This window comes from Staphylococcus pseudoxylosus, assembly GCF_003697915.1.
Lineage (GTDB): Bacteria > Bacillota > Bacilli > Staphylococcales > Staphylococcaceae > Staphylococcus > Staphylococcus pseudoxylosus.
On the sequence record NZ_RCVN01000005.1, the window covers coordinates 115,343 to 173,013 of the forward strand.

Annotated in this window: 53 protein-coding genes (2 of these 53 running past the window's edge); 42 read left to right on the forward strand and 11 right to left on the reverse strand. The window is 32.7% G+C overall.

Annotated elements, in window-relative coordinates:
* The 3 genes in view from D9V42_RS05845 to D9V42_RS05855 are tightly spaced (at most 56 nt apart) and all read left to right on the forward strand, a layout consistent with a single transcriptional unit that may run on beyond the window.
* Window positions 1–316, forward strand: partial view of a glycosyltransferase family 2 protein gene (locus tag D9V42_RS05845; protein WP_047171651.1) — the end only. It extends 728 nt beyond the left edge of the window; the window shows 316 of its 1,044 coding nt (coding positions 729–1,044); the start codon falls outside the window, past its left edge; the stop codon is at window positions 314–316.
* A 56-nt stretch (window positions 317–372) separates the two neighbouring features.
* On the forward strand, window positions 373–1,254 hold the full coding sequence (locus D9V42_RS05850; RefSeq protein WP_122063747.1) for a phytoene/squalene synthase family protein: 882 nt from the start codon (window positions 373–375) through the stop codon (window positions 1,252–1,254).
* Window positions 1,251–2,756, forward strand: a complete 1,506-nt coding sequence (locus D9V42_RS05855) for a phytoene desaturase family protein (protein ID WP_122063750.1) — start codon at window positions 1,251–1,253, stop codon at window positions 2,754–2,756. Before D9V42_RS05850 ends, D9V42_RS05855 begins: the two co-directional genes overlap by 4 nt.
* A gap of 50 nt (window positions 2,757–2,806) precedes the next feature.
* On the opposite strand, the gene D9V42_RS05860 is transcribed toward D9V42_RS05855, so the two are convergent.
* A complete protein-coding gene (locus D9V42_RS05860) occupies window positions 2,807–3,232 on the reverse strand; it encodes a pyridoxamine 5'-phosphate oxidase family protein (RefSeq protein ID WP_016911010.1) in 426 nt (141 codons plus the stop codon).
* A gap of 183 nt (window positions 3,233–3,415) precedes the next feature.
* On the opposite strand from D9V42_RS05860, the gene D9V42_RS05865 reads away from it, so the two are divergent.
* Window positions 3,416–4,789, forward strand: coding sequence for a cryptochrome/photolyase family protein (locus D9V42_RS05865; protein WP_122063753.1), 1,374 nt, complete (start codon window positions 3,416–3,418; stop codon window positions 4,787–4,789).
* Window positions 4,790–4,810: 21 nt separating this feature from the next.
* Entirely contained in the window at window positions 4,811–5,251 is a 441-nt protein-coding gene (locus D9V42_RS05870; RefSeq protein WP_233665288.1) for an antibiotic biosynthesis monooxygenase family protein, read from the forward strand.
* A 266-nt stretch (window positions 5,252–5,517) separates the two neighbouring features.
* Here D9V42_RS05870 and D9V42_RS05875 read toward each other — a convergent pair whose 3' ends face one another.
* The gene (locus D9V42_RS05875) at window positions 5,518–5,760 is read right to left on the reverse strand and encodes a hypothetical protein (RefSeq protein ID WP_029378635.1); all 243 of its coding nucleotides are present in this window, start codon (window positions 5,758–5,760) and stop codon (window positions 5,518–5,520) included.
* Window positions 5,761–5,951: 191 nt separating this feature from the next.
* On the opposite strand from D9V42_RS05875, the gene licT reads away from it, so the two are divergent.
* The 8 genes from licT (at window position 5,952) to D9V42_RS05915 (ending at window position 17,766) form a co-directional block, all read left to right on the forward strand.
* Window positions 5,952–6,794, forward strand: coding sequence for a BglG family transcription antiterminator LicT (licT, locus tag D9V42_RS05880; protein ID WP_122063756.1), 843 nt, complete (start codon window positions 5,952–5,954; stop codon window positions 6,792–6,794).
* 178 nt (window positions 6,795–6,972) lie between these two features.
* Window positions 6,973–8,847: a PTS cellobiose/arbutin/salicin transporter subunit IIBC gene (gene ascF / locus D9V42_RS05885; protein WP_122063759.1), complete on the forward strand. Its 1,875-nt coding sequence runs from the start codon at window positions 6,973–6,975 to the stop codon at window positions 8,845–8,847.
* The gene (gene ascB, locus D9V42_RS05890; protein WP_122063761.1) at window positions 8,844–10,268 is read left to right on the forward strand and encodes a 6-phospho-beta-glucosidase; all 1,425 of its coding nucleotides are present in this window, start codon (window positions 8,844–8,846) and stop codon (window positions 10,266–10,268) included. The genes ascF and ascB overlap by 4 nt, the downstream gene beginning before the upstream one ends.
* Window positions 10,269–10,507: 239 nt before the next feature.
* Complete coding sequence (locus D9V42_RS05895; protein WP_122063763.1) at window positions 10,508–12,319, forward strand: purple acid phosphatase family protein; 1,812 nt, start codon at window positions 10,508–10,510, stop codon at window positions 12,317–12,319.
* 79 nt (window positions 12,320–12,398) lie between these two features.
* Entirely contained in the window at window positions 12,399–13,073 is a 675-nt protein-coding gene (locus D9V42_RS05900; RefSeq protein WP_122063766.1) for a hypothetical protein, read from the forward strand.
* Window positions 13,074–13,446: 373 nt separating this feature from the next.
* On the forward strand, window positions 13,447–14,322 hold the full coding sequence (locus D9V42_RS05905; protein WP_122063769.1) for a 5'-nucleotidase, lipoprotein e(P4) family: 876 nt from the start codon (window positions 13,447–13,449) through the stop codon (window positions 14,320–14,322).
* A gap of 283 nt (window positions 14,323–14,605) precedes the next feature.
* Window positions 14,606–15,913, forward strand: coding sequence for an LLM class flavin-dependent oxidoreductase (locus D9V42_RS05910; protein ID WP_122063772.1), 1,308 nt, complete (start codon window positions 14,606–14,608; stop codon window positions 15,911–15,913).
* Between the two features lie 53 nt (window positions 15,914–15,966).
* The gene (locus D9V42_RS05915; protein ID WP_122063776.1) at window positions 15,967–17,766 is read left to right on the forward strand and encodes a solute:sodium symporter family transporter; all 1,800 of its coding nucleotides are present in this window, start codon (window positions 15,967–15,969) and stop codon (window positions 17,764–17,766) included.
* Between the two features lie 219 nt (window positions 17,767–17,985).
* Here the strand turns inward: D9V42_RS05915 and D9V42_RS05920 are convergent, their stop codons facing one another.
* Window positions 17,986–18,720 carry an NAD-dependent protein deacylase gene (locus D9V42_RS05920; RefSeq protein ID WP_122063779.1) on the reverse strand — a complete coding sequence of 245 codons (735 nt, stop codon included), beginning with the start codon at window positions 18,718–18,720 and terminating at the stop codon, window positions 17,986–17,988.
* A 485-nt stretch (window positions 18,721–19,205) separates the two neighbouring features.
* Between D9V42_RS05920 and cntK the strand changes: the two genes are divergently transcribed.
* The 19 genes from cntK to D9V42_RS06010 all read left to right on the forward strand — a co-directional run bounded on the left by cntK (window position 19,206) and on the right by D9V42_RS06010 (window position 37,448).
* Window positions 19,206–20,027, forward strand: a complete 822-nt coding sequence (gene cntK, locus D9V42_RS05925; protein ID WP_122063781.1) for a histidine racemase CntK — start codon at window positions 19,206–19,208, stop codon at window positions 20,025–20,027.
* A gap of 9 nt (window positions 20,028–20,036) precedes the next feature.
* The gene (cntL, locus tag D9V42_RS05930) at window positions 20,037–20,855 is read left to right on the forward strand and encodes a staphylopine biosynthesis enzyme CntL (RefSeq protein WP_122063784.1); all 819 of its coding nucleotides are present in this window, start codon (window positions 20,037–20,039) and stop codon (window positions 20,853–20,855) included.
* The gene (gene cntM, locus D9V42_RS05935) at window positions 20,848–22,140 is read left to right on the forward strand and encodes a staphylopine biosynthesis dehydrogenase (RefSeq protein ID WP_122063787.1); all 1,293 of its coding nucleotides are present in this window, start codon (window positions 20,848–20,850) and stop codon (window positions 22,138–22,140) included. The genes cntL and cntM overlap by 8 nt, the downstream gene beginning before the upstream one ends.
* 110 nt (window positions 22,141–22,250) lie before the next feature.
* Window positions 22,251–23,849 carry a staphylopine-dependent metal ABC transporter substrate-binding lipoprotein CntA gene (gene cntA, locus D9V42_RS05940; RefSeq protein WP_122063790.1) on the forward strand — a complete coding sequence of 533 codons (1,599 nt, stop codon included), beginning with the start codon at window positions 22,251–22,253 and terminating at the stop codon, window positions 23,847–23,849.
* A 15-nt stretch (window positions 23,850–23,864) separates the two neighbouring features.
* Window positions 23,865–24,797: a nickel/cobalt ABC transporter permease gene (gene opp1B, locus D9V42_RS05945; protein ID WP_042361754.1), complete on the forward strand. Its 933-nt coding sequence runs from the start codon at window positions 23,865–23,867 to the stop codon at window positions 24,795–24,797.
* Window positions 24,797–25,666, forward strand: a complete 870-nt coding sequence (cntC, locus tag D9V42_RS05950) for a staphylopine uptake ABC transporter permease subunit CntC (RefSeq protein WP_122063793.1) — start codon at window positions 24,797–24,799, stop codon at window positions 25,664–25,666. The genes opp1B and cntC overlap by 1 nt, the downstream gene beginning before the upstream one ends.
* Window positions 25,663–26,478: a staphylopine uptake ABC transporter ATP-binding protein CntD gene (gene cntD, locus D9V42_RS05955; protein WP_122063796.1), complete on the forward strand. Its 816-nt coding sequence runs from the start codon at window positions 25,663–25,665 to the stop codon at window positions 26,476–26,478. Before cntC ends, cntD begins: the two co-directional genes overlap by 4 nt.
* Complete coding sequence (locus D9V42_RS05960) at window positions 26,471–27,220, forward strand: ABC transporter ATP-binding protein (protein WP_122063799.1); 750 nt, start codon at window positions 26,471–26,473, stop codon at window positions 27,218–27,220. Before cntD ends, D9V42_RS05960 begins: the two co-directional genes overlap by 8 nt.
* Before the next feature lie 11 nt (window positions 27,221–27,231).
* A complete protein-coding gene (gene cntE / locus D9V42_RS05965) occupies window positions 27,232–28,413 on the forward strand; it encodes a staphylopine family metallophore export MFS transporter CntE (protein WP_122063802.1) in 1,182 nt (393 codons plus the stop codon).
* Between the two features lie 365 nt (window positions 28,414–28,778).
* On the forward strand, window positions 28,779–29,585 hold the full coding sequence (locus D9V42_RS05970) for an alpha/beta hydrolase (RefSeq protein WP_267920811.1): 807 nt from the start codon (window positions 28,779–28,781) through the stop codon (window positions 29,583–29,585).
* Window positions 29,578–29,841: a hypothetical protein gene (locus tag D9V42_RS15430; RefSeq protein WP_233665298.1), complete on the forward strand. Its 264-nt coding sequence runs from the start codon at window positions 29,578–29,580 to the stop codon at window positions 29,839–29,841. The genes D9V42_RS05970 and D9V42_RS15430 overlap by 8 nt, the downstream gene beginning before the upstream one ends.
* 39 nt (window positions 29,842–29,880) lie before the next feature.
* A complete protein-coding gene (locus D9V42_RS15435) occupies window positions 29,881–30,429 on the forward strand; it encodes a GIY-YIG nuclease family protein (protein WP_233665299.1) in 549 nt (182 codons plus the stop codon).
* A gap of 163 nt (window positions 30,430–30,592) precedes the next feature.
* Window positions 30,593–31,102: a DUF805 domain-containing protein gene (locus tag D9V42_RS05980; protein ID WP_122063804.1), complete on the forward strand. Its 510-nt coding sequence runs from the start codon at window positions 30,593–30,595 to the stop codon at window positions 31,100–31,102.
* A 393-nt stretch (window positions 31,103–31,495) separates the two neighbouring features.
* Window positions 31,496–31,801, forward strand: coding sequence for a TM2 domain-containing protein (locus D9V42_RS05985; protein ID WP_107555370.1), 306 nt, complete (start codon window positions 31,496–31,498; stop codon window positions 31,799–31,801).
* Between the two features lie 427 nt (window positions 31,802–32,228).
* Window positions 32,229–33,728, forward strand: a complete 1,500-nt coding sequence (locus tag D9V42_RS05990; protein ID WP_122063808.1) for an NAD-dependent epimerase/dehydratase family protein — start codon at window positions 32,229–32,231, stop codon at window positions 33,726–33,728.
* 42 nt (window positions 33,729–33,770) lie between these two features.
* Window positions 33,771–34,274 (forward strand): TspO/MBR family protein, encoded by a 504-nt coding sequence (locus D9V42_RS05995; protein ID WP_107555372.1) that lies wholly within the window; start codon window positions 33,771–33,773, stop codon window positions 34,272–34,274.
* A 114-nt stretch (window positions 34,275–34,388) separates the two neighbouring features.
* Window positions 34,389–35,762 (forward strand): cryptochrome/photolyase family protein, encoded by a 1,374-nt coding sequence (locus D9V42_RS06000; RefSeq protein ID WP_122063811.1) that lies wholly within the window; start codon window positions 34,389–34,391, stop codon window positions 35,760–35,762.
* 30 nt (window positions 35,763–35,792) lie between these two features.
* A complete protein-coding gene (locus D9V42_RS06005) occupies window positions 35,793–36,230 on the forward strand; it encodes an antibiotic biosynthesis monooxygenase family protein (RefSeq protein ID WP_122063813.1) in 438 nt (145 codons plus the stop codon).
* Window positions 36,231–36,551: 321 nt separating this feature from the next.
* Window positions 36,552–37,448, forward strand: a complete 897-nt coding sequence (locus D9V42_RS06010) for a DUF5996 family protein (protein ID WP_107555374.1) — start codon at window positions 36,552–36,554, stop codon at window positions 37,446–37,448.
* Window positions 37,449–37,777: 329 nt separating this feature from the next.
* On the opposite strand, the gene D9V42_RS06015 is transcribed toward D9V42_RS06010, so the two are convergent.
* Both D9V42_RS06015 and D9V42_RS06020 read right to left on the reverse strand, forming a co-directional pair.
* Entirely contained in the window at window positions 37,778–38,149 is a 372-nt protein-coding gene (locus D9V42_RS06015) for a nuclear transport factor 2 family protein (protein WP_122063816.1), read from the reverse strand.
* A gap of 149 nt (window positions 38,150–38,298) precedes the next feature.
* Window positions 38,299–39,294 (reverse strand): YeiH family protein, encoded by a 996-nt coding sequence (locus tag D9V42_RS06020; protein ID WP_122063819.1) that lies wholly within the window; start codon window positions 39,292–39,294, stop codon window positions 38,299–38,301.
* Window positions 39,295–39,417: 123 nt separating this feature from the next.
* Here D9V42_RS06020 and D9V42_RS06025 point away from each other — a divergent pair, with 123 nt between their 5' ends.
* Window positions 39,418–40,248 (forward strand): LysR family transcriptional regulator, encoded by an 831-nt coding sequence (locus D9V42_RS06025; protein ID WP_122063822.1) that lies wholly within the window; start codon window positions 39,418–39,420, stop codon window positions 40,246–40,248.
* 163 nt (window positions 40,249–40,411) lie between these two features.
* On the opposite strand, the gene D9V42_RS06030 is transcribed toward D9V42_RS06025, so the two are convergent.
* Entirely contained in the window at window positions 40,412–41,251 is an 840-nt protein-coding gene (locus D9V42_RS06030) for an AraC family transcriptional regulator (RefSeq protein ID WP_107555378.1), read from the reverse strand.
* Between the two features lie 175 nt (window positions 41,252–41,426).
* Here D9V42_RS06030 and melB point away from each other — a divergent pair, with 175 nt between their 5' ends.
* Together melB and D9V42_RS06040 are read left to right on the forward strand one after the other, a co-directional pair.
* Window positions 41,427–42,815, forward strand: coding sequence for a melibiose:sodium transporter MelB (melB, locus tag D9V42_RS06035; protein ID WP_122063824.1), 1,389 nt, complete (start codon window positions 41,427–41,429; stop codon window positions 42,813–42,815).
* Window positions 42,816–42,829: 14 nt separating this feature from the next.
* Window positions 42,830–45,814 carry a glycoside hydrolase family 2 TIM barrel-domain containing protein gene (locus tag D9V42_RS06040; RefSeq protein ID WP_122063827.1) on the forward strand — a complete coding sequence of 995 codons (2,985 nt, stop codon included), beginning with the start codon at window positions 42,830–42,832 and terminating at the stop codon, window positions 45,812–45,814.
* A 128-nt stretch (window positions 45,815–45,942) separates the two neighbouring features.
* Here the strand turns inward: D9V42_RS06040 and D9V42_RS06045 are convergent, their stop codons facing one another.
* The 5 genes from D9V42_RS06045 to D9V42_RS06065 all read right to left on the reverse strand — a co-directional run bounded on the left by D9V42_RS06045 (window position 45,943) and on the right by D9V42_RS06065 (window position 49,734).
* A complete protein-coding gene (locus D9V42_RS06045; RefSeq protein WP_122063830.1) occupies window positions 45,943–46,572 on the reverse strand; it encodes an ABC-2 transporter permease in 630 nt (209 codons plus the stop codon).
* Window positions 46,572–47,414, reverse strand: coding sequence for an ABC transporter ATP-binding protein (locus D9V42_RS06050; protein ID WP_122063833.1), 843 nt, complete (start codon window positions 47,412–47,414; stop codon window positions 46,572–46,574). Before D9V42_RS06050 ends, D9V42_RS06045 begins: the two co-directional genes overlap by 1 nt.
* A gap of 26 nt (window positions 47,415–47,440) precedes the next feature.
* Window positions 47,441–48,160, reverse strand: a complete 720-nt coding sequence (locus tag D9V42_RS06055) for a DUF3169 family protein (RefSeq protein ID WP_122063836.1) — start codon at window positions 48,158–48,160, stop codon at window positions 47,441–47,443.
* Window positions 48,157–48,360, reverse strand: a complete 204-nt coding sequence (locus tag D9V42_RS06060) for a helix-turn-helix transcriptional regulator (protein WP_047171679.1) — start codon at window positions 48,358–48,360, stop codon at window positions 48,157–48,159. The genes D9V42_RS06055 and D9V42_RS06060 overlap by 4 nt, the downstream gene beginning before the upstream one ends.
* 159 nt (window positions 48,361–48,519) lie before the next feature.
* Complete coding sequence (locus D9V42_RS06065) at window positions 48,520–49,734, reverse strand: MFS transporter (RefSeq protein ID WP_122063839.1); 1,215 nt, start codon at window positions 49,732–49,734, stop codon at window positions 48,520–48,522.
* Between the two features lie 297 nt (window positions 49,735–50,031).
* Here D9V42_RS06065 and D9V42_RS15440 point away from each other — a divergent pair, with 297 nt between their 5' ends.
* The 7 genes from D9V42_RS15440 to D9V42_RS06095 form a co-directional block, all read left to right on the forward strand.
* The gene (locus D9V42_RS15440) at window positions 50,032–50,172 is read left to right on the forward strand and encodes a helix-turn-helix domain-containing protein (RefSeq protein WP_233665302.1); all 141 of its coding nucleotides are present in this window, start codon (window positions 50,032–50,034) and stop codon (window positions 50,170–50,172) included.
* Window positions 50,173–50,306: 134 nt separating this feature from the next.
* Window positions 50,307–50,924, forward strand: coding sequence for a substrate-binding domain-containing protein (locus tag D9V42_RS06070; RefSeq protein WP_233665306.1), 618 nt, complete (start codon window positions 50,307–50,309; stop codon window positions 50,922–50,924).
* A gap of 267 nt (window positions 50,925–51,191) precedes the next feature.
* Window positions 51,192–52,553 (forward strand): MFS transporter, encoded by a 1,362-nt coding sequence (locus tag D9V42_RS06075; RefSeq protein ID WP_122063842.1) that lies wholly within the window; start codon window positions 51,192–51,194, stop codon window positions 52,551–52,553.
* Window positions 52,554–52,584: 31 nt separating this feature from the next.
* Window positions 52,585–53,559 (forward strand): agmatinase, encoded by a 975-nt coding sequence (gene speB / locus D9V42_RS06080; protein WP_122063845.1) that lies wholly within the window; start codon window positions 52,585–52,587, stop codon window positions 53,557–53,559.
* A 361-nt stretch (window positions 53,560–53,920) separates the two neighbouring features.
* A complete protein-coding gene (locus D9V42_RS06085; protein WP_107555385.1) occupies window positions 53,921–55,135 on the forward strand; it encodes an MFS transporter in 1,215 nt (404 codons plus the stop codon).
* A gap of 503 nt (window positions 55,136–55,638) precedes the next feature.
* The gene (locus D9V42_RS06090) at window positions 55,639–55,992 is read left to right on the forward strand and encodes a hypothetical protein (RefSeq protein WP_122063848.1); all 354 of its coding nucleotides are present in this window, start codon (window positions 55,639–55,641) and stop codon (window positions 55,990–55,992) included.
* Window positions 55,993–56,367: 375 nt separating this feature from the next.
* A protein-coding gene (locus D9V42_RS06095; protein WP_122063851.1) for an ABC-ATPase domain-containing protein crosses the window boundary here: on the forward strand, window positions 56,368–57,671 show its 5' portion. It continues 406 nt past the right edge of the window; 1,304 of the gene's 1,710 nt are visible here — the first part of the coding sequence; the start codon lies at window positions 56,368–56,370; its stop codon lies beyond the right edge, outside the window.

The window sequence follows — 57,671 nt, forward strand, 5'->3', positions numbered from 1 at the left end:
ACTTGGCTCTCAAGTAACTAAAAAGTCTACGCTTACGTTTGTATTTTTGTGGCTATTTGGTTCACTTACAACAGTTTTAGCGATAATTTTTTCAATTAATTTAGGCTCATTATATATATTATTAGCTATTACTCTATATTTTATATATGCGATACAATTTCATATATTTATTCGAAGAACAGGAAATTTTAATATCGTTGCGAGTTTATGTCATCCACTGCTCTTCATATGCTTTGTCGTGATATTTTTTAAATCATGGTTAGATATCAATGTATTCAAACGTATATATTGGAAAGGCCGTAGAATAGATTTATAGCTTAGTTTTTTATACAAATGTCAAGAAGTTCTAGGGCTTACTGAGGAGGCCAATAAATGAATCAATTAGAGAGAGATTATAACCATTGTCACAATATAATGAAAGAACATTCAAAAACGTTCTCATATGCCTTTGATTTTTTGGATCTAAAAAGAAAAAAAGCAATTTGGGCTATTTATGCAGTTTGCAGAATTATAGATGACAGTATTGATAAATACAAAGACCTTGAGCAATTAGACGGCATAGCTAGAGATTTAGATCTGATTTATAGCGATTGTGATTATATTCAAGCGTATCAAAGTGATGCAGCTATTATGAATGCTTTAAGTAATACATGGAATACATATTCAATACCTAAAAAACCTTTTGAATCTTTAATTCAATATGTGAAGGAAGATTTAGTTTTAAAAGAAATGCAAACTGATTCAGATTTATATGAGTATTGCTATGGTGTGGCAGGTACTGTCGGTGAATTGTTAACTCCTATATTAACTTCATCAAATGAAAATAATTTCGAGCAAGCTGAAGAAGCTGCGATTGCTTTAGGCAAGGCAATGCAAATAACTAATATTTTAAGAGATGTCGGCGAAGATTTTCAAAATGGAAGAATTTATCTAAGTGTAGAAAAATTAGCTCAATATCGAGTTAATCTACATTCTATATATTATGAAGGAGTTACGCCAAATTATATAGAACTGTGGGAAAGTTACGCTACAGAGGCAGTTAGGTTATATGACATTGCATTAAACGGTATTAATTATTTTGACGAAGAGGTACGTTACATTATCGAATTAGCTGCGATAGCTTATCATGAAATACTTGTGGAAGTAAGGAAGGCAAACTATACGTTGTATAAGAAAGTATATGTCAGCAAATTGAAAAAAATGAAAATTTATCGTGAACTTAGTGCGAAATATAATAGGAGTGAAACATTATGAAGATTGCAGTTATAGGCGGCGGTGTTTCAGGTTTAGCTGCAGCTTCAAGATTAGCAGCAAACGGTCACCAAGTTGATTTATATGAAAAGAACCAACAAATAGGTGGCAGGATGAATCAGATCAAGCAAGATGGCTTTACATTTGATATGGGACCAACCATCGTAATGATGCCTGAGATTTATCGAGATGTTTTTAATTACGCTCAAAAAAATATGAATGATTACTTGGAAATTAAACAATTATCACATATATATGATGTTTATTTTAGTGAAACAGATCAAATTCGCGTTCCTACAGATCTTGCTCAATTAAGAGATATGCTTGAAGGTATTGAACCTAACTCTACACATGGTTTTATGTCCTTTTTAACAGATATATACGAAAGATACGAAATAGCACGAAAATATTTTCTAGAACGTACGTTTAGGAAACCTACGGATTTTTATAATCCTTTTACTATATATCAAGGTATGAAACTCAAAACATTTGATAAAGCAGATAATTTAATTGAAAAATATGTTGATAATGAAAAAATCCAAAAGATTTTAGCGTTTCAAACATTATATATAGGTATCGACCCTAAACGAAGCCCGTCATTGTATTCAATTATACCCATGATAGAGTTAATGTTTGGTGTTCACTTTATAAAAGGTGGTATGTATAGCTTTGTCAGAGCGCTTCAAACGCTAAATGAAGAATTAGGTACTCAAATTTATACCAACGCAAACGTTGAAGAAATTATCATTGATAGTAGGTATAAGCGTGCGGAGGGACTAAAAGTAAACGGACATATAGAAAAGTATGACAAAATAATTTGTACTGCTGATTTTCCATATGCTACTTCATCCTTAATTAAAAATGAACATCATCCTAAGAAGTATACGACACAGAAAATTGATAATATGGACTATTCTTGCTCAGCCTTTTTAATGTACATAGGGGTTGATAAAGATTTATCTGAAGATATCTTGTTACATAATGTTATATTTTCAAAGGATTTTGATAATAATATCAATGAAATATTTTCCGGGGAAATATCCCAAGATCCATCAATATATGTCTACGCTCCTAGTGTAGAAGATCAGTCGTTAGCGCCAGATGGTCAAACAGGTATTTATGTGCTGATGCCCGTTTCAGAATTGAAAACAGGTGATACGGATTGGTCTGATGAGTCAACAATCACACAAGTGAAAGATATTATTTACAATAAGCTTTCTACGATTAAAGCGTTAGAAGATTTGAAAAAGCAAGTTGTGACAGAAATTATTTATACGCCTAAGGATTTTGAAGGAGATTATAATGCTAAATTTGGAGCAGCCTTTGGTTTAATGCCTACTTTAGCGCAAAGTAACTATTACAGACCGCCTAATGTGAGCAGAGATTACAAAAATTTATATTTTGCTGGAGCTAGTGTTCATCCAGGAGCAGGAGTGCCAATTGTACTGACGAGTGCTAAAATTACAGTTGATGCTATGTTAGAAGATATTAATAATGGTATATAAAAAACGCTTAAAATCACTTTTTAATAATGTGATTTTAAGCGCCTTTTTAACTAATCGAACGTAATGGTTTGTGGTGTGTCTAATTTTTTATCGTTCATAATTTTTATGGATTTTGGTATTACTTTAATTACACACAAGTTTGGATCATCCTTAGAGTCAAAAAAGGACTTATCTTGTTTGTTCCAAATCCAATCAATAGTCTCTTGATCTTTCAGTATTTCAACATTAGCATCAATTTCTAGAAAACTACGATTATTCGTTTCATCGTAACCTATAAGTACATGAGCTTTGGGATTATCTTTAAATTCAGCAATTTTTTTAGACTCAATGCTTGTCTTAGTATAAAGTGTGTGTCCATCATTATAAAATACCATGTATCTACTATTAGGTGTATTGTTATGTGCAGTAGATAGGACACCTATTTTTGATGTATTTAATATATTTTCAATTTCATTTTGTAATTGTTCGTTATTCATAATTTAATCACCTCTGATAATAATATACCCTGAAGTTGCCTATAATATGTAAGGTCTTAAAATTTATTTTATTTTTTAGTGAATTATACAAAAGTTAAAACGGGTATATGATTGAAAACACAATCTTAAGTTAAAGGACAATTATAAAGTGAATTTGTATGAAACAAGCTGGGAGGCAATAAAATGCATTTAGGAGTCATACTTAACAGAGTTTTTAGAACGAAAGATAATCCACTTTTTCAATATATAGTGAAGCATCAAAATGAGATAAATAAATTGTATTTTATCTTACCTTTAGAAGATTTAACTGACGCATCAGAAGTAAAACGTGACTATTACCATAAAGTTGTAAAAGGATTTGTAAATACTTTAGATAAGCATGATATACAACCTCATATTGTCACATATGAAAAGCTAGGTGAATTAGCCGAAACATTGGCGTTATCTCACGTATTAGTAGCAAAAGATATTATGAGTTATCACAAAGAAATATATGACTATCCTCATGTAAAAAAGGCTTTTGAAAATCACCAAGTTACAGTAATTGGACAGCGCGTGAATCATTATTTTGAGCCAACAAAGACTTTTAATAAACAGCAACAGCCTTATAAAGTATTTACTAGTTTTTATAAAGCAAATCGTCAGGATTTAGTATACACCCCTAAAAAAAGTTGTCAATTTAAGCAGTTGTCTCAAATTGCGGAAAAGGGTTCAAATCAAAGTGACTTAAAATTTGAAAATAATAAAGATATAGAAAAGTTAGCGCGTAAAGCTTGGGATGAATTTTTAAATGGTGACATAGCTGATTATGATAAATTGACTGACGATGTGTCGCAGGATTTTGTAAGTGGATTAGGTAAATATTTAGCATATGGACTACTCGATATTCGTGAAATTATAAATGATTTACTTGAAGATTATGAGAGCGATGAAAAAAATTATGAAGCTTTTATAAGAGAGGTTATATTCCGTGAATTTTATTATGTGTTAATGACACAGTATCCAGAAACGGCAACTAAATCTTTTTCTGAAAAGTATCGAAACATGCAATGGTCGTACAATAAAGCACATTTTGAAGTATGGAAAAAAGGTCAAACTGGCTACCCAATCGTTGATGCTGCAATGAAGAAGCTGAATCGTACAGGCTATATGCATAATCGCTTACGAATGGTCGTATCACAATTTTTAACGAAAAATTTATTTATTGATTGGACTTGGGGTGAGGAGTACTTTAGACAGTATTTGATAGATTATGATAATGCATCTAATGTACATGGATGGCAGTGGTCGGCATCAACCGGAACAGATGCAGTGCCTTATTTCAGAATGTTTAATCCTATACGTCAAAGTGAGCGCTTTGATGGGCAAGGGTATTTTATTAAAACACAGCTAGAAATATTTAATGATGTGAGCAGTAAATACATTCATGATCCAACTAAATATAAAGACAAGTTACAAGAAATTTATCATATTGAAATTGGAAAAGATTATCCACAGACTATCGTGAATCATAAAAATAGTAGAGATTATGTTATGGATAAATTTAAGCAATTGTGACATATCATCCAATAAAAAGGAGTGATTCATTTGTTGAAAAATGAAATACATCGTATTTATTTAGACAAAAATAATAATGAGGTAACTATTAATAGATTTAATGTGACATATCACTATACTATATTAGAACAAATTAATGATTTGCCACAATATGGTTATGCAGTTTTAAACCATTTATATGCTAATCCTGGTTTAGAGGCAGACTTCGAGCATGTGTTCTTAAATAGAGATAAACATCTAAGGCATACTGAAGGATTTGAAAATCTATTGTTTTTAAAGCCACATAGTACACATGAACATTATGTTATCATTACGTTTTGGCAAGACGAAGCAGCTTACAAGCATTGGCAAGAGTCTCAGGAATATAAAGCATCTCATAAAAATAGAGGAACCAAACAAGGTGCTGATAAATCTATTGTAAATAGAAATCTATCCTTTAATATTAGTTTAGAATTAGAGTAGGACGTGTTGTAATAGTAGCTATTTAGTAATTTAATAAGTTATTTTTATAGCTTTAGAAATTTAGAGGTTTTTTAATAAGAGTTGATGCATAATCAAATTTGATTATGTGACAACTCTTTTCTTTGTTATAAGTGTATTAGAAATGAATAAGGTGTTCTAGAATAATATTGTCACTTAATTTCAACATCAATACTAATGTTTAATAGTCGGCACCATAATACTCATGCTTAAGACATACCTTATAGATAACCGTCTAAAAGGCATCCTTATATTAAAAATAATCTTTGAAAAGACTTGCGGAATTTTACCCATGCATCTGTATCAAGGTAATATTTATCTCCTGTTTTAATGATAACTTCTTTTTTGATTAAATTATTGAAGGTTCTTGTGTGCTTAATATTTAAATCATCGTAAGTTTTAGCATTTAGGGGTGAAGTAGCTTCTAATTTAATCATTTGCTTAGCAACTCTATTTTGTTTCCAAACAATCGCTTCTGCACCATTAGACATAAGGCTCACTCCTTTTTGTATAATTATAACATTATATAATATTGGTATCATAGTTTAATATTTTAATGATTTGCACAATATAAATAGAAGTGACAGATTGAATCAACAAACTTTTAGCACATAAATTGTATTATATTGATATTTCCAGTACGCATATGGGAAAATGTATTTACTACCATAAGGGGTGTTATATGAAAATAAATAAAATCATAAATAACAATGTGATTAGTGTCACGCAAAATAATCAAGAGCGTGTCGTTATGGGGAAAGGCATTGGATTTCAAAAACACGAAGGAGATATCGTAGAAGAATCAAAGATTGATAAGATTTTTGATTTAAGCAGTCAAGAGATATCAGAACGTTTCAAAACGTTATTAATTGAAGTGCCAATCGAAGTTGTTCAAGCAGTTGAGAAGATTATTGAGGTTGCTAAAGTTGAATATCATAAAGACTTGAGTGATACCATTTATGTCGCACTCACAGATCATATAAATTTTGCAATTGAGCGTCAACAACAAGGTATGACGATAAAGAATGGCTTATTGTGGGAAATTAAAAAATTCTACCCTACTGAGTACGAGATTGGGATACGTGCTTTGGACTGGATTGATGAAAGTGTAGCTGTTAAATTACCGGTTGATGAAGCGGCGTTCATAGCGATTCACATACTCAACGCAGAACATAATAATTTGGCGGATTACAACCAAGTGACTGAAATGGTGAGAAATATCTTAAGTTTAGTAAAATATCATTTTAGATTAGAATTCGATGAAGAAAGTCTAACTTACTTTAGATTTGTAACACATTTAAAGTTTTTAGCGCAACGTATTAATGCTAATAGTCCACTTAATACAAGTGAAATGGAACTCTATGAAATCGTGAAGGAAAAGTATAAAGACGCGTTTAAGTGTGTGAAGAAGATTGAATCATTTTTAAATAAAAAGTATCAGTATGAAATGACTCATGACGAAGCTTTATACTTAACGATTCATATACAAAGATTAATATCTAGAAATGAAAGCGTTGACAATTAATAATTATGTGGTAGATTAATGTTAAGAAAACAAAATAAACAATTAATTGTTTAGGATTGTAACTGTTCGGCAGGCGAGACCTAAGCCATTAATAGACGATTTTATCTGGGGATAAGTGTGTCTATTTATGGTTTAGGTCTCTTTTTTTATTGTTCTAAATAAGATGGGAGTGACTCAAATGGGAAATGAGCAAAGGATGGCTGATGAAATTTTAAAAAATATCGGCGGCAGTGATAATGTAAAAAATTTAACACATTGCATGACACGTTTAAGATTTGTATTAAAGGATGAAAGTAAAGCCAATGATGAGGCTATAAAAAATCTAGATGGGGTAATGGGTTTGCGAAAACAAGGAGGGCAATATCAAATTATTGTCGGCAATAATGTTTCACGAACGTATGCTGATCTAATGACATTGGGAGTAAGCGGTGGTGCTAAGAGTAACGAACCCGTCGAGAAGAAAAAATTAACACCTAAGCAAATAGGTATTAATATTTTAGATGCCATTATTGGTACGATGTCACCTTTAATACCTGCTATTATCGGTGGTTCAATGATTAAATTGTTAGTAATGATTTTAAATATGACTGGGGTATTATCATCTGAAAGTTCAACGTTTAATATACTAAATACGATTGGTGACGCACCGTTCTTCTTCTTACCTATGCTTGTTGCAGTATCGGCAGCTAGGAAATTTAACAGTAATGTGTTCTTAGCGTTAGCAGTAGCTGGGGTCATGGTTCATCCAGTATTTATGGAGATTATGGAGAAAGCCGCTGAAGGTAAAGCAGCAACATTTGCATACGTACCAGTCATGTCTGTGAAATATACGTATACGATTATTCCTGCTATCGTTATGACTTGGCTATTGAAATATATTGAAGATATCATTGATCACATTACGCCTATCGTTATGAAAAACTTTTTAAAACCTATGTTGATTTTGTTAGTTGCAGCGCCAATTGCAATTATTATTGTTGGACCTACTGGAATTTTAATAGGTACAGGATTATCGCAATTTGTCTTCTTCGTGCATGATCAATTAGGTTTCTTAGCAGTAGCTATTGTAGGTGCATTATGGCCGTTATTAGTTATGACAGGTATGCATCGTGTATTCACACCTACGATTGTTCAAACTATTGCGGAGACTGGTAAAGAAGGTATGGTTATGCCATCTGAAATTGGTGCCAATTTATCACTTGGTGGTGTTTCACTTGCAGTAGCATTTAAAACTAAAAATAGAGAATTACGACAAACATCATTGGCGGCAGCCTCATCAGCAATTATTGCAGGCATTACTGAGCCCGCATTATATGGTGTAGCCATTCGATTAAAACGTCCTATGATTGCATCGATGATTACAGGATTTGTTGCAGGAGCAGTTTCAGGACTAGCAGGTCTTGCGAGTCATTCTATGGCTTCACCTGGTCTGTTCACAAGTGTGCAATTCATAGATCAAGACAACCCTATGAGTATTCTATGGATAATTGTTGTAATGGTTTTATCTATTGTATTGTCATTTATTTTAACTTTAGTGCTTGGATTTGAAGATATCCCAGAAGCAGAAGATGATTTATTAGATGCAGAGTCGAAAGGTGACATGATTGTAGAAGCACCTGTTGAAGGTAAGGTGAAGCCGATTGAAAGTGTTGAAGATGATGTGTTTAGTAGAGAAGTGATTGGTAAGAGTGTAGCGATTGAACCAACAGGTAATAAAATATATGCGCCAGTAACAGGAGCAGTGACCTCAGTCTTCCCTACGAAGCATGCTGTTGGAATAACAGGTGACGATGGTGTAGAAGTATTAATTCATGTAGGTATTGATACTGTTAAGCTAGAGGGGAAACCATTCACATCTGAAGTTGAACAAGGCGATCATGTGAATAGTGGTGAGGTTATTGGATCCTTTGACTTAACTGAAATTATTGAAGCAGGTTATGACCCAACAACAATTGTAGTTATTACAAATACAGATGATTATGACTCTATTTCGTCTTTCGATACTGTTGACGTTAGTGCTCATACATCAATATTAGGAGTGGTTAAAAAATGACGATAAAAACTTTTCCAGAAAACTTTCTTTGGGGTGGTGCTATTGCAGCAAATCAAACAGAGGGTGCATGGAATATTGGAGGGAGAGGTCTAAGTAATATAGATTTAATCCCACACGGACCGAACAGACAAGATATTAAATTAGGTTATAAAGCGTCGCAATTAAGTGATACAGAATACTATCCAAGCCATACAGGTATTGATTTTTATCATTATTATAAAGCAGATATTGCTATGCTTGCTGAAATGGGATTGAAAGTCTTTAGAACCTCTATTTCATGGAGTAGAATTTATCCGAATGGTGATGAAGCAACACCTAATCAAGCCGGTATTGATTATTACACAGACTTATTTAAAACATGTAAAGAGCATAATATCTCGTTGCTCGTAACATTGGCACATTTTGATATTCCTATGGGGATTGTTGAGCAATATAATGGTTGGAAGAATAGAGAAACAATTGATTTATATATTAAATTTGCAGAAACATGTTTTGAAAATTTTGGTGCATATGTTGATTATTGGATTCCATTTAATGAAATTAATGTTGTGTTACACAGCCCATTTTCAGGTGGTGGATTATATTTTGATGAAAATGAGAATAGGGAAGCATTGTTATATCAAGCAGCACATTATATGTTAGTTGCAAGTGCTAAAGCTGTGAAAAGTTGTCACCGTATCACGCCCGATGCTCAGATAGGTTGTATGATTGCAGGCGGTAGTTTTTATCCGTATAGCTGTAATCCCGAAGACGTCTGGCAGTCTATGATTGACGAAAGAACGAATACGTTCTTTGTAGATGTTCAGTCTAAAGGGAAATATCCTTACTATATGGAATCACTATTTAAGTCTAAAGGAATCCAAATTGATATCACTGAACACGATAAAGAAGTTTTGAAACAAACCGTAGATTTTGTAGCGTTCAGCTACTATGCATCTAGAACCTCTATTGCTGATATTACAAGAGTAGAACAAAATGAAGGTAATATAATAGTATCGGCTAAAAACCCATACTTAAAGATGAGTGATTGGGGATGGGTTGTCGATCCGCTTGGTTTAAGGATTACGATGAATCAAATATATGAACGCTTTGAGAAACCACTATTTGTGGTTGAAAATGGATTAGGAGCAAAAGATGTCATAGAAGCAGACGGCAGTATCCAAGATGACTATCGTATTGATTATATGCAACAACATATTCAAGCGATGCATGATGGCATTCAAGACGGTGTACCATTGCTTGGCTACATTAGTTGGGGAATTATAGATTTAGTCTCAGCATCCACAGGTGAAATGAGTAAACGTTATGGTATGATATTTGTTGACAAAGACGATGCTGGTAATGGCACCTTAAAACGTAAAAAGAAGAAATCATTTGATTGGTATAAAAAAGTCATACAACAAAATGGTATAGAAATCTAAAGAGTTAGAGAACCAAGTATTTATATTTGGTTCTCTTTTTTATTTTGTACCTCCGTAACACAACAATTGTTTTTATTAAAAGACAATATGTTTTTTCAATCTAGGAATCATATGAAATATAACAATAATCAAATTATAATTGAATATTTACAAATAATATATTTAATTAATATAGGCTTAAAATAGTAATGTTAGAGTTGTGAGGAAAGAGTGATATGTATCATCAGAGGAGGAGTTATATGAATCAGAAGAAGCATCAATCGATTACTTTCCGCGCTGCAACGAGTTTTGTCCTATTATTTAGTCTTATTGCTACACCACAAGCAGCACAAGCAAGTAGTTCAGAGAAAGCGGCCGATAATGCCAATCCAACAGCACAGCAAGAAAGCAATAATAAAATAAAAATTTTAGACAAAAAGCCTAAAGTTGAAGAGATCAAAAAGCAAAACAAGCCTAACCGAATTATTACAAATATAAACGGTAATCCACAGTCAGAAATGGGTTTTAGTTGGTATACATCAGATAAATTTGATGACTCCAAAGTATGGGTCTCAGAGTCTAAAAACTTTAAAAATGCCAAAACATTTGATGCAGACGCTCAAAAAGTAGATTCAAAATACCTTGAAAGAGATAAGCAAGGAAACATCATTTTTAAAGATATTGCTAAAGATGATGAAGGTGAACCAGTAAAAGGTAAAGACGGTAAAGAAAAAGTGAATGGTTATTATACAGACAAACATGCTGGTGGACCAGAATGGATGAGTGGCGACAAGCATGGAAAAACAAACTTAATAACTGAAGCAGAGCATACATACAAAGCACAAGCAAAAGGTTTAAAACCGAATACGAATTACTACTATAAAGTAGGAAGTGATAAAGGTAAAAAGAGCCAAGTTGGACAGTTTAAAACAGCAGGCAAAAAAGGCGATCCATTTAATTTCGTACAATACACAGATACGCAAAATGCATTTTGGAATGAAAATGTAAGAAATGAAGCTGCATTTGGTGCAGATACATTGAAAAATGCTATTCAAACAGCTGGAGATCCTAGCTTTGCTTTACACACAGGTGACTTTATTGAAACAGCAGAAGTTGAAGATGAATGGAAAGATTTATATAAACAATCGCGTCCGTCATTCATGTCATTACCAGTTGTGGCTACAGCAGGAAATCATGATGAATACGCATTAAATGAAGAAGATGAAAAACTATTAACTAAATTTAATGAACATGTGAACGTACCAAAAGAAAATGACGCTGTGAATGGTGGCTCTTACTACTCATTTGATTACAACGGTGCACATATGGTTGTTGCAAATACCAATGACAACAAAGAATCTAAAGACAATCCAGATGAAAAAGCAATTGGCAAAAAACAAATGGAATGGATTAAGAAAGACATCAAAAAAGCACGTGATAACGGCTCCAACTGGGTGGTTTTAAATCTACACAAACCAATGTATTCTAAGTCTTATCATGCTTTATCAGACGAAGATGTGAAGAAAATTAGAGAAGAGTTAACAAAAGAAATAGATGAGTTAGATGTAGATTTAGTCTTACAAGGTCATGATCATGTATTATCACGTACACATCCACTAGAACATACATCGACAAAAAACAGTTTCGTGAATGCTAAAAAAGAAGACACTAAACAATTTGTTGGTCAAGACAACGTCACATATTATGATAATCCAAAAGGTTCTGTGTATGTGCTGCCCAATACAGGTGGAACAAAAGAATATGACAGTATCTATGACCGTTCTTTAGAACATATTAAAAAGGTAAGACCAGAATTAAGTGGGTTAACTGAAAAAGATTTAGAACACTATAACAGCCTATTTAAATTAGGTAAGCAACCTCAAGAAACAGATGCCTTTAAAGATAGTCACTCAAATAACCGTGACTCTTCTTCACAAAACTTCTCAGTCTATGAAGTTGAAGGTAATACATTGAAGGTTAAAATTTATCAATTAAATGGTGACATTAGTAAGGGTGAACAGCGTAATGTTGAATTAGTTGATGAATTTGGTATTCAAAAAGACAATAAATAATTAAATCAATGCCTAAGTTAGAGGATAATAGTCTAGCTTAGGCCTCTTGATTTCCCAGGAAATTGAGGATTGATAGATAATGAAACGAGCAATAAGATATTTAACAATAATAGTTTTATCTTGTATGGCGTTAGCTGCTTGTAATAATGAAACAGAAGAACCTCAACAGTCAGGTGAAAAAGCTAAAGCTACTAAAAGTGCTAACCAAGAAAAATCATCTAAAGCGTCTATCTCAGACAAAGATAAAAAGGAAATTAAAAAAGAAGTCTTGTCGTGGCTTTCAAAACATGAAAAAAACAATGATAAGGCAGTATCAAATCGTTATTTCGGTAGCGGGAGTATGTCCGATGGGGATTGGTATGCAGGTACTGAAGATGGGGAAATTCAAGTAAGCAACAAGGGGAAACCAGGGGCGAAAGCTTTTGATTTACATACTGTGACAGGCGCAGTAACTTACACATCAAATGAAGGGGTAACTGGTATAGATAAAGATTCAAAAAACTTATCAAATATTGAAGGGTATAATGCAGTCGCTGATATTAATAAACCCGTAACTAAATATTTATTTGCAGATAATGGTAAAGTATATGAATATGTGTTTAATGATTCGAAAGATATTACACTGTCATCTGGTTTTGCACCTAAAGATCATAATGGAAAGGACCCAAACTTAAGTCCAAACCAGATGTTCAAAATAAGTGATAACAAAGCACTTAACGATTTTTATAGTGAGTTGTTGAAGCAATATGAGTGAGCTAATATAACTTTATTGAAGTGGCTTATATCTCTAATGATAGTGAAAAGCAAGTTATTATTAAATTAAAGCTTATAGTGGAAATAATAATCAGAAAGATAATGACATATTTATATAATGACTAATTGTAATTAGAGACCAAATGGTGTATAAAGTTAGGGAATCGCAGAATAAATAAAATTGTACCCCTGAAGTTGGACTGAAAATCTAACTTTTAGGGTTTTTTTTATAACATTAACTAAAAACAAGCTACATAATAAGAAAAACAAAAGCAATGCTATAAAACTTTATAATATATGAATAGAAATAGGTATTCACTTTTTTTGAAATTTATTATATGCTTTGAAATATATTAACTAAATGAGGTGAGCACTTGAATAAATTTTCAAAATCTGTCATATCGATTTCGCTTGCAACTGTATTTACAATTGCAACACCACTAACTACATATACTACTGTTGCACACGCCAATGGATCAACTGCACCGGTAATGGAACAACAAGAGCAAACAAACCTTGGCTCTGAAAATATTATGGCAGTTTCATGGTATCAAAATTCAGCAGAAGCTAAGGCACTTTACTTACAAGGTTATAATAGTGCCAAAGTACAATTAGACGAAGAGCTTGAGAAAAATAAAGGTAAACATAAACTCGCAATCGCGCTTGATTTAGATGAAACAGTTCTAGATAATTCACCTTATCAAGGTTACGCGTCTATAAATAATACATCGTATCCGGAAGGTTGGCATGAATGGATACAAGCAGCTAAAGCAAAACCTGTATATGGCGCTAAATCATTTTTAAAATATGCGGATAAAAAAGGCGTAGATATATACTATATTTCTGATAGGGACAAAGAAAAAGATTTTAAAGCAACTCAAAAAAACTTGAAAAAGCAAGGGATTCCACAAGCAACAGATCATCACATCTTACTTAAAGGTAAAAATGATAAGAGTAAGGAATCTAGAAGACAAATAGTAGAAAAAAATCATAAGCTAGTCATGTTATTTGGTGATAATCTATTAGACTTCGGGGACCCTAAAAAGCCTAATGCTCAAGAGCGTGAAAAGTTTGTGCAACAGCATAAAGAAGACTTTGGTAAGAAATACATCATTTTCCCTAATCCAATGTATGGTAGTTGGGAAGCGACACTATATAACAATAAGTATGATATGAGTGATGCGCAAAAAGATGAACTAAGAAAACAATCAATTAAGCAGTTTAATCCTTCAACTGGAAAAGTTGAATAATAAGAAGAAACTGGTAGTGAAACAATAGTTGTTTCATCACCAGTTTTTAAACTTTACCGAAACCAACATTAGTTAAATTTGAAGAACCAGAAGCATAAATATATTAGAATTACATTTCGCAAATTTTATATAAAATCCTCATTAAATCCACCAACAAACTTTGTTGGTGGATTTCTCTTTTGAAATAATTATTTTTTAAAATTGTAAATTGACTCTATAAATATATAATGATAATATAATTCATATTAATCCAATCGGAATAATAAATGATGGAGGGATAAAGATGAAAAGAATGAAATTAGGATACTTTTTAACGGGCTTTGGTCATCACGTTGCTAGTAGTAGACATCCAGATGCATTAGCACACGGGGGAATGAATTTAACAAAAACAATTGAACAAGCAAAACTTTTAGAACAGGCAAAATTTGATTTTCTATTTATGTCAGATAGTTTATATCTTGACGAGAAAACACACCCAGATATGTTTACGTTTTTCGAGCCAATTTCCTTAATGTCGATTATTGCTAGAGAAACAGAGCATCTTGGTTTAATCGTGACAGGTTCTACTTCATTTTCAGAGCCATTCAACTTAGCTAGAATCTTTTCATCTTTAGACCATTACAGTGATGGTAGAGCTGGGTGGAATATTGTGACATCAGGTATTAATAATACCGCTAAAAATTTTAGTGGCGTAAATAATGCGGATCATGACTTAAGATACGATCAAGCGGAAGAATTTGTCGATATATCCAAGCAGTTATGGGATTCGTGGCGAGATGTTAACCCAGAACGACTTCACGCTGCAGGAGGATTTTTTGATGAAAAACAACCTGAACCAATAAACTATAAAGGAGATTTTTATAGTGTCAGAGGACCTTTAAATATAGAGCAATCACCTCAAGGGTATCCATTACTTGTTCAAGCTGGTTCTTCTAAAAAAGGTACTGCATTTGCCTCAAAACATGCAGAAGTTGTGTTTACAGCACAAAATGATATCGATAATGCAGTTGCTTTTGCTCATAATTTGAAAGAACAAGTTGCTGATAAACGAGGTCCAGAACAAGAAATTGTGATCATGCCAGGTATTTTCCCATTTATTGGAGAAACACGGGAAGAAGCTGAAGCCCACTATAAAGAATTGCAAGATTTGATAGTTCCAGAGATGGGATTAGAATTATTGTCTTCTTATTTAGGTGACACAGATTTAAGTGGTTATGAGTTAAGCACCCCATTTGAAAATGTTCATATAGATAAAGGTAATAATATTCAAAGTCGAGTAGACCTAATTAAGGATACAGCGAAGAAGAATAATTCAACGTTAGAAGATGTGATGAAACATGTTGCTGGTGCAAGAGGTCATCATATCATTGTAGGAACGGCTGAAGATGTGGCAGACAGAATGGAAGAATGGTTTACTCGTGGTGCGGCCGACGGATTTAACATAATGCCTCCGTTAAACCCTACACAATTTGAATTATTTGTAAATAAAGTTGTTCCAATATTAGAAGAAAGAGGTTTAGTTCAAACGGAATATAATACAGGCACATTAAGAGAAAAGTTAGGATTAAGCACTACTAAAGCACATATTTAATCTGTGGTCCTTTCAATTAAGATGGAGTGATACTCTAGAAAGTAGGGAGAAATATGTATATAGCATTTACATTAATATCATGTGCATTTTTTATTGGTATCGTAGCTTGGTACTCTTATTATAAAACTAAAAATACTGTTAGTAGTTCGGGAGGTTTCTTCTTAGGAGGCAGAGGGTTAACAGGAGGTTTTATTGCAGGTGCATTAATACTAACTAATTTATCTGCAGAGCAGTTAATAGGTTTAAACGGACAGGGTTATCAAAACAATTTATCTAGCATGGGCTGGGAAGTTACAGCAGGTTTCTCTGTTATTATCTTAGCTACAATTTTACTGCCAAAATATTTGGGCGGCGCATTTACCACACTTCCAGAATTTATAAATAATCGCTTTGATAAGCAGACCCGTTTATTAATTGTCTTGTTGTTTATGGTCGGCTATGGCTTCATAACTATACCATCTGTACTATATTCAGGTTCTTTAGCTGTATTACAAATATTTGATATACCTCATATGTTTCATATAACATACGAACAATCTATATGGGTTATTGTTTGGGTTATCGGTATTATCGGTATGTTATATGCAATTTTAGGTGGTTTGAAAGCTATTGCTATTTCAGATACTTTAAATGGTATAGGGCTTTTAATAGTAGGCGTCTTAGTACCGATACTTGGTTTTATTGCATTAGGAAATGGCAGTTTGTTAGAAGGTATGAAAACCATTGCGACAGATCATCCAGAAAAATTAAACGCCATTGGTTCAAACAAAGATGATGTACCATTTGGTTCGATTTTTACAGGCATGATATTTGCTAATTTATTCTATTGGGGTACTAATCAATATGTGATTCAAAGAACATTAGGCGCAAAGAGTCTAGCGGAAGGTCAAAAGGGCGCACTATTTACAGGATTTCTAAAAATACTAGTCCCTTTTCTTATGATGATTCCAGGTGTCATTGCATTTCACTTATATGGATCAGGCTTAAAGAATATGGATTTAGCGTATCCTACGTTGGTAAAAGATGTATTCCCTACCTTTTTAGATGGCTTCTTCTTAGCCGTATTACTAGGTGCTGTATTTTCTAGTTTTAATGCATTATTGAATAGTGCATCAACGTTATTTGTTTACGATATTTATAAAGTACTAATTAATAACAAAGCTACAGATAGACAAATGATAAGGGTAAGCCAATGGTTTGGTGTGATTTTGGCATTAGCGACCTTCTTTATTTCACCAATGTTAATGAATGCCCCACAAGGATTATGGACAATCATTCGCCAATTCACAGGTTTCTTCAATATACCAATTATAGCGATTGTATTGGTGGGGATATTTGCTAAAAGAGTTCCTGCCATTGCACCTAAAATAGTTATTATTTCCCACGTAATTGTTTATTATTTATTGATATGGGGATTGCCGATGGTCTTTAAATATGAAATGGCGATTAATTTTATATACATACAAGGGCTCTTATTTGTAGTAGAAGTGCTAGTAATGTTGATCATAGGGATGACAAATCCATTAGACATACCGTTTAAATTTAGTCCAAACCCTAAAGTAGATATGACGCCATGGAAATATACAATACCTGTTACAGTTCTCTTGTTAGGGTCCATTGTTTTTACATTTATATTGTTTTCGCCAATTGGTTTAGCAGCACAACATCATATTGTATCGTCATGGTTTTGGCCATCTATAGTACTTTTAGCGATAATTGTTGTCATCTTTTATTATATAGGGTTAAGACAATGGAGTAAGCAATACGAAACAACATTAAAGCAACAGTATAATAAAGAATTATTCACAGATTTGAACCAAAGTGAGTTATCTGGAGAACCGTTAATTCGATAAATAATACGATTTATATAGCTATATTAATTTTAAGACTGTAAACATATTTACTTTCAGAGTAATGTTTATAGTCTTTTTTCTAATTAGCAGGTATGTAACTTATGTGAAGATAGATAAAATAAAAACCAAGATCAATGAAGTATGACATCCATTGATTTTGGTTAATTGTGCACTATTAAGAAACGTCTATTGAAAGTGCTAAGTTAGACTCCGCGCGAGCTAGTTTAAATTATGAAGCGTTGAAATTACTGAAACCATATCGTCATTGATGACTAAATCTGCATTATGATCATAAGGCGTCACATCTTTATTAATAATAATAAGATTTTCTCCTTTGAAGTTTGAAATTAGACCTGCCGCTGGTTGAACTACGAGTGACGAACCTAACACAATTAATGTATCAGCTGTTTCAATTTTATTAATAGCATTAAAAATAGTATCTTGATTTAACATTTCTCCATAAAGTACAATATCAGGTCTAATGATGCTGCCACATGACTCACAATGGCGCAAGTGATGCTCCATGACGTAAGTTTTGTCATATTTATTGAAACAATCAACACAATAGAATTGATTTAAAGTCCCATGAAGTTCATCTACATTTAAGCTGCCCGCATCTGAATGAAGGCCATCGATATTTTGGGTGATAACACCTAAAGATTGATGGTCTTTTTCTAGTTGCGCAATCCATTGATGAATGGTATTGGGTTGTTTATCAGCAAGGAGTAAACGCTTATGATAAAAATCGACAAATCCCTCCGGATCATCTTGTAGATAATTAGTACTTAACAAGTACTCAGGTGGGTAACCATCTTTTGAAATTTCATCGAACAAGCCACCCATAGAACGGAAATCAGGCACACCGCTTGCCACAGAGACACCAGCACCTGTAAAAAATGTTATTCTACGAGAATTATTAATGATATCTTTCAATTGTTCAATATTACGATTCACACTTATCACTCCATTAAAAAATATACTCTCTTGTAGCGAATATTTTTATTATACTTAAGATAATTTTAAATATTAGCTACTATTTTAGCAAATATGGAAAAGTATAATTAAGAGCAAATAAATCTATGACTATTGTAAGGCATCTAATTCACTAAGAATATTATAGATTGAATCTAAAAAAACTCGATAAAGCCTCGTCATTCACAGTGCTTCTTATGTATTAGTGAATGATTGGGGCTTTATTTTTTTATATGAAATTTTAAAAAACCATATATATTTTCTAAAATAAAAGTGCAATTCAAGTTTTTTTAATAAATATTAATTGAAAAATATTATCATTTGTATTGACAACTATAAAGTACCAATATATGATATAAATCAAATCGTAACTATTACGATTTGATTAGACTGCTGCAATGAGCTAAAGTTTTTTAATCAATATTAATAGATTTATATAAAATATTTTTAAATAGAAGGAGAGTCGTATGAGTCGAAAGGTTATAGAATTTTCAAAGTATAATCCATCGGGGAATATGACGATACTAGTGCATTCGCAACATGATTCAAGAGATTACGCAAACATAGCTAACCAATTGATGACAACAAGTCAAGTTTGTTGTGAACAAGTTGGATTTATAGAGTCCACCAATACGGATTTTAATAGAAATTGTCATTTAGTTATGAGCGGAAATGAATTTTGTGGTAATGCCACAATGTCATACATACATTATTTGCAAGAAAGTAACATACTGCAAAAACATCAATGTGCAATAAAAGTTTCGGGATGTACTGAGTTGGTTCAGTGTGAAGTACATAGCAATCAACATTATGAAGTCAGTATGCCCCAAGCACAGCACGTGTCCCCGATAAAGCTTAATATTAATCAGCAACAATGGCATGCAATAGAAATTGTTTATGAGTCATATGTGCATTTTGTTGTTCCAGTCACTGAAGTGACTACAGAATTGCAACATCAGGTTGAACAATTTGTCCGACAGCAAACATGGAGTAATAAGTATAAAACAATAGGTATCATGTTATTTGATGAACAACGTCAGTTTCTTAAACCACTTATTTTTATACCAGAAATTCAAAGTTTGGTTTGGGAGAATAGTTGTGGTTCTGGTACTGCATCGATAGGTATTTTTAAAAATTATAAATCTAACAGTACATGCGAGGATTTTATAGTTCATCAGCCGGGCGGCAACATTTTAGTAACATCTAGGAAATATCCAAAGTCTGGGTTCCAAACTTCCATTAAAGGACAAGTCTCAACTGTCGCAACAGGAAAAGCATTTATAGAATAGGAGACTGAAATGAAAAATTTAGAGAAAGAGATTAGCGCTATATTACATAAATATTTATTGAATTTTGAAACACTATATGAAAATGTCTTAGAAAATAGTGACTCCGTTGATGCATTAGAAACATTAGTGGATGAGTACAGTCAGTTTATATTAAATCCCGTGTTTAAAAGATTATACGAAGATTGGGAAGATGAAGTGGTAAAAGAACATCTCACGACGAGGCTCCAATTTATATCAGCCCAATGTGTTAAACAAGTAGAAGTGATTCGAGCGCAACGTTTGTTAGGCGGTAAGACTTCTACTTCTGGTTACTTTGATAACATAGAGCACTGTATTAATGAAGAATTTGGGCAATGTCATATAACTGAAAATGACAAATTATTGTTAGTTGGCTCTGGTGCATATCCTATGACGCTCATTCAAGTGGCAAAGGAGACTGGCGCTGCTGTTATTGGTATTGATATTGATCCGACGGCAGTTGATTTAGGGCAAAGAATTGTTAAAGTATTAGCACCAAATGAAGATATTGAGATTACAGAGCAGACAGTAGATCAATTAGCAGATATCAAAAAAGTGACGCATATTATATTTAGTTCAACAATTTCAATTAAATATGACATATTAGAGCAACTTTATGATTTAACGAATGAAAATGTTGTTGTTGCAATGCGATTTGGTGATGGAATCAAATCATTGTTTAATTATCCTTCTAAGGAAACTAGCGTAGATAAATGGCAATGTGTAGATAAACGTATACAACCTAATCAAATTTTTGATATTGCTTTATATCGAAAGACAGCAATAAAGGTTGGTGTAGCGGATGTCTAAAATATTAATTATAGGTACGGGGCCAGTTGCAATTCAATTGGCCAATCTGTGCCATCTAACAACAGACAAGCAAATAAATATGGTAGGCCGTGCCTCAACCTCGTTGAAATCAAAAAAGTTATTTCAAGCGTATCAACGCGATAACTACTTTGAAGTAACGATACAAAATGATGCCCATAAACAAATGGCAGGTCGCTTTCAAATTAATCACTTATATGCCGACATACAAGATGTTGAAGGTATTTATGACACGATTATTATGGCGTGTACTGCAGATGCATATCATAGTACATTGGCACAACTATCGACAACAACATTAGAAAAAGTAAAGCGTATCTTGTTAGTTTCACCTACATTTGGTTCACAAATGATTGTAGAACAGCATATGGCTAACTTTAATAAAGATATTGAAGTTATATCATTTTCTACATATTTGGGTGACTCACGTTTGTATGATACTGAGCAACCTAATCATGTTGTAACAACTGGGGTGAAATCCAAGTTATACGTAGCTTCTAATCTTGGTCATTCGGCAACTATTGTTTTCTTAAAAGGTGTGTTCGAACAATTTCACATATTTTTGACTGATATGCCCACGCCTCTACATGCTGAAACACGCAATAGTTCTTTGTATGTACACCCACCATTATTTATGAATGATTTTTCATTAAAAGTTATTTTTGAAGGGACAGAAGTACCTGTTTATGTGTATAAGTTATTTCCAGAAGGTCCAATTACGATGACGCTCATTCATGAAATGCGTTTGATGTGGACAGAGATGATGACTATTTTAGCGAAATTTAGTGTGCCGTCAGTCAACCTTTTGGAATTCATGGTGAAAGAAAACTATCCTGTGCGTCCTGAGACATTAGCGGATGATGATGTCTACAGTTTTGAAAAGTTACCGGCAATTCATCAAGAATATTTACTGTATGTGAGATATACAGCAATATTAATAGATCCGTTTTCAGAGCCTGATCAACACGGCCGCTATTTTGATTTTTCGGCGGTACCGATTAAGCAACTTTATGAAAATGAACAAGGCGTCGTTCATATACCACGTATGCCAAGTGAGGATTATTACCGTACTTCAATTATTCAACATATTGGCAAACTATTAGGTATTAAGACACCAATGATTGATACATTTATGAAGCGTTATGAACAATATTGTCAGAACTATAAAAAGCATAATCAACAATTGTCATCACAATTCAACGTGAACTTATATAAAGATGATAAATCTTTGGTAGAGGCGTACTTAGATACCAAAGGTAAGATTTAGTAACAATGATTTGTAATATAAAAATATTAAATGATTTTTGATTTTACATAAGTATGCTCCACACGATTAAAAATGATATTACAATTTTTAAATGAGAAAGAGGAAAAATGATGAACAAATTGACTAAGATGAGTGCAGTATTCATTGCATCAGGTGTTATTTTAGCGGGATGTGGGAACAGCAAAGGCATAGAAGAGAAGAAAGAGAATAAGCAGTTAACGTATACAACAGTGAAAGATATTGGAGATATGAATCCACATGTCTATGGTGGGTCTATGTCTGCAGAAAGTATGATTTATGAGCCACTTGTACGTAATACTAAAGACGGTATCAAGCCATTGTTAGCTAAAAGTTGGGATGTATCTGATGATGGTAAAACGTATACTTTCCATTTGCGTGATGATGTTAAATTCCACGATGGTACAGGGTTTGACGCTGAAGCAGTTAAGAAAAATATTGATGCAGTTCAACAAAATAAAAAATTGCATTCATGGTTAAAGATTTCAACATTAATTGATAATGTTAGTGTTAAAGACAAATATACCGTCGAACTTCAGTTAACAGAACCATATCAGCCAGCTTTAGCAGAATTAGCAATGCCGCGACCATATGTATTTGTATCACCAAAGGATTTTAAGGATGATGGAACTAAGAATGGCGTGAAATCATTTGATGGCACAGGTCCATTTAAACTGGGTGAACATAAAAAAGACGAGTCAGCAGATTTTAATAAAAACAATGATTATTGGGACGAAAAATCTAAGTTAAACAAAATACAAGCAAAAGTAATGCCTGCAGGTGAGACTGCCTTTTTATCAATGAAAAAAGGTGAGACAAACTTTGCTTTCACAGATGATAGAGGTACAGATAGCTTAGACAAGGACGCCTTAAAACAGTTGAAAGATTCTGGTGATTACCAAGTTAAACGTAGCCAACCTATGAATACAAAAATGTTAGTGGCAAATTCTGGTAAAAAAGACAGTCCAGTGAGCGATAAAACTGTAAGGCAAGCGATTGGTCATATGGTAAATAGAGATAAAATATCTAAAGAGATATTGGATGGCGAAGAAAAGCCAGCAACACAACTATTCTCGAAGAATGTTACAGACATTAATTTTGACATGCCTGCGCGTAAATATGATATGAAAAGGGCGAAAGCACTGTTAGATGAAGCGGGATGGAAACAAATAGGAGATAGTAAAGTCCGCAAAAAAGATGGCAAAGCATTAACAATGACTATGTATTATGACAAGGGTTCTTCGAGTCAAAAAGAACAAGCAGAGTTTTTACAAGCAGAATTCAAGAAAATGGGTGTTCAATTACAAATTAATGGTGATACATCAGATAAAGTTGCAGAACGTCGTACATCTGGTGACTATGACTTAATGTTTAATCAAACTTGGGGATTATTGTATGACCCACAAAGTACAATGAGCGCATTTAAAGCAAGTAATGGATATGAAAGTGCAACTTCAGGTATCGCTAACAAAAATGAGCTGTACAACAATATTGATGAATCATTTAAAATTCAAGATAGTAAACAACGTTCTGCTGCATATAAAGAAATTTTACAACAAATAGATGATGAAGGTATTTTCATTCCTATATCACATGGCAGAATGACTGTGGTTGCACCTAATGATTTAGAGAAATTATCATTTACACAGTCGCAATATGAATTGCCGTTTAATGAAATGCAATTTAAATAAAGGAGTGCATTCATTGTGTTCAAATTTATTTTAAAGCGCATGATAATTATGGTTCCATTGATGATTGTAGTGAGTTTCATGACATTCTTACTAACTTATATAACAGATGAAAATCCGGCGGTTACAATTTTACATGCGCAAGGCACACCGGACGTATCGCCCCAATTAATTGAAGAAACAAATGAGAAGTACGGATTAAATGATCCGTTATTAATTCAATATATGAATTGGTTATTGCAAGCATTACAGTTAGATTTTGGCACGAGTTATATTACAGGCGATCCTGTTGCAGAACGTATTGGACCAGCATTTTTAAACACCTTAAAACTGACTGTCATTTCCAGCATTATGGTAATGATTACATCAATTATTTTAGGTGTTGTTACTGCCTTAACAAGAGGGAAGTTTGCAGATCGTGCAATACGTTCTGTGGCTTTCTTTCTAACGGGCTTACCATCTTATTGGATTGCTTCGATGTTAATCATTTATGTTTCTGTAAATTTAAATTTATTGCCAACCTCTGGACTGACGGGTCCTGAAAGTTACATATTGCCAGTTATTGTTATTACTATTGCATATGCTGGTATTTACTTTAGAAATATTAGGCGTTCAATTGTTGAGCAGTTGAATGAAGACTATGTACTGTATTTGAAAGCATGTGGGGTGAAATCGACAACGCTAATGTTGCACGTATTACGTAATGCATTACAAGTTGCCGTATCAATATTCTGCATGTCTATACCAATGATTATGGGTGGTTTAGTAGTAATCGAGTATATATTTGCTTGGCCAGGTTTAGGGCAATTAAGTTTGAAAGCCATATTAGAACATGACTTCCCTGTCATACAAGCTTATGTATTAATTGTCGCCATACTATTTGTAGTATTTAATACATTGGCAGATATAATCAATGCACTCTTGAATCCAAGATTAAGGGAGGCATCGTGATGATTATTTTAAAACGTTTATTACAAGACAGGGGTGCCGTTATTGTTCTAGCCATTATTGTCTTATATATTGTGTTAGGTTTTGCAGCTCCTGTTGTAACAGTGCACGACCCTAATCATATTGATACAGCAAATAAATATAGTGGAATAAGTTTACAACATTTTTTAGGGACGGATCATTTAGGACGAGATATTTTAACAAGGTTGATTTATGCGATTAGACCTAGCTTATTATATGTTTTTATAGCGCTCTTTATCTCTGTTTTAGTTGGTGCCATATTAGGTTTTGTTTCTGGTTATTTCCGAGGTTATATTGATGCACTTATCATGCGTATGTGTGATGTGATGTTAGCATTCCCTAGTTATGTGGTTACACTCGCACTGATTGCTTTATTTGGTATGGGTGCTGAAAATATTATTATGGCATTTATTTTAACGCGCTGGGCATGGTTTTGCCGTGTGATTCGCACAAGCGTTATGCAATATACTGCCTCAGACCATGTTAAATTTGCTAAGACAATTGGCATGAGTGATTTGAAAATTATTCGCAGACATATTATGCCGTTAACACTGGGTGATATTGTAATAATCTCAAGTAGTTCTATGTGTTCTATGATTTTACAAACATCTGGGTTTTCATTTTTAGGGTTAGGTGTTAAAGCACCGACTGCTGAGTGGGGCATGATGCTCAATGAAGCTAGAAAGGTAATGTTTACTCATCCAGAAATGATGTTTGCTCCGGGTATTGCAATCGTTATTATAGTTATGGCATTTAACTTTTTATCAGATGCATTACAAATTGCGATTGATCCAAGGATATCTTCAAAGGAGAAACTACGTTCTGTGAAGAAAGGATTGGTGCAATCATGACGTTATTAACAGTACAACATCTGTTTGTCAAAGATAGTTGGACAAATCAGACCATTGTTAACGATGTGAATTTTACAGTGGATAAAGGTGAAGTGCTAGGTATTATTGGTGAAAGTGGTAGTGGTAAGTCGGTTACATGTAAAGCTTTAGTAGGTTTAAATCCAAAGCGTTTAAGTGTTGAAGGAACAGTGACATTTAATAATGTACAAATGCTTACTTTGTCAGAGATGCAGTTAAAGAAGCATAGAGGTAAAGATATTGCGATGGTTATGCAACAAGGTAGCCGTGCATTCGATACGTCATCTACAGTAGGCAGGCAATTGATTGAAACTATGAAGGTTCATACGCAACACTCTATTCAAGAAATCGAAGCAATATTGATAGAATATATGGATTATATGGGGTTAAAGCATCCTAAACAGATATTAAAGTCCTACCCTTATATGTTATCTGGGGGAATGTTACAGCGTATGATGATTGCTTTAGCTTTGGCATTAAAACCCAAACTAATTATTGCAGATGAACCGACGACAGCTTTAGACACTATTACACAATATGATGTGTTACAGGCGTTTATAGATATTAAGCAACATTTCGATTGCGCCATGATTTTTATTTCACATGACTTAACAGTGATTAATCATATCGCAGATCGAGTAGTTGTGATGAAGCATGGACAACTTATTGAAGAAGGCACTAGAGAAGCGGTACTATACCAACCACAACAATCTTATACGCGGTATTTATTATCCACGCGAAAAAAAGTTAATGATTATTTTAAATCTGTATTAAGGGGTGACTTAAATGCTTAAGATTATGAATGTTGAAAAGTCGTATTCGCGTTCACACATATTTCGGCGTGGCATGACCCCTATTGTTAAAGATGTGTCCTTTGAATGTCCACTTGGTAAAGCAATTGCAATTATAGGCGAGAGTGGTAGCGGAAAATCAACATTAAGTAGGATGGTATTAGGTATTGAGAAGCCTAACAAAGGTTCAGTAACGTTGAATGATCAAGCCATGTATAAGAAAAAGGTGAGAAACCATCAAATAAGTGCGGTTTTTCAAGATTACACATCTTCATTACATCCTTTCCAATCTGTGAAAGAAATATTATTAGAAGTGATGTGCCAGTGTGACAATCAACCTAAGGCAGTCATGGAGGCACGAGCGATTGAATTATTAGAAGAAGTTGGCTTATCGAAAGTTTATATGGATAAATATCCAAATATGTTATCCGGCGGTGAAGCGCAACGTGTGGCGATTGCACGCGCCATATGTATGAACCCTAAATATATATTGTTCGATGAAGCAATCAGTTCTTTAGATATGTCGATACAAACCCAAATTTTAGATTTGTTAGTAAATTTACGCTCGAAAAGGCAGTTAAGTTATATTTTTATTACACATGATATTCAAGCTGCTACTTATTTGTGTGAGCAGTTAATTATTTTCAAAAATGGCAAAATTGAAGAACAAATTGCAACTAAAGATTTATATCTAAGTAATAATGCTTATACAAAAGCATTGATTGAAAAACAATTATCATTCTAAGGAGTGAGACAATGAAAGGTGCTATGGCATTGCCTTTTTTGAGATTATATATACTAACATTAATGTTTTTTAGTGCTAACGCTATTTTGAATGTCTTTATACCATTACGAGGACATGATATTGGAGCTACAAATACGGTTATCGGTATTGTAATGGGTGCTTATATGCTAACTGCTATGGTATTTAGACCTTGGGCAGGACAAATTATTGCATGTGTGGGTCCGATTAAAGTATTACGCATCATTTTAATTATTAATGCAATTGCTTTAATTCTATACGGTTTTACTGGATTAGAAGGCTATTTCTTGGCACGTGTGATGCAAGGTGTATGTACAGCATTCTTCTCGATGTCATTACAACTAGGCATTATTGATGCCTTACCAGAAGCGCATCGTTCAGAAGGGGTTTCGTTGTATTCACTATTTTCGACGATTCCTAATTTGATTGGTCCTATTATAGCCATTGGTATTTGGCATGCTGATAATATATCTATTTTTGCGATTGTTATTATTTTTATTGCCCTTTCCACCACGTTCTTTGGTTACCGTGTCACAATTGCCGAACAAGAACCAGATACGTCCCATAAAATTGAAAAAATGTCATTTAATGCTGTTACAGTATTTGCTCAGTTTTTCAAAAACAAAGAGTTGTTCAATAGTGGTTTAATTATGATTGTAGCATCGATTGTGTTTGGTGCGGTAAGTACTTTTGTTCCGTTGTACACTGTGAATTATGGTTTTGCTAGTGCGGGTATATTCCTAACTATTCAAGCGATAGCAGTGGTTGTATCAAGATTTTATTTAAGAAAATATATCCCATCGGATGGCTTATGGCATCCAAAGTTTATGGTAACAGTCTTATCGCTACTCATGGTTGCATCTTTTGTTGTGGCGTTTGGTCCACAAGTAGGCGTCGTGATTTTCTATGCGAGCGCAATCTTAATCGGTATCACGCAAGCATTGGTTTACCCAACATTAACGTCTTATCTAAGCTTTGTCTTACCTAAAGTAGGGCGTAACATGTTATTGGGTTTGTTTATTGCATGTGCAGATTTAGGTATTTCTTTGGGAAGTGTCATAATGGGACCGATTTCTGATTCACTAGGATTTAAATGGATGTATATTATTTGTGGTCTGCTTGTGATTTGCGTAATGATGTTAAGTGTGATGAAACGGCCTATATCTTATAAATAGGGCTAGTGTAGATTAGCAAAAGTTTTACTACGTGATGCTTGAAAAGTGCAGTAATTACAAACATGAAAATAGTAGTGTCTGCATCGTTTTGCTTAGCGTGGATGCTAAAATGATGTATTAATCAAGTTTAAAATGATAGAGATATTACATATAAAACATATAATAAATGCTATAAATTGCTTAAGAAAGGCATTTTATAGCGTTTTAAATTTGGAAATTCAAATAAATAATAAGGAAATCTTTGTTAACATACTTTATACTTAAAGCAAAATGACAGAATAGAGGTTATTGTAGTGAGGAAGTTATGGATTTGGGGCATATGTATCATAATTATAGTTATTATAGTGGCATTTATTGTTATCAAGATGTTTACTCAAAATCAATCTGCGATGGAAAAGTCTGGACGCTCAAATTTTGTTAATAGTCCAATACCAACACTATTTCTACATGGTTATGGTGGTAGTGCAAATTCAGAAAAATATATGGTTAAGCAAGCTGAACAAAATGGTGTTACAAAAGATGTGATTACAGCAATTGTATCTAAAGATGGTGAAGTTGAATTAAAAGGGAAACTTGAAACAGATACAACGAATCCAATAGTGAAAATTGAGCTAGTAAATAATAAGCAAGGTGACCTTGATGAAAATGCGAAATGGTTTAAAAATGTACTAACGAAATTGCAAAGTGAGTACGACATTAATAAGTTTAATTTTGTAGGTCATTCTATGGGGAATTTATCATTTGCTCAGTATATGCTGATGTATGGAGGTGATCCATCGTTACCTCAATTGAATAAACAAGTGAATATTGCTGGGACATATAATGGCGTATTAAATATGAATGAAGAAGTGAATGAAATTAGTGTGGATGTTAATGGTAAACCAAGCCGTATGAATCCCCCTTATCAAGAACTGCAACAACTCGAAGATATATATAATGGTAAAAATATTGACGTATTAAATATATTTGGAGATTTGGAAGATGGTACTCATTCTGATGGGCGTGTATCTAATAGTTCATCAAAGTCGTTAAAATATTTACTTGGTGATAGTCCAGAAAGCTATAAAGAGTCCAAGTATAAGGGTGAATCAGCACAACACAGCCAGTTACATGAAAATAAAGAAGTTGCTAGAGAATTGATCGCATTTTTGTGGAGGAAACAAGATGATTAAGTTAACGGATTTTATAAAGACGCCTGATATTGATAAAACAAAGATTAAATTTAATATGAACAGTGGCGATGTAAACGTAAAAGCATGGGATTTATTGTTAGGTGATAGTCCAGATTGGATTACGATAAATGCATGGAAAAAGAAACAGACTAATAATAATTTTGGTAACGCTAAATACGTTATATCTTTAGCGCAATATTATCCATATGGACCAGAATATTTTGTCTTTGGTGGGCTCTATCATATAAAGAAATAGGAACCTGAAGTATTTGATGAAGAAGGTTACGAACTGACGTTGCTGGATGATTATAAGGAATACAGGAAGCGGTTAATTATTAAAATTAAAAAGCCAATTGGTAGAGATGTTTATAATAGACTATATTCTAAAGTACAATCACAATTAGAACCCGAAGTTTATGAAATATCACCAAACGTGAAATTAGGACATTTCCCAGGTTATCAAAATGTGAGTTTGACACACAAGGAATTACAACAAATTGTAAATAGGGACGAACCAAGTTGGAAAGATGCATTGAGTAATGTTAAAGGTGTGTATGTGGTTACTGATTTAAATAATGGTCAATTATATATAGGGTCTGCATCAGGAAATACTGAAGGAATTTGGCAACGTTGGTGTCACTATGCAAATTTAAGTAATCCTACAGGGGGAAACAAAGAATTTAATATAATTCATAAAGAAACGCCTGAATACATAGCTACAAACTTTCAATATTCAATTATGGAGATTTTTGACACCAAAACAAAAGCTGAAACAATTATTGGTCGAGAGAATTATTGGAAAAAGGTGTTAGATACTAAAAAACATGGTATGAATCATAATTAAACTGCAGACGCAGTTAAAGTAAGGCTAGTAGCCCCATAAATAGATTCTATTTTCAAACTTATCAATTATATCATTTTAAATATATACAAGATTTTAAAACTTGATTGCTATGTAGAACTTTATTTTAGTACACTGTAGTTATCAAACTTATAGGGGAGTTTAAATGGACAGTTCACAGAATCAGGTTATCGAGAGTTATAAGGCATTTTGGACACGTTTTATTGATGTTAATGGAAGGTCAACACGCCCTGAATTTTGGCATCCTTTCTGGATTAATTTTTTAATATCTTCTGTTTTAGGTGTTGTATCCAGTGGTTTACTTAGTGGCTTATTTGCAATAGCTATTATTGTTCCTACTTTTACGGTGATGGTAAGACGTTTACATGATACAAATCGTACTATGATACTTGCTATCATTTCTTATATTAGTGGTTTTATTACATTGATGGCTGCAACGCTATTTATTATAGGTGTTATTATTATTGTTGCCAATACAGAAAGTCATGGTTTGCTTGGTGCTACAGTTATGGCGGGTATTTTCGGTACCGTAGTTGCAGGATTAGTCACACTTTATACTTGGTTTGTACTGATACTTGCAGGTAACAAAGAACCTAATAAGTATGGCACAGGAGGCAGTTGCGAAACTGATATTAAAGTATATACACAACAATAAATATGGTGTTAAATATTGATGGCTGGATGCATATTTAAAGTAATGGCGCTCCAGCTTTTTTGTATGTTTAATAATATCTAAATATTAATGTTTAATTTAAAGTTTAGTTTTGTGTTACTTAGTTGAATAAATTAACAAATCGTCTTTTTGAAAAGGGAATTTAATAAATTTGATAGTTAAACTAGATAACAAGGAATCTATTATTTTATCACGACAAGAAACAAACATTATTAATGAATATATGAAACAATTAATAGTAAGTGAAATTTTTATAATTTGTTTATTAAAGTAACATAAATTTTTGATTATTTATTTAAAATAAAGGTCTAATATAATTATTATTATGTTAGTATGTTTATATGAAATAAAATTAAATGAATAGGGGACTATGTAATGAATTTAGACGAAGCATCTTATATTGAACAACAAGTTACAAATCGTTCAAAATCAGCTGGAATAGCTTATCTTCTATGGTTTTTCTTTGGCAGTTTGGGAGGTCATAGGTTTTATTTTGGAAAAACAGGATCTGCTATAGGTTTAATAGCAGTAACATTATTGATTTCTTGGTGGACTTTTGGGATTCCAACTTTTATCTGGGTTATTATAGATGCATTTCTTATACCAAGTTGGAAATATAAAAATCAACAAACTATAAGAAAACAAGCCTCTGCTGAAGTGAAATTCATGAAAAACAAGTAAGTACAATTTAAAATACCATTAAAAAGTGAAGAAATTAAATTCAATAGATTTCTTCACTTTTTTTGTTGGAATGCATATAAACAGAAATAGAGATATTGATTGATTTGTATTGGAAAGCAAATAGTGGGTGTAGCCATTTATACTTCACCCTATAGCAACGGGTGAAGGTATAAGTCGATTGATATTGCATTTCCTATCCCAGTGAGTTGTATTATTGGTGAATCAAATAGTGTCTACACTATAAAGTATTCGAAACTTCAGCGATTAATAAGCTTTTGAAAAGGGTACAATTAATTAAATATCTAAGCGTAAAGGCTATAATAGTATTAAAGTAATTGTAATGAGCAAGTTAGCTTGTTATGTAAAGGATGAGCTGAGGTAAAGTGTGATTTTGCCTGCTCATCTTTTTTAATTGGAGGTTTAAGATATGAAAAGAATTCTTTTAACGGGTGCTTCAGGCTATATCGGTAGCCATCTAATGAATAAATTAAAAAAAGATTATGAAGTTATTGCTATTTCTAGACATATAGAAAATAAAAAAAATGAACAAAATGTAACGTGGAAATCTGCTGATTTATTCGATTTAAATGAAATAACAAAAGTGATGAATGAAGTCGATATTGCTATATATCTAGTTCATTCGATGATGCCTTCAGCCAAATTAACACAAGCCAGTTTTGAAGATATGGATGCATTATTAGCAGATAATTTCGCAAAGGCAGCGAGCGTTAATAACGTGCAGCATATTGTATTTATGAGTGGTTTGATTCCCAACACTGCTGAACTATCACCGCATTTAAGAAGCCGCTTAGAGTGTGAACGAATCTTAGGATCATATGGCGTGCCAGTAAGTACGTTAAGAGCGGGTTTAATAATAGGTTCTAAAGGGAGTTCTTATCCAATATTAAAAAAATTAGTAGAACGGTTGCCAGGATTGTTATTACCGCAATGGGCAAATCATATGACATTGCCTGTCGCAATCGAAGATGTAATAAATGGACTATATAAAATTGTAGAACGTCACCCACATGTGAATGAATCGATTGATATTGGTGGACCTACACATATGACCTATAAAGATTTATTTAAACAAACAGCGGATGTATTAGACAAACGCTTACCTATGTTAGATTTGCCTATTATTCCCATTTGGCTTAGCAAGTTTTGGGTTAAATTGATTTCTGGTGTTCCGAAAGAAATGCTTTATCCACTAATGGACAGTTTAATACATGATATGGTTAGAGATGATAAAAATACGGTGGAAGGTATTTCTATTGGAACTATTGATTATAAAGAAAGCGTACGTATCGCATTAGAGGAAGAAACTAAGTCGAAAAGCAAACATAAAAGTAAAAACAAGGGTAGGCGAACGGTTAAAGACGTTAGAGCGATTTCAAGGGTTACCTTACCTAAAGATGAAAGTATGAGTCAATTGGCAGAGCGGTATGCAAACTTTTTAAATCATATTACATTAAATGCAGTTAGCAGTAACTTTAACGAAGATGATTTTATCATAACGGTGCCGTTTCTGAATAAAGAATTACTGTTATTAAGAAAAGATTTTGAGGCATCAAATGACGACAGAATTTTATACCGTATTGTTGGTGGAGACATTGCTTTAGATACAAATGGAGGGAACGCGAGATTAGAATTTAGAAGGTTACCTAACAGTAGTGAGTGTATCATAGCACTTCAAGAATATAAGCCTACACTTCCTTGGTGGGTTTATAAATATACACAAGCGAAGGTCCATAAAAGTGTGATGAATCTTTTTAAAATAAAATTGGAATCTAGGAAATGCTCCAGAAGTAGAGATAAGACTACAATAATTTTACCAGTGATTTTGATAGGTGCAATGATCTTTAAGCTATATGCTTTTAAACAACATTCAGCTAGAAATAAACATGTTACGAATGTAAAGCGGTAAAAGCGGGGGTATTACATTCAGATTAAAGAAGGGGACTTTATAATGAGTATAATCAATAAAATTAAACCAGTCATAAAAGTTATAACACCTATTTTAGGTGGTAAGTTTATCGGGAAATTTGCCGTTAAGAATGCACGAAAAGAGTATAAAAATAATGTGAAACCACCATTTTCACCACCAGGATATGCTTTTCCAATTGTGTGGCCATTACTCTATACAACTATGGGTATAGCATACATGTTAGTCTCCCATAAAGCTGATAATAAAAAGTTAAAAGGTGTTTATTATACGCAATTAAGTCTGAACTACTTATGGTCTATATTGTATTTTAAATATAAATTACGATTTAGTGCATTGGTAGAAAGTTTTGTATTACTTGGAGCAGTAACAATGACAACTATGAAATTTTTCAATGTTAAGAAGATTACTGGCTTGCTATTGGTTCCATATCTACTTTGGAGTGCATTTGCAACGTATTTAACCGCTGGGAATTGGTGGTTAAATAAAGACAACAAAGATTATAGTGGAAATTCACGATTTTTATAAAATATAGCTAATATGCATAATGAAAAGTATAAGTAAACATTTATAAATAGTTGAAGCATTTATATTTGAGCTATTGATAAAAATGTTTGTCAGTGAGAGTAGGAGGCAATAGAAATGCATTTAGGAGTCATACTCAATCGTGTTTTTAGAGTTAAAGACAATCCACTATTTGAATATGTAGCAGAACATCAAGATGAGATAAATAAAGTGTATTTTATCTTACCTATAGAAGATTTAGATGACGCAGCAACAGTAAAGCGTGATTATTACCACAAAGTAATGAAAGGATTTGTAAGTACACTAGATAGGTATGATATACATCCTTATATTGTCACATACGAAAAGTTAGGTGAATTAGCTCATACATTGGAGTTGTCTCATGTATTATTAGCGAAAGATATTATGAGTTACCACAAAGAAATATATGACTATCATCATGTTAAAAGAGCATTTACAAACCGTCAAATTACAGTAATTGGGCAGCGTGTGAATCATTATTTTCAACCTACAAAGACTTTTAATAAACAGCAACAGCCTTATAAAGTATTTACTAGTTTTTATAAAGCAAATCGTCAAGGTTTAGTTTACACCCCTAAGAAAAATTATCAATTTTATCAGTTGGCTCAAAATGCGCAAAAAGGTTCAAATCAGAGCGATTTAAAATTTGAAAATAGTGAAGACATAGAAAAGCTAGCGCGTAAAGCATGGCATGATTTTTTAAATGATGACATCATTAATTATGATAAATTGACTGATGATGTATCGCAAGATTTTGTAAGTGGATTAGGTAAATATTTAGCATATGGACTACTCGATATTCGTGAAATTATAAATGATTTACTTGAAGGTTATGAGAGCGATGAAAAAAATTATGAAGCTTTTATAAGAGAGGTTATATTCCGCGAATTTTATTATGTGTTAATGACACAGTATCCAGAAACGGCAACTAAATCTTTTTCTGAAAAGTATCGCAACATGCAATGGTCGTATAATAAAGCACATTTTGAAGTATGGAAAAAAGGTCAAACTGGCTACCCAATCGTTGATGCTGCAATGAAGAAGCTAAACCGTACAGGATATATGCACAATCGCTTAAGAATGGTTGTATCTCAATTTTTGACTAAAAATTTATTTATTGATTGGACATGGGGAGAAGCATATTTCAAACAATATTTGATTGATTATGATAATGCGTCTAATGTACATGGTTGGCAGTGGTCAGCGTCGACTGGAACAGATGCAGTGCCTTATTTCAGAATGTTTAATCCTATACGTCAAAGTGAGCGTTTCGATGCACAGGGCTATTTTATTAAAACACAGTTGGAAATATTCGATAAGGTTTCAAGTAAAATTATCCACGACCCAACAAGTCATAAGACCAAATTTAAAGAAAACTATCATATTGAAATTGGTAAAGATTATCCAGAAGCTATCGTAGATCATAAAAGTAGTAGAGATTACGTTATGCACAAATTTAAACAGTATTAATGAACTGTTAGATTGAGGGGACAATGACATATGTTAAAGAATTCACTACACCATATCTACTTAGCGCAAACAAACGAGGAAGTAATGATAGGAAAATTTAATGAGAAACAGCAGTACACCATTTTAGAACAAATTAATGATTTACCACAAGGTGGATTTACAGTTTTTAATCATTTATATGTAAATCCTAGTTTTGAAGAAGCGTTTGAGCGTTTGTTTTTAAAGAGAAATAGACATTTAAAAAGTATAGAAGGATTTGAAAGTTTATTGTTTTTGAGACCTCAAACTAATCATGCGCATTATGTTATTGTAACTGTTTGGACAGACGAAACTGCTTATCAACATTGGCAAAACTCTAAAGAGTATAAAGGCTCACATCACAAAAGGGGCACTGACAGTGGTTCAGACAAAAGCATCATAAATAGAAAGTTATCATTTAATATTAGTTTAGATTTAAAGAATAGTTAAGTGTATTTCAAAATGTAGAATTATTTGAAATATAAGGAAAAAAGACGGTTTATATTAATCTATAATAGCTTATTTTCAGCTTTAGCTCATAAGTATATGGTATGAAGCCTCATACTTATACGATATATTATGAAATCCATTTAATGATAACCATAAAGTTTCTCGTGAAACATGTAAATAACATTATCGATTGACGACACATCCGAGATATTATAGCACAATCAAATTGCCAACCATTTATTATTAATTTTATGTTGTTATTATAATGGATATGGGTAAATATAATAAGATACAGAACTAAATTAATGGAGTGATTGATATATGTTATTAAATGAATGGAAACAAGAAAAAGAAACAATGCATTTATTGTCACAAATATTAGGAAAATATAAATTAGCAGCAGCTTATCAGCAACCACAATGGGCTCACGTGTCTTTAGATATTACAGTTCAAGGCTTCACGACAGGTATGTTGCATGCAGATAATAAAGATTTTTATATTACCGTGAATTTACTTGATGATGAAATTGAGTTGAGAATTGATAATAATAAAGAAATTATAGCGTTGAAAGACGGTCTTACCATTCAATATTATTACCAAGAGATTCAACATATATTAGCAAATAATAAAGTGTTTATAGATATCAATACAACACCACAAGAATTCCCAGATACGACGCCGTTTGAAGAAGATCTGCACCATCATCACTATGATTCCCAAATTAGTAATGATGTGTTGAAGTTAATGAAATTTGCCTATCATGCAGAATCCCAATTCATCGCTCCATTGCGTACTAGGAAGTTTACGCCGGGACTATTTTGGGGAACATTTGATGTTTCATGCGCAATGATTCAAGATATCCATCAACCATTTGAAAATGATGATATGGTCATTGAACGTGCAGCTTTTGATGAAGAAATGATTGAATTTGGATTTTGGTTTGGAGATGATAATTTTAAAGGGCCAACGTTCTTTGTATTACCCTATCCATTCGCTGATAGAAAATTTGAATGTCATGATGACTTTCCACAAGATAGCTATTTCAGTGAAACTTTAGGAGAGTTTATTATAGAAGTGACGGAATATAGTGAAGAGAACAAGGACGAAATCGAAAAATTCTTCTACGAATCTTATAATATTTTAAAAGATTATTTAGAATGGCAAGGATGTAGCCATTTTCACTTACCGCTTAAAATGACTGATAATCATTTGAGTTAGTCTAATTAATCAAGGCTTAGTTCCTTAGCCTAAAAAGTTAGAGCTATGTAGCGTCAAAGAAATAAAGTGATTTTTGTTTATCAAATGCTTGATTATATAAAATTAAAACCATTCCTTTTGTTTATTAAATACAAGAGAGAATGGTTGTATTATTATATTCGTTGAACAAGTTAGTCTTAGGGTTGTGTGAAGTTACAGTGAGGGGTGTCTAGTATAACGCTCGGCACAACAGCATTTTGCTAATGTTGTTCAATTGATCGTTTCACTTCATGGTTGCATTCCGCATCACATTGTCATATGGCACATTTCACATTTCGTGAGCTAGAGTGTTAATTAGAAAATAATGTTTTATCTTTAGGCTGATTCTCTAAATAAATTATTTTCTCTTCACTATCTAATCTTGCAATGTCTATCCCCTCTTGCGTATAAACACCTGTTTCAAATCTATTTCCACAAATAGCCCAATGTGTTTTGAAAGTGCCATCCTCTTGTTCTATCCAGCCATTATGCATATGTTTTAAATCTTTATTTGTTTGGTACACGCCTTTAACAAATTGTTTCCATGCGTCTTTGCCTTTAAAAGTTTTTTGATTCAACACAAAATCAATATCATCGTTAAATAAATCATTTAACTTATCAAAGCTTTCGTCACTATATCTAGCTTCATCGAACAAGATAAAGTATGCATCTAATGTTTTCATTTTATATACCCTCTTTATAAGTAATTTGTAGATAAGCATTCCGATTAACAAGTGTCTTATTAAAATCTCATTTTATATATAATTAAAGTTAGCGTATAGATATCTGCTTATAAACAGAAAATTTTATAGTAACCTTTGAAAATAAACACTTAGCCATATATATAGTTGGCAATGATAAACGTGATTGTTGATAATATCATAGATACAATGATGACACCGATTAAAGGCTTAAACGCTCGGTCTTGCAAATCTTTAAATGATACATTTAACCCTAGTGCAACCATTGCCATCAATAAGCAAATTGTTGTTAATGGCTCAATTACTTGCATTATAAATTGAGGTATAGGTATATAAGTATGAAATATTGCCATTAATACAAATCCAATTAAAAAGTATGGCATTTCGATACGTTGGTTTGTATTCCTAGACTGTGATTTCAAGTTCATCACAAATATTAGTATAATACTTAAAGGTATGAGCAAGAATACGCGACCTAATTTACTTAATAAGCCAATTCGTAAAGCCGTCTCACCTGAGAAATCTGCAGCAAGAATAACATGGGCAATTTCATGTAGACTCACACCAGACCATACGCCATAAACTTCTGGTGATATTGTAAATAGTGTATAAATTACCGTATAGCCTAGTGAAAAAAGTGTACCAATTAATGCAACGATACCTATACTAATGGCTGTGTCTTTTTCGCGTGCTTTTAAAATTGGAGATACAGCAGCTATCGCAGCAGCCCCACAGACGCCCGTACCAATACCTAGTAATAATGTAATAACTTTATCTCCTTTAATATAATGATTGAGTAATAACATTAATCCAATACTTACAATGATGACACCACCGTCAATAAGTAATAATGTACGACCTTCTCCTATAACATCAAAAATATTAAGCTTTAGACCATACAATATGATGGCAAATTTTAATAGACGTTTAGATGCGAAAGTAATACCTGGACGATAATTTTCAGGATAACCATTAAAATGTCTAAATAGTATTGCGATAACAATTGCAATTGTCAAAGCACCGACCTTATCTAAAAGTGGCAGCTTTGAACTAATCAAACTTATTGCAGCAATGATAAAAGTGAATAATATGCCAAGGATAAATGGTTTATTGTTAAATTTAGTCATGTACCGTCTCCTCCTTTTATCAAAAGTGTAGCACCGCAAATTCATAACGTTAAATAAATATTTAGTATATAGGTCATAACAAATTTGATATGATAAGAATAAAACAATGAAAGGTGATAAGATATGGACCCACTAAAAGTGTTAACTGAGGTTGTCAAAGCGCAAAGTTTTACAAAAGCTGCAGAAAATTTGTATACATCACAACCATCAATAAGTAGAGATATAAAGAGACTCGAAATTGACTATGACGTAAAAATATTTGAGTTTAAACATTCGAAAATGGCATTAACAAGTGATGGACAGAAACTATACCAATATGCGCTGCAAAGAGATCATTTAGAACAAGCACTACGACAAGATCTAAAGAGGCAAACAAATGCAATCGCTGGAGATTTAAAACTGGGGAGCAGTTACACATTTGGCGAATATCGTTTGTCACGACAACTTACTAAATTAGCCCAAATGTATCCAGAATTACATATTCATGTACACTTAGATAATTCAGAAACGATTGTTGAACAAATTAAAAATAACATCGTTGACGTTGGTGTGGTAGAAAAAAAGATACAAAACAATGCGATTATAAGTACGGCAATTGCTCAAGACGAAATAGTATTAATTAAAAAGAAATCTAGCCCGTCTAATTTAGAGACATGTTTTATTCGAGAACAAGGTTCCGGTACGCGTGTATATCAAGAAAATGGTTTGAATCAATTAGCATTAAACCCTTATTTAGTAGTCATTAATAATACAAGTTTAATTAAAAGTATGGTTCATGCAGGAAACGGTTTTTCAATCGTATCTAAATCGACATTAACGCCTGAAGATTTGGAGCAACTTGAAGTTATTAATTTAGATATTGAGAGGTTTTTCTATTTAATTTTACATAAAAATAAATACATTGATGAAAAAATGAAACGAGTTATATCTATATTAAAGCAAGATCTGGAATAACTTATAAAATGAGGTGATTCATAATGGAATATTTCGGTCTAGGAGTAAAGCAGTGGAGTAGAAGTTATTGTCGCTAATTATAAATTAGTAATAAGCAAATAGCATAGGGAAGAAATCAAATGATAGTCATTAATTTCGCGTACCTATGCTATTGAGTGAGTGCTCATTGCTTGTTACTAATTGAAAAATGGTGCCGGTATTCAGAAGCACTGATTTCAAAATGCTTTTTAAAATTTTTAGAAAATAGTAGTGGGTCTTTGTAACCAACGCGTCTTGATATGTCACTTATGCGTGTACTCGTATGTATTAATAATTGTGAAGCGTGATACATCCTTATATAGGTTAAATATTCTTTAGGAGAACAACTTAAATTCTTTTTGAATAATTTATATAAATGACTACGTGTAATATTAACGCTTTTAGCAACATCCTCAACAGTTATATGTTTTTGATAATTTGTATTTATAAAATCAACGGCATGCTGTATATCTTCATTCACAATATCAACTTGGACAGAAAAATTTTTAGGGAACTTTTCTTGTAAGGTATAAACTAATTGATACAAATATTGCATAATTAGAATATCATTGGAGTTGTTTGACTCAATACTCTGAGAGAGTTTACAAATGAGTTGAATTATATTTTTAATATCCGTCGTATCTTGCCCTAATATGACATGACTATCAACGATACTACATCGAGATAAATAATTTAATATTTGTTTGCCATTCATCCCTACCCAATAATAAGTCCAAGGATTTGAAAATGAAGGCTTATATTCCACTTCCATGCCCCGTTCAAGCAAGAAAATATCTCCAGCAGTTAAACGATAAGTTTCACCAGCATAACTAAAAGTACCTTCCCCTTGAGTTACGATATGTAATACGGATTTTTGAAAAACAGTATAATTATAACCTACATTCGGTACGCCGATTTCAATACCGCATTCAGCTAAATTTGCATCGACCAGCTTTTTTTGAAATTTCTTCCACAATACTTGCATGTTATCCCTCTTAATTAAAAAACATATTTGAACTTATATTTATATTAGTTGAAAATGAAACATTTTGCCATATATCGTCATCATTATGCTATTCATAACTATAACTTGCTACTGATAGAATAAAATCAACATATATGTAAGCGTTTTAATAAGAACTAACTTAGAGGTGAATGTAATGAATAGACATTTAACAGGAAAACAAAAATTTGCATTTGGCTTCGGTGCCGTCGGTAAGGATGCCATATTTAATATCGTCAGTGTATTTCTAATGTTTTATATTACAGACATAGTAGGACTATCTCCAGCATTTGTTGGAGTGATGTTATTTGTTGCACGTATATGGGATGCAATTAACGATCCAATTATGGGAATGATTGTTGATAATACACGAAACAACTTTGGTAAATTTAAGACGTGGCTTGTTATCGGCACATTAATTAATGCTGTAGTAACAGTACTATTATTTACTAATTTTGATTTACCACAAACCGCAATGTACATTTATATATCGATTATATATATTTCCTGGGGAATGACATATACGATGATGGATATACCTTATTGGTCATGGCTTCCTAACTTAACGCATAACCCAAGAGAACGTGAAGAAGTATCAGTTATTCCAAGATTTTTCGCCAGCTTAGCCGCATTTACTGTCGGTACATTTGGTTTATTCTTTATACATAAACTCGGTGATATGTTTGGCGGAGGGAGTGATTCTACAGGTATTTTTGTATTCGCAATCATTTGTAGTTTGATTTTTATATTTACCATTGGTGTAACTGTCTTTAAAGTACCGGAAGACCAAGAAATGGAAAAGCAGATAGGTATTAAAGTTAAATTTAAAGATATCGGTCGAATTTTATTTAAAAATAAAGAATTGTTAGCGATTATGGGCGTACTCTTAACTTTTAACTTGTGTTTACAAACATTAAATGGCTCTATTATTTATTACTTTAAATATGTAGTTAATGCAGAACACTTATTTTCAATTTTTAATTCTATGATTTTATGCGAAATGGTTGGTTTGTTGTTATTACCACGCTTTATTAAATGGGTTGGCAGAACTGCTGCATTTAACACTTCTATAACATGCATTATCTCTGGATTGTTAATTATTTTGATATCCGGCTATATTGCACCACAAAGTATGACTTTAGTTATTATAGGGGCGGGAATATTACGAATTGGTTCAGGTTTTATGGTCGGCATCACAACTGTTTCATTAGCAGATGTGATTGATTACGGAGAAGTTAAATTCGGTCAGCGTAATGAAAGTATTATTACATCAACAAATACATTCTTAACTAAGACTTCTCAAGCGGTGGCGGCTTTAATTGTCGGCGTAGGTTTATCTATTTTAGGTTATACTCCAAACGAAGCACAATCAGTAGTGACAATTAACGGTTTAAGAATCATGATCTTAGTTTCGCCACTGGTTTTCGTTTGCTTAGCTGCATTTTTATATCATAAAGCCTTTAATTTAAAAGGTGACTTTTTAACGGATATTGAAAAGACATTACAGTATAAACGCCAAAGGGAATTTAGAGAAAGAATTAAATAAAGGGGTTGTTATCCATGTTAGACCAACAGTTTCACGAAAATTTAGAGATTCAGCATGTTAATTTATTACCAAGACGTGCATTTTATATACCATATCAACAAGGGGAAGCGGCTTATCATTTTGAAACAAGATATAATACTCGAAATGTGACATTGTTAAATGGCGATTGGTACTTTCAATATTTTGAGTCAATCGAAGCATATCTAAATCGTTCAAATGAACAGGAAATCAAAACACTAACAGTACCATCAGTTTGGAATTTATATGGTTATGATCAAATACAATATTTAAATACTCAGTATCCAATACCTTTTGACCCACCATATGTACCTAAAGATAATCCATGTGGACATTACACGAGAAAATTTACTATCGATGAATATGATCAACAATACGATTATCATTTGAACTTTGAAGGAGTAGATAGTGCATTTTATGTATGGATTAATAATGAATTTATAGGTTATAGTCAAATTGCACATGCTATTTCTGAGTTTGATATTTCTAATTTTGTTCAACAAGGTGAGAATCATATCGACGTACTTGTACTTAAATATTCAGATGGCACTTATTTTGAAGATCAGGACATGTTTCGACACTCGGGCATTTTTAGAGATGTTTATATCTTGAAACGCGCAACTGAACGTGTGGATGATTTTAAAGTGGAAACAAAGCTAAGTGACGATTTAAACTCTGCACAGATAGATGTAAAAATAGAACGCGCGCATAATTTAAAATCAGTAGAATTCCAATTATATAACCCTGAGGGTGAAGCGGTAGCAACCATATCTGGAGCACATGAATATCAATTTAATGTTTATAAACCTCATTTGTGGTCTACAGAAAATCCAACTTTATATACATTATACATTGTGACAGATCAAGAAGTAATTGCACAAAAAGTTGGAATTCGTGAAGTGACTATCCAAAATAATCAACTTTATATTAATGGGCAATCCATCAAACTGCGCGGGACAAATTACCATGATAGTCATCCAGAAACTGGTTACGTAATGACAGAATCCCATTTTACAAAAGACTTAGAATTGATGAAGCAAGGAAACTTTAACGCCATTCGTACAGCGCATTACCCAAAATCTCCATTATTTTACGAAATGACGGACCAATATGGTTTCTACGTAATGAGTGAGGCTGATATTGAGACGCATGGTGTCGTTAGGTTATATGGTGAAGACGATAATGAAGATTTTAATATTATAGCTGACGATAGTAAATTTGAAACAGCTATTATAGAGCGTATTGAAGCTTCTATTATGCCATTGAAAAATTACAGCTCCATCGTATCTTGGTCATTAGGAAATGAATCGGGATTTGGTAAGAATATGGTTAAAGGTGCAGCACGTGCCAAAACACTAGACAACACAAGGCCAATTCATTATGAAGGTACATTATATCGAGATAAGCAACAACACTATGATCTAACTAATATAGATATGATTAGTAGAATGTATCCTTCTCCTGAAGAAATTGAGGAGACTTATTTGAAGAAACCGGATTTGGATAAACCGTTTATCTTATGTGAATACGCACATGCAATGGGCAATTCTCCAGGAGATTTACACGCTTACCAAACACTAGTTGAGCAATACGATAGCTTTATCGGAGGATTTGTTTGGGAATGGTGCGATCACGCCATACAAATTGGCATAAAAGACGGTAATCCTATTTTCAGGTATGGTGGAGATTTTGGAGAAAAACTACATGACGGAAATTTTTGTGTCGATGGCATTGTTTTTCCAAATAGGGTGCCGCATGAAGGTTATTATGAATTCAAACAAGAACATAGACCATTAAAACTTGTGTCACAAGATGATTTTAAAATCATGCTACGTAACCAATTGGATTTTACGTCTGCAGAGCAATATATGTTTGTAGAGGCTACAGTGACAAATTTGAATGGGGAAAAAACGATCAGTGAAATACCTCTGTCAAATTTCTTGCCACATACTACGCAAACAATTGATTTGAGCGATTATATCAATATAGAACATATCAGTGATGTCATATTACAGTATAAATTAAAAGCTGATGATCAATTTCGTTACGAAAATTTTGAATTAGGACATGATCAAATCGTATATCAACGTCGAACAATGAAAGAACAGGATGAGCAATCAAGTGATGTTGATATTTTAGTAAATGAAACTGATAAATTAATCAAAGTTTCAGTAGATCAAAGTGAAACATACGTTTTTAATAAAGATAATGCAAGCCTTGAGTCAGTTCTCAAGCATAAACATATAGTAATGAACCAAAGCACAACAAATAATATTTGGAGAGCTCCCACTGATAATGATACGAATATAAAATGTGATTGGGCATACTCTGGTTATAACGATATCACTACACGCGTGCACGATTATCAAATTGTAGAAAGCGAGACAGAGGTCAGTCTTGTTTTTAATATAGCGATGGTCAATGACGCGGTGCCACCGGTACTATTTGGAACAGTGACTTGGCGTGTTCAACATGATGGCATACTTAATGTAACTTATGATTTAGAAAGAGATATGAAAGCACCTTATTTACCACGATTTGGTTTGGGTTTGATCTTACCTAAAGTGTTTGAACAAGTGAAATATTATGGCAAAGGTCCATTCAGTAGTTACCAAGATAAAGGTGTAGCCAATTATTTAGATGCGTTTGAGACGACTGTTACAGGCAATGGTGAAGTCCATATCAGACCCCAAGAAACAGGAAGTCATAATGAAACGACATTCGTTGAAATTAGTGATAGATGTAAAAGGCTTGTTGTAACAAGTGACAATACATTTAGTTTTAATACAACGCATTATTCATTAAAACAGTTGACTGAAACAACGCATAAAGATGCACTAGAACTTGAAGATCAAACCTATGTATATATAGATTATGCACAAAGTGGCATAGGTTCAAATAGTTGTGGACCAGAATTAAATGAAGCATATCGATTAAATGATCGACACATCGACTTTAGCTTTAATTTGAAATTTGACTGAGTAATTATTGGGTAATATGTAAATAAAACAGCCCTAATTGATTAACTAATGTTAGTCAATTAGGGCTGTTTTTTATATCGTTGAAATTCAGCTTAATTATTAGTGATTTCTATATTAAAATTCACTCATTATAATTCTTGATTCTTAAATATTTTTAATGAAGTAACATAAGATAGAGCAAAAGCTATTATGCCAACTAACGCATATACGCCGACAACCAATATACTGTTTCCTAAATTTGTAGCGTCTGAACCTGATACAGCAACTTCTGATAAATTCATGCCAAAAAAGACGATGAAAAATAAGAAAAGTACAATAAACGACGTTGAAATCAAAATAACATTAGAATTTTCGGGCCCAAATTTAAATGTTAATGGGAACATCATGGCATAAGTACCTGCGCCTCCAATACCTACTAATATAGACATGAGTATTACATTGAAATCTTGCGTAATTAATGAAACAGATATAACGCCAAATATAAAACCAATTAAAGTGAGTATCCCATAAAAGCTAAAGTAACTATTAACATAAGCGATTCTGCCACTTGGGAGTGTTGAGATATAGTACATCCATTTTGAATCTTTTTCATGTTTAATGTTATCCGTAACTGGCGTTATGAGGAACAACATTGGTAAAAAACATGCCATAATTGGATTGATAAATGCAAAAATAACGGCCGCTACTATCGCTACTATGAGATATGTATAAAGAGATTTTTTTGATGAATAATAACTACTTAATATTAAACCTTTCATTAGCTATCACCTCGCATAATTAATTTTATGGCATCATCAATGGTTTCTAATGGGCGAGCATCTGTAATCGCCGTGCGATCATTGATTAATGAGATTCTAGAACCTTTACGTACTCTGGATGCGATGAGTATATCGTTTGGGATATTTAATTCCTCTTTGCTTTGTTCTAAAATACCGTAATGGTTAAATAGATTGTCCTTTTTCTCCTCTAAAATGATTTCTCCGTTTTTCATAAATACGAGTTTTGTTGCAAGCTGCTCTATGTCCTCCGATATATGAGATGAAATTAAAATACCGTTACCTTTTGCTACATAATCTTCTAAAATTTCGATGACTTCTTCACGGCTAGAAACGTCCATACCTGCAGTTGCTTCGTCTAAGATAAGGACTTTACTATCGTGACTTAATGCGATTGTTAAAGCGGCTTTCATACGCATACCTCGAGAAAAAGAAGCTATTTCATTTGTAGTAGGTAATTCAAAATTTTTAATAATAGAGAAGAATTTCTCGGAATCCCACGTTTTGTAAATTTTAGAAAAGACTTTATCTATATCTTGAATCGTTAATTTGTTTGGAACTCGTAAATCATCAAAGACGACACCAATATGCTCTTTATGTTGGTTATCATTTGCTGTTATAGGTTTATCAAAATAACGTATTTCTCCTGAATCTTTAAAACGGTTACCGACCAAGGTATTAATTAATGTAGATTTACCAGACCCGTTTTTACCAATTATGCCAATCACTTCATTAGGTTCAAGCGTTAATGAGATATCAGAAAGTTGAAAATCTGATTTTTTATATGATTTATTAAGATTCTGAATTTCTAATAAATTTTCCATAATATCCTCGCTTTCAAAATTTATTTTTATTTATAAAATTTACTGACTTTCAATGTATAGCCGAAAGTATTATATACAAATAAAACGATGAGTATAAGTAGACCTATCGATTGATTTATACCTGTTCTTATAGAGAAACCGCCTAAAAGTACTACGCCAATCATAATTAACACGAGATTGATGTGATAAGTTTTGAACATTGACACAAGTATTATATGGCGTTCTCCTTCATCTTTAATACTGAGAACTTTTTCTGTGTAGCGAGACTCCCCTTGTTTTGGGTAGCGTGAGTCAAATTTCCTTGCAAAAAACCCAACCATTAGAGAAGGAATCATTGTTATTAAAAATGGAATAATTGCGTAAAATGATGACATTTCATTGTTTTTGTTTGCTAGGACAAAAATAAAAATGGTAATAAAACTTACTGACATTTGTATGAAATAAATGATTTCAGATCTGATATATTTTATATTTGCCTTTTTTTCAAATAAATCAGCTTGTGTATCTTCTAACGAATGATTCGTTTTTGATTTGAATTTGATGGCGTCTCTCTGTACTTTATGTAATACAAAAATGAGAATAATATTGATAACAGAGGCAATAATGGTTACTATTACCAAACTATTTTCTGAAATTGTAATGTTTGAAAATAGATTTGTATATTCCATGACACTAATTGTGCTACCCATGATACCTCCGACAATACAACCTAGTAAAATAAATAGTAAATATCGTCCTACTTTCATAAATCCCTCTCCTCTATAATGAAAATATTTTCGACAGGTTCATCAAATATGTTTGCAATTTTTACTGCAGTTAAAATAGATGGCATAAAATCATTTCGCTCAATTAAGGAAATAGTCTGTCGTGAAACGCCTGCCTTTTTAGCAAGTTGTGTTTGATTATAGCCATCACGAGCACGCAATTCTTTAACACGATTTCGCAAATATTATCAACTCCTTGTATACAATATATAATATTTCAGTAAATTTGACAACTATATTAGTCAAAATGACGTATATATGTGTCTTTTTCAGCAGTGAAAAAGCTACTAAAAGCACGTAGTATAGCCTTTAGTAGCTTATTTAAAAAAATAAATTTAATCTTAGCAAGTTTGCTTATGTTTTTCTTTTAATAATAAGGTACATATAAAGCCAATGATTAATAATCCAGCAGCGAGATAAAAACCAGTTGCCATAGCACCTGTTAAATCTGTTAAATAGCCAGTCACGTATGGGGCGAGTATTGATGCAGTCATTCCTATAAAATTATAAACACTAAAAGATGTACTTAACGCATTTTTAGGCGCATTATCTGCAACTACAGCTATTAAGACAGGATTTGTACTTATCTTCCCAACAATGCCGTAGCCAATTAAAGCAATATATAAAATCCATAAATGATCAAACATAACGATGGAAATTGTAAATATAAATGCTAAAGGTATCATTACTAATAAGACTGGGCGACGACGTCCTAATCGATCAGAAAGCCAGCTAAAGAATAGTGAGCCAGGTATAGCAGCCCAAGGAACTAATGAGGCGATAAAGGCTACTTGGGCACCATTGATATCCCGTTCGGTTTCTAAGTAATAGGGTAACCACGTAATAATCATAAAAAAACCATAAATTGAGCAGAATATAATGATATAAGCCAAAATCAAATTTCGATTTTTGAATAAACTAGTGAATTTAAACGGTACTTGTTGTTCAGTAGACATTTGGATATGTCTAGGGCGTTCTTTAATTACTTTATACATTAACAAAGCTAGCAGAAGTATAGGAATTGCCATGATGAAAAAAGGTGTATGCCAATTCATACCAAATTCCGGAACAGTATAACTTGAAATGAAATAACCAATTGAAGTACCAAATGCCATACCACTATTAATTAATGCACTACCGAGTGTGATATGTTTTTCAGGAATGGCTTCTGAAGATAATGCGTATTGAGGACCGTAAAACATGCCTTGTGCTAACCCAACAATAAGCCAAGATAGAATAAATAGGAAAAAGGTCGGCATTATACCAGTAATAATCATAAATACACCAAAGATTATCATACTTGGGACAAGCATTTTCTTTCGGCCAATTTTATCTCCTAGTATACCTGAAGGGATTTGAGTCAAAGTATAGCCAATAAAGAATATACTCATGATAATACCGAGCTGTGCATTGTTTAAAGAGAAAGTGTTTTTAATATCACCCATAATTGGGTTCAATATAGTACGTCCAGCATAGATTACTAACCATCCGAATGTAAAGATAGTAACTAATTTAATCCAGTAATGTTTACTAAGTTGTATTGATTCTTGTTGCATTTAAGCTGCTCCTTTCATATTCTTATTTAATTTGATAATACCTATTTTTTGAAAAAGATGCTTTGGTAAATTCGACAAAAACATTGTGTGAAATTGAAATAAATTACATTTTTATGTAAATGAGGTTATATATTATATATTTATAAGCTCGCGTGCTATAACATCTTAAGCGCTATAGAAAATTGAAATTGAAAAATAAGTATTAAACGAATACTCAGAGCACGCTTATTATTTATAAAAAGAAAACTTAATAATGTAGAATAAGTATAAGTGTTTTAAGCAAAGGGGGATTGCTTTATGCAAGAGGAAGATTATAAAATTTTAGCGATGCTTAATAAAGAACAAAGCTTTACTAAAGCTGCCAAACGATTATTTATGTCACAACCATTACTTTCTTATAGGTTAAAAAAATTGAAAAAGATTTTGGAATTAATATAGTTGAAAAAATAGGGAATCAATTTAAATTCACACCCGAAGGAGAGTATCTAGTCAAATTTTCAAATAAAGTCTTATTTGAAATTCAAAATCTAAAGTCAAATATTAATGAACTTCGTGAAAATTTGAAAGGTAATATGAAACTAGGAGCGAATACAAATTTTGCTATATATACGATGCCGGAATTAATCAAACAATATTATCAAGCCTATACAGATATTTATATATCTATGACAAGTGGTTGGAGTATTGAAATTTTAGAACAAATGGAAAATAATGACCTTGATGTAGGGATTTTAACAGGGGATTATGATTGGTATGGCAATAAAATATTATTGAAACGCGATCCATTAACCATTATTAGTAAAAAAGAGATAAGTTTGAAACGTTTAGATCAAGAATACAGAATTGTTTATAAATCTCATCAAAATTTTAACACTTATATTGAGCTAGAAAATTCAATTACTAAATCAATCAATGATTGGTGGAGTGAACGCTATGATACGTACGCTAGAAATATAATTCAAGCTGATAAAATTGAAATTTGCAAAAAATTTGTAGAGCAGGGAATGGGATATGCTATCGTTCCTAAATCATGTATTTTAGATAGTGATTCTTTTTATACTAAAGATTTGAAATTTAAAAATGGTGATAGTATTACTAGAAATACATGGTTATTATATAGGGAAGCAGCAATGAATAAGGATATAGCAAACTTTATATCCTTTTGTAAGATATATTTTGAAATAAAGTAATTTAAAATAGCGCTAAGTGGTTTTTAAGCTACTTAACGCTTTCTTTTTTTATTATTTTTAAGCATTTTTTATAAGCACATAAAGAAATTTTATAACAGCTGTACTTTATAACAAATCACTTTAAATAAACATGATGATATCAACGTTTTTTTATAAAACATCTCTTTATAATTAGTGGGAAAATTCAGAAATCTATTTGCTGAATTGTCATCATGGTGCTAAACTTCAACTAATTTGAAGGAACCTTCAAATCAAAGGGGGATTGCCATGAAAGCTAAAAGACAAATAGATTTGTATATTTTAGGCATGGTTTTGGCAATATTAACATTTTGGCTTTTTGCACAATCAATGATTAATATCATTCCAACAATGCAAAAAGATCTAAATGTTTCATCAGGTATTTTAAACATTTCCACAAGTTTAACATCGCTATTTTGTGGATTGTTTATTGTAATTGGTGGAGGTATTTCAGATAGACTTGGGAGAAAGAAAATGACTTACGTTGGTTTAGTCATTAGCATCGTTGGGTCATTGCTTGTCATTTTGGCCAGAGAACCTGTTTTATTGATTTTTGCTAGAGTACTACAGGGTTTATCTGCAGCACTTGTGATGCCAGCTACCTTAGCATTAATTAAGACAACATTTCAAGAAAGTGAACGGCAACGTGCTTTAAGTTATTGGTCATTTGGTTCTTGGGGAGGTGGCGGTATAACCACATTTGTGGGGGGATTAATCGCTACATATTTTGATTGGCGAATGATATTTATTTTTTCAATTGTGATTGCTCTTGTTGCAATGGTTTTATTGAAAAATATAGAAGAAACGAAAGTTGCTAAAGTAAATAAAGAGAAATTTGATATTATTGGCTTTTCAATTTTTGTAGTCCTCTTATTAGTTATTAATATTATTGTGACACAAGGACAAGATTTGGGGTGGGCAAGTTTTCCTATTATTGCATTATTCATTGCATCTATCATATTAACAATCCTATTTATTTTTTTTGAAAGAACAAGAAAACATCAATTTATAGATTTTGAGTTATTTAAAACTAAACCATTTACGGGTGCTGTCCTTACCAATTTTTTACAAAATGGCATTGCTGGCACAATTGTTGTAGCGAATACGTACATTCAGATTGGCAGAGGGTTTACGGCTTTTCAAACAGGATTACTGACGTTGGGCAATATTATAGCTTTGTTGCTGATGATACGCGTGGGTGAGCGATTATTACAGAAAGTTGGTCCTTATAAACCAATGTTTATCTCAATTATTATAGCGAGTGTTGGTATGAGTTTTGGAGCATTAACATTTTTATCTAATTTACCATACATTATCGTTGTGTTTATTGGCTTTTTAATTGCAGGTATCGGCATTGGTTTGTATGCAACGCCTTCATTAGATACATTGTTGGTTAATGTAAGTGACGATAAAGTAGGTATTGGTTCAGGTATTTATAAGATGGCGAGTTCTTTAGGTTATTCCTTTGGTATTGCTATTTCTACCGCAATATATACTTCATTTGCTGAATTGTTTCACAATGAACACTTGGCAGGAGCGCTTGGCATGTTATCAATTGTTATTTTGATAGTGACGATGTATGAAAAGTCCTTGAATGCTGATTGTATATAGACACATTTTAAATAAACGGGGGTATTTTATTATGATGAATCCAGAAGAAAAGCAGACATTAAATTTACCATTTACAGGAATTTGTACATTTGGTAAATATCCAGTGTGTGATAACATTGAAAAATTATCAGATATTAATGCAGATGTGGCAGTAATTGGCGTGCCTAATGATATGGGAACACAATGGAAATCAGGGGCACGTATGGGTCCGCGTAGCGTGAGAGAAGGTTCTACACTATATAGCTTTGGGTTGGAAGGCGCTTATGATATTGAAAATGATATCACTTATTTAGGGCGAAAATGGAAAGTATTTGATGTAGGTGATGTGGATATCGTGCATGGTGATATTATGCAAAGTCACGATAACACCGAAGCGACATTGCGAAAAATTGTTGATAAAGGTGTCATGCCAGTCATTATCGGCGGAGATCATTCAATTACAGCTGCTACAGGAAAAGGTGTTGAAGCTTTAGGGCCATTCCATGTGTTGCAAATTGATGCACATTTAGACTGGGCTGACCATCGTTCGGGACAAAGATACGGTCATGGTAGTTGTATCAGAAGGTTGTCTGAAATGGATCATGTGAAAAATATATATCAATATGGTATTCGAGGCATTAGTAGTAGTTTAAAAGAAGATGTAGATGCAGCTCGTGAATATGGTGCAACTATTTTGTCTCCGAGACAAATGCGTGAAAAGGGCCCGGAAAATTTAGCGGCATTAATTCCAGAAGGTGAAAAATTATATATTACAATTGATATCGATGGTATTGACCCTTCAATTGCGCCTGGTACTGGTACACCATCACCAGGTGGTTTACTGTATGATGAAGTGAACGAGTTATTAAAAGCAGTAGCAAAACATAATGAAGTAGTCGGGTTTGACTTAGTAGAAGTTGCACCTGCTTATGACCCAACTGGTATGACGGGTCAGACTGCTGCACGTATTATGTTGGATTTATTGAGTTATATATTAAAAGAAAGGGAGTTAAAAGGAGAAAGATAAATATAACAATAAGTAGTTGTATCATATGATATTAAAATAAAAACACTTCCCATCGAATTTATCCTATTCAAATCGATGGGAAGTGTTTTTATTTTTGATGTAAAGGTGGATAGTCATTAAAAACCTCATATATTTTAATTTTGAATAGAATGCGTAAATATAAATTATAAAATATAGATAATGTTTGTTATAATTATAACATGCTAAATAAATTTAATAATAAAAAACGTGTAATTATAGTATTTGTCTTCTGAAATAGAATAGATAAGCCATACATGAGCAATTTAAATAAGTATCAAGATCTATTGGATTACATATCTAGAAACGGACAACATCTAATTGCAATATAGGAGGAATAAAATTGACAACATCTAACAAGCTTATATTCAATCGTACATATATGCTCATGTTAGCAGCAGGTATTTTTGCCATGATTGGATTTAGTACAATTTTAACAACGATTACATGGTATGCTGTTAAAGAATTACAATCGTCGATGGCATTAGGTTACATATTAGTATCGGCTACGGTGCCTAGACTACTGATGATGACATTTAGTGGTATGGTAGCTGATAAATTTAAGAAAACAACGATTATGTATTACTCAAATATTGCAGAAGCTGCTGTTATGGTGATTCTCTATTTTCTTATTATTAATAATCAACTTTCATTAATTCCATTAATGATTTTAGCTGCTTTATTTGGTATGCTGGATGCATTTTTTGGCCCTGCATGTACATCATTGATTCCTAAAGTGGTTAAACAAGCACAACTTCAAAGAGCCAATTCTCTTTTCCAAGGTGGTACTCAAATATCATTTATACTTGGGCCAATTGTTGCAGGTATGATTATGGAAAATTTTTCAATCGCAACAAGTTTCTACGTTGCTCTAATCTTTGTATTTTTATCAGCGATATTCGTTTTCCCGTCCTTTATCAAGGAAACGGAAGTACCAGAACGTTCCAATGAAACGCCAATTAAAGATATTATTGAAGGATTCCGTTATGTAAAATCATCTCGTTTTTTAATCACAGGCATTATTATTCTTGTTACGGCTAACTTTTTTGGTTTGGGAGCTTTAAGTGTAGGTATACCTATATTAGTAGAAGCTTCGGGAGGTACGCCTATTAATTTAACTTACTTACAATCGAGCTTAGGCGTAGGTATGTTATCTGGAACAGTTTTACTTAGTATCGTCACTTTAACTAAAGTAAGAGGGAAAATAACATTATTTACATTATTAGCTATGCTCTTAATATTCTTGGCATTTACACAAGTAACAGATTTAATTTGGCAAATAATATTATTATTCTTAATAGGATTCTCATACACAATTGTTTATATTCCTTTTATTACCATGGCTCAAGAATTTTCAGATGAAAAGGTGACAGGCAGAGTGATGAGTTTAATCTTCCTTGCAATGACTGGTTTCGATCCAATTTCATATGTTGTCATTTCAGGATTAAATACAATGGATATTTCAATTTTTAATGTTCTAGCAATTTCAGCCATAGCCAGTATCGTCGTTTGGTTGTTTATTCTAATGAATTCTAAAGTATATAGAACAATTGATTAATAAATAATGGATTGTGATACAATTTCATATATAATTGAGAGCCTCTCACTAATTGTAATAGTGGGAGGTTTATTTTGTGTTGAAAATGTTGTGAGAGTGATTGATTTTTTTGAAAAAATGATTATTAAAAGCAGATTAATATGTGTTTGATGAAGATAATAGAAAATTTTAATTCGTATAGGTTTCATTTAACAAAAATTAATTTATTCGTTATAATACATTTTCGCTTTATTTATGTATAAATTTATACTATATTGAGTATTGTGTGTATTTCGAGGTGTATTAATACACAATGTGATGTAACCTAAGACTTTAAAAAAGACTGACGAGTAGTTATGTACTTTTACATTTAGAGGAGGAAAAGCAATAAGAACATTGACTTCTTAATTGATGTACTGCGAAAGTTAAAACAAATGACTTAATAATAGAAAAGTAACTATGGCATATCAGATTTAAATAGTGAAAATATAGATAATAATGAACAATAGACAAGGAGTTTGATTATGCTTAAATCTACGATTGAAAATGTAGAAAATGAAAAATATAAATTACAACCAATGAACACACATTACTTGAAAAGAATAGAAAAAATAAATCTAGAAGAGGTTTACTTTTATATTGAAAAAAGTGATGTTGTATCAATAGAAGCTTTAGAAACACATATACAGCATTCCAAAAAAGCAATCGCATTGATTGGTGAAGACAATGTGAGAACGACACTTCAAGATTGTGGTAATGGCTTATATCAAGCCACAATAATTTACTTTGAAAAATCACTCGATTCGCTTATGGATGTAACAAAAGATTTAACGCTTTTAGAAACACAAGAGGCGAGTAAATATATACTAATAGATTAAAATAATAACACTTTCGCATGGTTTCATTTTAAAGGTGAAATAAGCGAAAGTGTTTTTTATGGTGAATGAAAAGCGTTTAAATATGTAAAATCATATGGTGAGGGATTTATATACTGTGAAATATAAAAAGCCACACTTTAAGGTGGCTTAAAGTGTCTATGCTTCTATCAGTTACCTGTAAATTTCATATTTTCAATTGGTAAGATTTTCTATTTTAAAAAAATATTATGAATAGAAGAGTAGTTTTGAATGCTATTGCAAATAGTTTTAGTATAAGATTAATTTTATTGTACACATTAATTTCATTGCCTTATACTTATCTTGAAAATATTTTGGATTTCCAAATTTCGTCAAACCACTTTAGGAGGTTTTCTATTGAAAAATGCAACGGAGTTAACGCAATTATTGAAATCGTTAGATGGACAGAAATATGGTGCTTATAAACGCCTTAAAGGGATATATCAGTTCAAACAGTTTCGACTTGCGATAGATCATATACAAGTAGACCCGTATGCCCCTCCATCCAAAATGAGGGTAGTGATGAGTAGAGACATAGCAAATATCCCTAACAATTTATTGGACACTAAAGATAAAATCATCGCTGTAGCAGACTTTTTAGCGCGAACATTTAATGAAAGTATAAGTTCGTTTAAGCAAAGCAGCCAAAATGCAAAAGCTGCATCAAACATTACTATAGATCAATGTGGGCAAGAAATTTTAGAACGGACAGCTGTAGTAATCAATAAACATGATATCGAAGTAAGACTTGAAATTAGTTTACCTGCAGCAGGAAGAAAAATTTTAGGGAAAGCTGCGGCAAGTACATTAATAGAAATACTGCCCGACATCGTAAATGAATCATTGCTCTATAAAAATATAAATCATACAAAATTAGATACACAGGTTACGTTAATGCTAGATCAAGCTTACATTCGTGAGGAACTTGAACGTAGAGATCTTGTTGCATTTATTGCAAATGGTTCGATATTACCACGCAAAAGTGGTGTGTCAGATAAGCATTTACCTAATGCAGTTGCTTTTACAAGTCCTGAAAATGTAGAAGTACAAATGGCTGTGCCAAGTGGAAAGACAGTCACTGGCATGGGGGTACCTAAAGGTATTACCTTAATTGTTGGTGGAGGCTTTCACGGTAAATCGACTGTGCTTGAAGCGCTTGAGCATGGTATCTATAATCATATTGACGGAGATGGTAGAGAATACGTTATTACATGTCATGATGCCATGAAGATTAGAGCTGAAGATGGTCGCCATATTGAGAAGGTAAATATTAGCCCATTTATAAATAATTTACCGGGAAATAAAGATACGCAACAATTTTCTACTGAAAACGCCAGTGGTAGTACATCCCAAGCAACGAATGTTATGGAAGCATTGGAAGCAGGTACATCATTATTATTGATTGATGAAGACACTTCAGCTACCAATTTTATGATTAGGGATAGCCGTATGCAACGCTTGATTGCCCCGGAAAAAGAACCTATCACACCATTTGCGAGTAAGGTAAAACCACTGTATAAAGATTATAATGTTTCGACTATTTTAATTGTAGGAGGCTCAGGTGATTATTTTGAGGTTGCTGATCAGGTATTAATGATGGATGAATATGTCTTGAAAGATGTTACTGAAAATGCAAAAGCGATTGCTGAAACACCGGTTAA

Coding starts and splice junctions, on each gene's coding strand:
- D9V42_RS06045 (WP_122063830.1), bottom strand. CDS start 46,572: ATGAAAGGTTTAATATTAAGTAGTTATTATTCATCAAAAAAATCTCTT.
- D9V42_RS06030 (WP_107555378.1), bottom strand. CDS start 41,251: ATGCAAGTATTGTGGAAGAAATTTCAAAAAAAGCTGGTCGATGCAAAT.
- D9V42_RS05915 (WP_122063776.1), top strand. CDS start 15,967: ATGTATATAGCATTTACATTAATATCATGTGCATTTTTTATTGGTATC.
- D9V42_RS06020 (WP_122063819.1), bottom strand. CDS start 39,294: ATGACTAAATTTAACAATAAACCATTTATCCTTGGCATATTATTCACT.
- D9V42_RS06065 (WP_122063839.1), bottom strand. CDS start 49,734: ATGCAACAAGAATCAATACAACTTAGTAAACATTACTGGATTAAATTA.
- speB (WP_122063845.1), top strand. CDS start 52,585: ATGATGAATCCAGAAGAAAAGCAGACATTAAATTTACCATTTACAGGA.
- licT (WP_122063756.1), top strand. CDS start 5,952: ATGAAAATAAATAAAATCATAAATAACAATGTGATTAGTGTCACGCAA.
- cntC (WP_122063793.1), top strand. CDS start 24,797: ATGATTATTTTAAAACGTTTATTACAAGACAGGGGTGCCGTTATTGTT.
- D9V42_RS06075 (WP_122063842.1), top strand. CDS start 51,192: ATGAAAGCTAAAAGACAAATAGATTTGTATATTTTAGGCATGGTTTTG.
- D9V42_RS05980 (WP_122063804.1), top strand. CDS start 30,593: ATGGACAGTTCACAGAATCAGGTTATCGAGAGTTATAAGGCATTTTGG.
- D9V42_RS05910 (WP_122063772.1), top strand. CDS start 14,606: ATGAAAAGAATGAAATTAGGATACTTTTTAACGGGCTTTGGTCATCAC.
- D9V42_RS05860 (WP_016911010.1), bottom strand. CDS start 3,232: ATGAATAACGAACAATTACAAAATGAAATTGAAAATATATTAAATACA.
- melB (WP_122063824.1), top strand. CDS start 41,427: ATGAATAGACATTTAACAGGAAAACAAAAATTTGCATTTGGCTTCGGT.
- D9V42_RS06090 (WP_122063848.1), top strand. CDS start 55,639: ATGCTTAAATCTACGATTGAAAATGTAGAAAATGAAAAATATAAATTA.
- D9V42_RS06040 (WP_122063827.1), top strand. CDS start 42,830: ATGTTAGACCAACAGTTTCACGAAAATTTAGAGATTCAGCATGTTAAT.
- cntK (WP_122063781.1), top strand. CDS start 19,206: ATGAGTCGAAAGGTTATAGAATTTTCAAAGTATAATCCATCGGGGAAT.
- D9V42_RS06050 (WP_122063833.1), bottom strand. CDS start 47,414: ATGGAAAATTTATTAGAAATTCAGAATCTTAATAAATCATATAAAAAA.
- D9V42_RS06025 (WP_122063822.1), top strand. CDS start 39,418: ATGGACCCACTAAAAGTGTTAACTGAGGTTGTCAAAGCGCAAAGTTTT.
- D9V42_RS06000 (WP_122063811.1), top strand. CDS start 34,389: ATGCATTTAGGAGTCATACTCAATCGTGTTTTTAGAGTTAAAGACAAT.
- cntL (WP_122063784.1), top strand. CDS start 20,037: ATGAAAAATTTAGAGAAAGAGATTAGCGCTATATTACATAAATATTTA.
- D9V42_RS05875 (WP_029378635.1), bottom strand. CDS start 5,760: ATGTCTAATGGTGCAGAAGCGATTGTTTGGAAACAAAATAGAGTTGCT.
- D9V42_RS05960 (WP_122063799.1), top strand. CDS start 26,471: ATGCTTAAGATTATGAATGTTGAAAAGTCGTATTCGCGTTCACACATA.
- D9V42_RS06015 (WP_122063816.1), bottom strand. CDS start 38,149: ATGAAAACATTAGATGCATACTTTATCTTGTTCGATGAAGCTAGATAT.
- D9V42_RS05865 (WP_122063753.1), top strand. CDS start 3,416: ATGCATTTAGGAGTCATACTTAACAGAGTTTTTAGAACGAAAGATAAT.
- D9V42_RS05850 (WP_122063747.1), top strand. CDS start 373: ATGAATCAATTAGAGAGAGATTATAACCATTGTCACAATATAATGAAA.
- D9V42_RS05895 (WP_122063763.1), top strand. CDS start 10,508: ATGAATCAGAAGAAGCATCAATCGATTACTTTCCGCGCTGCAACGAGT.
- D9V42_RS05995 (WP_107555372.1), top strand. CDS start 33,771: ATGAGTATAATCAATAAAATTAAACCAGTCATAAAAGTTATAACACCT.
- D9V42_RS05990 (WP_122063808.1), top strand. CDS start 32,229: ATGAAAAGAATTCTTTTAACGGGTGCTTCAGGCTATATCGGTAGCCAT.
- ascB (WP_122063761.1), top strand. CDS start 8,844: ATGACGATAAAAACTTTTCCAGAAAACTTTCTTTGGGGTGGTGCTATT.
- D9V42_RS05970 (WP_267920811.1), top strand. CDS start 28,779: ATGTTTACTCAAAATCAATCTGCGATGGAAAAGTCTGGACGCTCAAAT.
- D9V42_RS15430 (WP_233665298.1), top strand. CDS start 29,578: ATGATTAAGTTAACGGATTTTATAAAGACGCCTGATATTGATAAAACA.
- cntD (WP_122063796.1), top strand. CDS start 25,663: ATGACGTTATTAACAGTACAACATCTGTTTGTCAAAGATAGTTGGACA.
- D9V42_RS05985 (WP_107555370.1), top strand. CDS start 31,496: ATGAATTTAGACGAAGCATCTTATATTGAACAACAAGTTACAAATCGT.
- ascF (WP_122063759.1), top strand. CDS start 6,973: ATGGGAAATGAGCAAAGGATGGCTGATGAAATTTTAAAAAATATCGGC.
- D9V42_RS05855 (WP_122063750.1), top strand. CDS start 1,251: ATGAAGATTGCAGTTATAGGCGGCGGTGTTTCAGGTTTAGCTGCAGCT.
- D9V42_RS06055 (WP_122063836.1), bottom strand. CDS start 48,160: ATGAAAGTAGGACGATATTTACTATTTATTTTACTAGGTTGTATTGTC.
- D9V42_RS06005 (WP_122063813.1), top strand. CDS start 35,793: ATGTTAAAGAATTCACTACACCATATCTACTTAGCGCAAACAAACGAG.
- cntA (WP_122063790.1), top strand. CDS start 22,251: ATGAACAAATTGACTAAGATGAGTGCAGTATTCATTGCATCAGGTGTT.
- cntM (WP_122063787.1), top strand. CDS start 20,848: ATGTCTAAAATATTAATTATAGGTACGGGGCCAGTTGCAATTCAATTG.
- D9V42_RS06070 (WP_233665306.1), top strand. CDS start 50,307: ATGAAACTAGGAGCGAATACAAATTTTGCTATATATACGATGCCGGAA.
- D9V42_RS06010 (WP_107555374.1), top strand. CDS start 36,552: ATGTTATTAAATGAATGGAAACAAGAAAAAGAAACAATGCATTTATTG.
- D9V42_RS05900 (WP_122063766.1), top strand. CDS start 12,399: ATGAAACGAGCAATAAGATATTTAACAATAATAGTTTTATCTTGTATG.
- D9V42_RS15440 (WP_233665302.1), top strand. CDS start 50,032: ATGCAAGAGGAAGATTATAAAATTTTAGCGATGCTTAATAAAGAACAA.
- cntE (WP_122063802.1), top strand. CDS start 27,232: ATGAAAGGTGCTATGGCATTGCCTTTTTTGAGATTATATATACTAACA.